Genomic DNA, 55,844 nt, shown 5'->3' on the forward strand with positions numbered 1-55,844 from the left:
GACCCTTCGCGAGCTTCGACGGCCACCAGATGGCGCTCCCCATGTCGTGACTGAGGGCTGGGACGAGCAGCGTCCGGACGATGATCGTGTCGAGGAGGACCCCGAACGCCACGATGAACGCGATCTGCGCGAGGAACAGGATCGGGATGACGCCCAGCGCCGCGAACGTGGCCGCGAGCACGAGTCCGGCCGAGGTGATCACACCACCCGTGATCGCCAGCCCCCGCAGCACGCCGGCCCTCGTTCCGACCCGCAGCGACTCCTCGCGGACCCTCGTCATGAGGAAGATGTTGTAGTCGATCCCGAGCGCCACGAGGAAGACGAAGCCGTAGAGCGGCACACTCGGATCCGCGCCCGGGAACCCGAGCACGTGGTTGAACACGAGCGCGGAGACCCCGAGGGCCGCCCCGAAGGACACCACCACGCTGAGGATCAGCAGGACCGGGGCGAGCACCGAGCGGAGCAGCAGCATGAGGATGAGGAGGATGACGGCGAGCACCACCGGGATGATGAGGTTCCGGTCGTGGATGGACGCGTCGTTCGAGTCGATGGCGGTCGCCGTGACGCCGCCGACGGGTGTGTGGGTGCCGACCTCGGCGTCGAGGGTCGAGCGCAACTGTCGCACGCTCTCCTCCGCCGACGCGGAGTCCGGGGCCGCGTCGAGCGTCGCCTGGAGCAGGATGCGGCCGTCGTCGACCGTCGGTTCGGCGGACGCCACCGGGGTCCCCGGGGGTCCCGCGGCGGGAGCCGTGAACACCGCCTCCCCGTCGCTCACCGTCGCATCCGCGGCGCCCGTCGCGGAGTCGCTCGACAGCACCTGGACGCTGTCGAGACCGTCGGCCTTCTCGAGGATCCCGATGACCTGCGCGGCATCGCCCTCCTGCGTGAGGACGTACACGGGGCTCGCCGAACCGGCCGGGAAGTGCTCACCGAGGGCGGCCTGACCGTCGCGGGCCTCGGACGTGCCGAGGATGAGGTCGCTCTGGGCGACGCCGTCCGCCTTGAGCTGGAAGACCCCGAGGCTCGCGACCAGGAGGAGCAGGGTGCTCCCAATCCAGACGACGCGGGCGTGACGGGAGATGAGGCGGGCGATCCCACCCCACAGGCCGGTGGTCGGCACGGCGGTGTCGTCGGTCGACGAGGCGCGCACCCGGTGCTCGCTCCCGACCTTCGGGCGCAACGGCCAGAACGAGGTGCGACCGCAGGCCAGCAGGAGCGCCGGCAGGAAGGTGAGCGCCGCGAGGACCGAGAAGACGATCCCGATCGAGGCGACCGGTCCGAGCGCCTTGTTCGAGTTCAGGTCGCTGAGCAGCAGGCAGAGCAGACCGGCGATGACGGTGCCGCCCGACGCGACGATCGGCTCGAACGATCCGCGGAGCGCAGCCCACGTCGCATCCCACCGCCGCTCGTGGTCGCGGAGGGCCTCCCGGTACCGCGAAACGTAGAGCAGTGAGTAGTCGGTCGCCGCACCGATCACGAGGATGAAGAGGATGCCCTGCACCTGCCCGTTCAACAGGACGACGCCGGCCTTTGCGAGCCACCACACGGTGAGGAGTGCGGTGCAGAGGGCGAACAGCGAGGTGCCGAGCACGAGGAACGGGAGGACCGGCGAGCGGTACACGACGATGAGGATGAGGAAGACGGCGCCGAGCGCGGTCAGGAGGAGGATGCCGTCGATGCCGGCGAAGGCGTCGGTGAGGTCGGCGGTGAACCCTGCCGGGCCGGTGACGAAGACGTCGAGGCCCGCCGGGGCAGCTTCGGCGAGCTGTGCACGAAGGGCCTCGACGACGTCGCCGACCTCCGCGTCGCCGCTGATCGGGACGAAGACCTCGACCGCGTCGCCGTCCTCGGAGGGGATGGCCGGAGAGACGCCGTCGGCGACGCCCTCGGTGGAGGACAGGGCTGAGAGCTCGTCGTCGATCGCCGCCCGGTCCTCGTCGGTGATCCCGCCGTCGCGGACGAACAGCACGAGGGCCGGGATGTCGTCACCCTCCCGGAATCCGTCGAGTGCCGTCTGCACCTCGGTCGCATCCGCGCTCGCGGGGAGGAAGCTCGTCTGGTCGTTGGTCGCGACCTCGCTCACCTTCCCGAAGTACGGACCGCCGACGCCGGCGGCCGTGAGCCAGAGGAGGATGAGGACCGCGGGGAGCAGGACCCGCAGCCACCGCGGCGCACCCGCACGGTCCCGCTGCTGCGTCCGGGTGTCCGCGTCCGTCTGCGTTCCGCCGTGTCGTCCGTGCGTCATGCGCGCGCCCCGTTCTCGCCCTGCTCCGAATAATATGCAGCTAGCTTACTATCTGCGTCGGGTGCCCGGCGACGGAGTTCAGGCGAGGACGACGACTCCCCCGGCTTCGGTGATCTCGGCAAGCGCCGCATCCCCGGCGGCCCGGTCGACGGGCGCGACGAGACCTGCGAGGACGCGGACTTGCAGGCCGTGCTCGATGGCGTCGAGCGCACTCCGGCGGACGCAGTAGTCGGTCGCGAGACCCACGACGTCGACCTCCGTGATGCCGGCATCCCTGAGGACCTCGTCGAGGCTCAGCCCCTCCGGCGTCACGCCCTCGAAGATCGAGTATCCGTGGGCACCCTGGCCCTTGCGGATGTGGGTGTCGACGCTCTTGGTGTCGAGCGCGTGGTGGTACTCGGCGCCTGAACTCCCCGCGACGCAGTGCACCGGCCAGTTCGTCACGTAGTCGGGCTCACCCGTCGCGAAGTGACCGTCGTTGTCGCCCTCGGCATCATGCCAGTCGCGTGAGGCGAACACGTGCGCGTAATCGGCCCCGTGCTCGGCCAGCAGCTGCGTGACCCCCGCGGCGACGGCCTCGCCGCCGTCCACGCCGAGCGCACCGCCCTCGGTGAAATCGTTCTGTACGTCGATGATGAAGAGCGCGCGCGCCACGATGCCTCCGGGTTGTCGTCGTCCCGCCTCGGTGGAGGTGGGTTCCATCGAGGGTAACGCCGGGGAACCGACCGGGTCAGGTGGTTGCGCCGTCGTGGTTCAGAGCCGACGTGCGCGCTCCTTGCGGCGGTCGAAGAACTGGAGACCGATGTTCACACCCATGACGACGGTGCCGAGGAGCATGGCGACGAGCCCGGCGATCCGGAACCCGACCGGCAGCTCCAGGAGCAACGCGAAGACGACCCCGAGCACGATGAGCGCGGCACCCGCGGAGAACAACACCAGATACTTCATGCCCCCAACGGTACCGGCTGAGCGGCGACCCCGGGATGGGACCGCGACCTAGGGTGGAGACATGACCCGTCTCCCCCGCCGCGCGCACCTGCTCACCGCCGCGGGCGCCGCCCTCCTGCTCACGGTCACCGCCGCCGGCTGCTCCACGTTCCCGAGCGGTGCGAGCTCCGACACCGGACCGACCCACTCAGCGGGTGGCTTCCCCACGGACGTCGTCTTCGACTACCAGCTGGGTGGCGGCTACGAACCGGCGGCAGGGGTGGGCGGCGTCGCCCGCGACAGCACCGACTCCCTCGACCCCGACCGGTACTCCATCTGCTACGTCAACGGGTTCCAGAGCCAACCGGCCGATCGCGACGCCTGGCTGGCCGAGCCGGACCTCGTCCTCACCGACGACGCCGGTGAACCGGTCATCGACGAGAACTGGCCCGACGAACTCATCTTCGACCTCTCCACCGACGACCGTCGCGCGCGCATCGCCGAGCGGGTCGGTGCGAGCATCACCCGCTGCGCGGAGGCCGGCTTCGACGCCGTCGAGATCGACAACCTCGACTCGTACACCCGGTCCGACGGTCGACTCACCGTGGAGGACGCGATCGCCCTCGCCACCCGGTACGCCGACCTCGCCCACGACGCGGGCCTCCTCATCGGGCAGAAGAACGCCGCCGAGCTCGGCACACGAGGACGGGACGACGTCGGGTTCGACTTCGCCGTCGCGGAGGAGTGCCACCGCTTCGACGAGTGCGCCACCTACACCGAGGTGTACGGAGACGCCGTGCTGGACATCGAGTACACGGACGACCTGCGCGGCACCTTCGACGAGGTGTGCGCCGATCCGCAGGTCCCGTTCTCCACGATCCTGCGCGACCGCGACCTCCGGACGGCCGACGACCCCGCCCACGTCTTCGACGCCTGCGCTCGGTAGCCCCCGGCAGGAGATCCGCTCCGGGGCAGGAGCTTCCGCGGCGAAGCGTCCTGTTGCGGGGTGGACCCCTGCGCCCAGGGATCTCCAGCAGGTGTCGGTAGCGTGGAGGCATGATCCGGACCCACGACGCATGAACCTGGAGCAGCTGGAGGCGGTCGTCGCGGTCGTCGACTACGGATCGTACGCCGCAGCTGCCGACGTCCTCCGGATCTCGCAGCCCTCGCTCACGAGACGCATCCAACGCTGCGAGACCGACCTCGGGCTCGCGCTCTTCACCCGGGTCGGTCGGCGCATGCAGGTCACCGACGCCGGACGGTCCGTGCTCGGCCCGGCGAGGCGGATGCTCCAGGAGGCGAACGGGCTCCGTGCACTCGCCGACGCCCAGCAGGCGCTCACCGCCGGCACGCTCCGCATCGGCGCGCTCCCCTCGCTCGTCGCGACCCACGTCCCGGAGCTCGTCGCCCGGTTCCACGCCGCGCACCCCGACGTCCGCATCGAGGTCACGGGCGCCGTCGACTCCGCCGAACTGCTCGACGCCGTCGACCTCGGGCGCATCGACCTCGGCGTGGCCGATGTGGCCACCGCCGGCCCCGGTGTCGAGGTGCGGCTCCTGGAGGAACAGCGGTTCGCGATCGTCCTCCCCGGCCTCAGGACCGTCGCCGAGCGCGAGGCCGAGCACACGCCGCCGACCATCACCGGCGACGAGCTGGCCACGCACACCCTGGTGACCCTGCCGCGCGGGACGTCGATGCGCGCCGTGACCGACGAGGCCTACGCCCGCTTCGGCGTGCAGCCACCGCGGGTCATCGTGACCACCCAGCGCGACGCGCTCACGCGGTTCGCGACCGCCGGCGTCGGGCTGACCGTGGTGCCCGAGCGTCTCGCCGACTGGGCTGCGGCGAACGGCGCCCGGGTCCGCCGGTTCCCGACACCGGTCACGAGGAGCATCGGCCTGCTCGTGCGCCACGACAGCGTCGGGACACCCGCCGTGAGTGCCTTCCTCCGTTTGGCGGAGCGGGTCCCACCCGGGGACTGACGACGACCCGCGTCAGCCGCAGAGGTCCGCAGCGGCGTTGCGGGACTCGACCTCGACGGGCGCCGGCGCGGCAGGCGGGGTCAGTGAGGCGAAGTCGTCGCCGATGACGAGCACGACGTCCTCCTCGTCCGGTCCCGGTTCGCCGCTCACGACGACCGTGATCCCCAACTCCTGGGCGAGCGAGGCGGCCGTCGCCCGAGCCGCGTCCGAGTCGCGCGCGAGCAGGAGCGTGACCGGGGTGTCCGTCTCCGCGTCGCCGATCGACGCGACGGTGTAACCGAGGGCGGTCAGTCGGTCGGCCGTCGCCGTCGCGACCCCGTTCGTCTGCGAGCCGTTGAGGACGCTGACCGCCTCGACCCGCACCGGTTCGACCGGGGCGACCGACTCGGCGGGGGACGCATCACCGGTTCCCGCGATCGGCACCGGGACATCGGTGGCGAGGCTCGAGAAGACGATCGCGGCGTCATCGCTCGGGACGACCCGGTTGGCGTCCGACGGCGCCTCGGTCCACGGCATCGTCAGGAAGGTGATGGCCGACGCCGGCACCTGCGAGACCCGGTGGGCGAGCGAGGTCAGGCTCGCGAGGTCGCCGAGCGCGGTGTCGACGGTGAGCGAGGAGGTGACCGCGTCCAGGAAGCGGATGAGGCGGTCCGGCCGGGTGAGCACCTCGGCACTCAGCGCCCGCTGCACGATCGCGGACATCACCATCTGCTGGTTGCCGAGGCGCGAGATGTCGCTGCCGTCACCCACCGCGTGCCGGGTGCGGGCGAGCGCGAGCGCCTGCGTCCCGTCGATGACCTGCGCCCCTGCGGGCAGCGCGAGGTTCGAATAGGGGTCCTCCATGTCCGCCGGCAGACACACCGCCAGCCCGTCCATGCCGTTGACGATCGCCTGGAAGCCGCTGAAGTCGAGCTCGATGAAATGGTCGATCGGCACACCGGTCATCGCCTGCACCGCGGCGACCGAGCAGGCGGCCCCGGAGTTCAACGCCCCGTTCACCATGCCGTAGTCGTCGGGCGTCCCCCGCCCGGTGTCCGTGCACATCGACAGGTCGGTCAGCGTGTCACGTGGGATCTGCATCGCGTCGATCCGGGAGTTGCCCTCGGAGACGTGCACGAGCACCATCGCGTCACTGCGCTTGGTGCCGGTGTCCTCTCCGTAGTCGCCGACCGCGAGGTCACGACTGTCGGAGCCGAGGAGGAGGACGTTGATCGCCGGGTCCGGCGCGCCCGGCTGCGCGGGCTCGGTCGAACGTCCGGTCGGGGCGGCGATGGCTTCGGAGCTGAGGTTGCCCTGCAGCCGCAGTGCGAGCGCACCGACACCCCCGAGGAGTGCGAGCACGAGGCCGCCTGCGATGCCGACGATGAGGCGCCGACGGCGGACCCGTGCACTCACCCCGCCGCCGTGACGGCGAGCGTGGGCGGCACGTGGGCGGACGGATGCCTCGGGGAGATCGGGGAGATCGGGTCTGCGCATCGTCCCAGTGCACCAAGCGTCGAAGCGGCGGACAAGCAGCCTGCCCGGTGCGACTCATACGCGGCGCGCATGCGTCGGAGGCTCAGCTCACGGGCGAGGCGACCTCCGAGCCACGCAGCCCGGGCACCGCACGCTTACCGAACTGGCCGGTGACGACCAGGATGAGCGTCGTCGCTGCGAGGAGGATCCAGCCCGGCCAGCCGAGCAGGGTGCCGAACACACTGCCGGTGTCCTGCATCGACGTCGGGCTGGCGAACAGCAGCAGTGCCCCGACGGCAGCGTTCACCGCGCCGTGGGCGATCACCGCCGGCCACACCGAGGCGGAGCGGAGCCGCAACCAGCCGATGAGGACGCCGAGCAGCATGCACCAGCCCACCATCAGGAGCAGGCCGACCAGGTCGGTCCGCTGGTAGTTGTAGCCGAGGAGGATGAGCGGTGCGTGCCACACGCCCCAGATCGCCCCGGACAGCAGGAGGGCGGGCCAGGTGCCGAGCGGCAGGAGGTTCGGCAGCAACCAGCCGCGCCAGCCGAGTTCCTCCCCGAACGCGGACAGCGATGCCACCAGGACGCCGAGGGGCAGGGTGAGGAGCTGGACCAGGGCGACCGTGGTGAGCTCGTCCCGCCCGAGCTCGCCGGCGCCCGAGGCGGTCATGATGGCGGCGAGACCGGACAGGCCGACGAGGTCGAGCTCGATGAGCCCCATGGCCTGCCCGAGCAGCATGGAGCAGAACGCGAGGACGGGGAACCCGACGAGCGCCGCCGCGCAGAGCCCGAGGGTCCGGCCGAGGGGACGCAGCGGCGCGAGTCCGAGCAGCCGCGGGATGCTCCTCGGGCGGGCGACGAACAGCACCACGACGAGCGCGGCGATGGTCGGGGTGTACATCATGCCGAGGGCGATGAGCTGGAACCAGGGGTTCGCGAGTCCCTCACCCGACAGCCACAGCGGTGCGGCGATGAGCCAGGCGAGGCCCACGGCGAGCACGGTGAAGACCGTGACGGCGACCCACGGGACCCTGGTGGGCAGGATCGGGGCCAGCTCGCGGTTGCGCCGGCGCTGGCGGTCCGCCGCCGACTCCGGCTGCTGCGCGAGCACGGCCCGCCCGGCGGCACCGATCACCGGGCCCGCGGCCGGTGTGGGCGACCCGCCGTCGATCGGCGTCCGGTTCGGTCCAGACGCGGGCTGTCCGATCGGCGCCCAGCCGCCCTCGGTCGGTGTGTCGTCCGGTCGCTGCATGTGATCCCCCGTGGTCGCGAACAGCTTCCCACGCTACGGAGCGACGGCGCGGGGCGCATCCGCCGACCGGGGGATCACGCGGTGAGGTGACAGCCGCAGGACTCCCGCAGGAGGAGCCCGACGGGGACGACGGTGCTGCGCTCGTGCTCACCGTCCGCGTCACCGAAGCGGGCGAGCGCCCGGGTGGCGGCCAGGCGGCCCAGTCGTGCCGGGTCCTGTTCGATGACGCTGACCGCCGGATCGAGCTGGTCGGCCATCGGGAAGTCGCCGAAGCCGAGCGAGGCGATCCCCCGCGAGCGCAGCGCTGGAACGAGCGCCATCGTCACGCGCGCGTTCGCCGAGAACAGGGCCGTCGGCGGGGAGGCGAGGGCGAGGAGACCGTCCACCACGGTGGCAGCCGGTTCGCGGTCCGTCGCGTCGAGGCTGACGAGGGCGTCGTCGAGGTCGATCCCGCTCTCGGCGAGCGCCGAACGGTAGCCCTCGAGTCGGCGACGGGTGCTCGGCGGGTGTGCCGAGTCGGCGATGAAGGCGACGCGGGCGTGCCCATGCTCGAGCAGGTGCCTCGTCGCGAGGTAGGCGCCGCGGTGGTCGTCCTCGACGAAGCTGTCGGCGTCGAGCCCGCCTGGGGCGCGGTCGACGAACACGATGGGCGTGTGCTCGGCCCACGGCGCGAGCCACGACTGGTCCTCCGCGACGGGCGCGAGGACGAGCCCCATGAGCTGCGAGCGGAGCAGCGAGTCGAGCACGGCACGCTCGCGCGCCGGGTCGTCGCCGATGCTCGTGACGAGGGTGGTGATGCCCGACACCGAGCAGACCTCCTCGACGGCGCGGACGACCGCGGCGAAGAAGGGGTCGACGACGTCCGGGACCGCGACACCGACGGAGGAGGACCGCCCGGCGCGGAAGGTGCGCGCCAGGACGTTCGGGACGTAGTTCAGCTCCCGCATGGCCGATTCGACCCGCGACCGCGTCTCCGGGAGCACGTGCGGGTCGTCGTTGAACACGCGGGAGACCGTCTTCGAGCTCACTCCGGCGAGGGACGCCACGTCCTGCATCGTGGCCATGGCTGCTCCTCGGGTGGTTCCACCTGCGTGGCGTGGTCGGATCGGGCTGGTTCGCGGGCGGCGACCGAGGACGCCGCCCGCGATCCGTCAGCGACCGGCGAGCGCGGTCTCGATGACCTGCTCGAGCTCACGGAGGCGAGGCAGCGCACGGTTCGTGAGCAGTTCCTCACGCTTCGCCGACGAGATCGAAAGGCTATCCTTCCACAGCGAACGACCGGCCATCGCGCCGCCGGCACCGTTCTCGACCGCGGTGCGGACCTGGCCAACGAAGGTCTCGTGGTCGACGCCGGCGGACAGCACGGCCCACGGCACACCGGCGGCGGCCTCGGTCACGGCTGCGGCGGCCTCGGCGGAGCCCGGGTACTGGAGCTTCAGGACCTTGGAACCGGCGGCGACGGAGATCTCCGCGGCGCCGCGCACGAGCTCGGGGAAGATCTCGGCGTAGGCCTCGTCGCTCTCGCCGTCGAGCTGGTAGACGAGGATCTCGACGATGAGCAGCACGCCCTCGGCGGTGCACTCCTCCACGAGGCGGGCGATCTCGTCGATGACGACCTGCTCGGCCTCCCGCTGGTCGGAGCGCAGGTAGAAGAGCATCTTGGCGGCGTCGCCACCGAGTTCGCGGACCCGACGGGCGTCCATGCCGGGGACGTACTTCGTCCGGCGCAGACCGTTCTCGGTGTCGAAGCCCGAGGAGTCCATGCCGACGACGAGACCGGTCGTGCGGGAGAGGGTGCGCTCGTCGACGACGAGCGGAAGGGCGACCTCCGGGTCGAGGAGGATGGCGGGTGCGTGGTTGCCGAGGAACCGGACGAGGTCGCTCTTGGCCTCGGCGAGTTCGTCACGGCTGATGCCGGCCGCGCCGTTCGGGGCGTCGGTCATGACGGCCTTCATGCCGTTGCGCTGGTCGCCGGCGACGATGAGCATGCCGCCGCCCGGGGTGCTGATCGTGGCCATGGCGCGGCGTTCGAGCGTCGTCAGCTCGTTGGTCCTGGTGGCTACTGCGTTCATGAGGTGCTCCTTGTGCTTCGGATGGGGTCTGATCCCGGCAGCGGTCGCGCCGGGGAGGATCGGTCTGGGTCGTCGGGTGGTCGGTCGGTCAGGGGTGTGATCGGGAGATGGCGGGTTCGAGGAGGGCCCCGGCGAAGACGGCTGCGCCGTATGCCGTGTCCTGGGACCGGTGCGACACCTGCACGCCGGGCAGGACGGCCGCACGAGCGCGTTGCACGGACCGCATGCTTGCCCAGCCGCCGGTGAGCAGCGCCGAGGTGGCCGGGGCGACCTCGCGGTCCATCGCCGCGATGAGCACGGCGAGTTCGTCGTTGCCGTGCTGGAGCACCGCTTCGAAGATCTCTGCCGGTCCAGCGCCGTCGGCACGGACCGTGAGCTTGAGGACGCCGTCGTCGTTCCGGGCGCCCGCGACCGAAATATCACCGTCGCCGAGCAGCCCGCCCGCCGGGAGCGCCATGACCTCGTCGTCCAGGCGGTCGCGCCCTGCGCGGTCGGTCACCCCGACGAGCTGGAGGGTGCGACGCATGAGCAGGCCGGTCTTGACACCGGCGACGAGCACCCAGGTACCCGGCACGACGTGACGGACGCAGTTGATGAACACCTCGGCGAGGCGCTCCCGGGCGGCGAACGGGAGTGGTTCGTCGAGGCGTCGCAGCAGGACCTCGGCCGTGCCCATCGACACGTGGTACCGCTCGGCGGGGAACGAGCCGGTGGAGACGGCCGACACGAGGTGGTCGTGGCCGGCGACGGTCAGGGCCGCACCGGAGAAGACCGGCGGCACCCACGGGCTGCTCGCGGCGCCGAGCGGGGCACCGGCGTCGGTGAACGGCGGGAGGAACGACGCGTCGACGCCGAGGTGGTCGAGCAGTTCGGGCCACGGCTCACCCGTGTCATGATCGAGCAGGCCGGTCCGCGACGAGAGCGAGTACTCGGCGGCCTCCTCGCCGCCGAGGGCCGAGACGAGGTACTCCGGCAGGTTGAGCCAGCGCGTTCCGGCGAGGTCGAGTCCGGCGTCACGGAGGTGGAGGAGCTTGATGACCGAGACCTGCACGCCGAGCGGCAGGCCGGTCCGACCGGCGAACTGCTCGGCGATCTCAGCCGGGAGGGCCGCGAGCTGTTCGGCGCCGCGCGGATCGAACCAGGCGATGGCGGGCGCGACGGGCCGGCCGACGGCGTCGAGGACGATCCCGGACTCCCCCATGCCGGAGACGGCGAGGGCCCGGACCCGCGCGGCCGGCCCGAACCGGTCGACGAGTTCCGCACCGACGTGGTCGAGGAGCTCCCGGACGGTGGCGATGAGGGACGCCGCCTCCATCACGGTCATGCCGCCTGGACCGGCGAGCCACGGGGTGGGCAGCTGATGGATGAGGACTTCGGCGCCGTCGGCGTCCGCCACGAGGATCTTGACGCCGGTGCTGCCGAGGTCGAGGCCGGCGACGAGTCGATCCGAGGCCACGGAGGCGACGGCGGTCGAGTCGAGGTTCGCAGCAGGGTGCACGGCGGTGTCCGTTCAGGTTCCGACGTCCGTGTCGGCTTCCGACGATGGCTTCATGTCATCGATGTCATGGCGAGCATACCTCGTTCATGTCATCGATGACATACCCCAGCGTGAATTCTTCGGAAACCGGGTACCTGATGCTGGCGGAGGCCGGTGGGCTCAGTCGCCGAAGTCCTCCGCCGTCGACTCGAACACGATCTCGAGATCGACCTCGAACGACTCCCCGGGCTCCACGATCCGGCCCGCCTTCCCGCGATCCGGACCGGCCGCGTGACTCGGCCAGCAGGTTCCGGGTTCGATACCGAGGGCGTACGACCCCGCGGCTGTGCTCCGCCACACCGTGAGGAAGGGCAGCTGCTCCGGCCGGAACCGGACCGTGACCGTGCCGGCCTCGCCCGACAGGGTCGCGATGGACCAGCCGTCGGGCCCGGCGACCGCGTCGAGGGCGTCGACCTGCTCGTCGGCCGCCGGCTCGGGCTCGCCGATCACCCGCCGCCAGCCACCGGCGTCCGGGCGTTCGGACCCCGCCCCGCCGGGGACGTCGGCCTCCGCCGCCACGACGGCACCGCCGTGCAGTACCGGCCAGCCGAGGTTCACGTGGTAGAGCAGGCGCACCGGCTCGGCGACGAACCCCTCGTTCCGGACGACGTCGTGCAGACGGATCCGCGCGACGCCGACCTCGGCTCGGATGCTGCGGGTCACCGTGAGGTTCTGCTGGAAGACGGCGCCCTCGCGGAGCAGGCCGTCGACGAGGAGCTCGTACCGGCCCGCCGCGGTCCATCGCCCCTCGCGGCGGGTCACGGTCGCCGGGATGCGATGCGCCCGACCGTGCATCCCGCCGTCCGCCTCCGCGGCCACGCCGACGGCGGTGAGCCCGCATGTCGTCAGCAGACCGCCCTGCCAGCGGCGGGCCCAGCTCTCGGCCTGCGGAGCGGTCGTCGGCGCGACGAACGACACGACCTCGCCGTTCCAGGAGGCCTCGCCGAGGTCGAGGAACTGGTCGACCTCGACCGTGACCTCGAGTCCGCCGAGATGGCGCAGCTCGACCTGGCGCCGACCCGTCGACGGCCCGTCGTCGATGCGGACCGCACGCGGAGCCCACGCACGCTCGACGGCACCGGATCGGGCCTCGACGAAGCGTCGACGCCGGGCGCCCCACACGGCGTCGCGGTCGGCCTGGTCGTCGGGCGTCTGTTCGGGCGGCGTCGTCGTCATGGCTGGTCCTCGGGTCGGTGTGGTCGGGTCGAACGGTTCGGTGGGTGGGGCTGGCTCAGAGGGCGGTGTAGCCGCCGTCGATGACGAGGCTCTGGCCCGTGAGGTACGAGGAGGCGTCGGACGCGAGCAGCAGGACGAGCCCGTGGAGGTCCTCCGGCTGCCCCATCCGGCCCGCCGGGATGCCCGCGGTCCACTCGGCGGCGAGGTCGGGGTTCGCCTCGGTGAACTCGCGGGTCATGTCCGAGAGGAAGTACCCGGGGGCGATCGCGTTGACCCGGACGCCGGAGGGTGCCCACTCGACCGCGAGTGACGACGCGAGGTGACTGACCGCCGCCTTCGACGCGTTGTACGAGGCCTGGAACTGCGGCTGGTTCACGATGAACGCCGACATCGACGAGATGAATACCGCTGAGGCGGGCCGACCCGCCGTGATGGCACGACGGGCGAAGGACTGCGCGGCGAAGAACGTGCCGTCGAGGTTCACGGCGAGCACCTTCCGCCAGGTGTCCGCCGGCACGTCGACACTGTCGCCCCAGATGGTGATGCCCGCCGCGGTCACCAGCAGCGACGGCGCGCCGAGCGCGGCCTCGGCAGCGGCGAAGGCGGCCTCGACGGCAGTGGCGTCGGTGACGTCGACCGTGTGCGCCGAGGTGCGGACGCTGTACTCGGACGCCAACCGCTCGGCCGACTCGTGGACGGTCGGCAGGAGGTCGAGCAGCGCCACCTGGACGCCCTGCGCGGCGAGCGCCCTGGCGATCGAGTAGCCGAGCCCGCGGGCCCCGCCGGTGATGACGGCCGTGCGGCCGTGGAGGTCAGAGAACATGTGCGGTCCTTCGATCGGGGCGGACTGGTGGAGGTGTCGTCGGGCGACGCGAGTCGCTCAGATCTCCTGGTCGGTGGGCAGGATGACGAGGTCGCGGATGGTGACGTGCCGGAGTCTGGTGAGCATGAAGAGCACGGCCTCGGCGACGTCCTCGGAACGGATGCCGGTGCGCGCGGCGATCTGGTCCTCCACGCCTGAGGCCCCCTCGGCGATCCCCCACAGTTCGTTGAGCACCACGCCGGGGGCGACCGCGCCCATCCGCACCCCGGATCCGACGAGGTTCCGCCGGGTGGTGTGGACGAACGACTGCATGGCGTGTTTCGTCGCGGAGTAGACGGGCTCCCAGTGGATGTCCTGGTGCCCGGACACCGAGCTCGTCACCAGCACGTCGCCCGCGCCCTGCTCGACGAGGTGCGGCAGCGCTGCGCGAACCGTCGCCATCGCTCCGAGGACGTTGACGCCGACGAGCTCCTCGATCGCGGTCATCGGGGTGTCGACGACGTCACCGCCGACGTAGAGGCCAGCGTTGGCGAGGACGATGTCGAGGCGTCCGAAGGCGGCGAGCGCCAGGGCGACGGCCTGCTCGGACACGGCGGGGTCGGCGAGGTCACCCGCCAGGAAGACGCTCGGTGTCGGCAGGGCGTCGGCGACGCCCGAGAGTCGCTCGGTGGAGCGTCCCACGAGCACCGTGCGCACCCCGGCAGCGGCGAGCGCCTGGGCGTACGAGCGGCCGATGCCCGAGGACGCTCCGGTGATGATCGCGACCTGCCCGGTGAGGTCGATGGCGCTGGTCGACACGCTCATGTCGTGGTCCTTCCTTGCGCCGCCCCGGCGCGGTCGGTGGTGGATTCCTGCGCGGCGAGCGCGGCTCGACGCAGCAGTTCGTCGGGTCTCGTGTCGATGCGGGCGACGGCCTCGTCGCTCAGGTAGACCGGCCCGCCGGCGGCGAGCGCTCCGAGCAGCACCTGGGCGACCTTCACAGCCATCTCGGTGATCCGGAGGACCTCGGCCGCACTCGATCCGAGGGCGAACATCCCGTGGTTCTGCAGGTACACGACCTTCGGTACCCGGCCGGTCGTTGCGAGCTGCTCGCGCAGCAGGCGGCGGACCGTGCGGGCGAGCTCGAGACCGGGGTCGACGTACGGCACGAGCAGCGGATCGGTGCCGAGGACCACGATCTGGTCGGGGAAGAGCGACCCGCGGGTCAGGGCGTCGGCCGACGGCGAGCACAACAGCGCGTTGACCGGCACGGGATGGGTGTGGCCGACCGCGACGACGCCGGGCAGGTCGAGGCAGACGGCGTGGAGGATCGCCTCCACCGAGGGGCGCCGACCGTTCCCGGCGAGCGCCGCGGCATCGAACAGCGCGGCCACCTCGGTATCCCCGCCCGTGTGCGAGTCGACGAGGTCGAGCACCGGTCCGATCGCGAGACGGACCGCGTCCTCGGTGGTCGCCACGGCCAGGGACGCGCCGCTCGCCTTCACGAGCATCGCCCGAGCACCGTCCTCGGTCAGGAGCAGGGAGGTGTTGCCCTCCGCCAGGAGCGCCCACGCCCGATCGGGACGCCCGAGGTCGCGCGAGAAGGCGACGAAGCGGTCGAGGAGGTCCGTCTCGGTCTCCGGTTGGTCGATGCGGTCGGTCATGTCGGTGTCCGCTCATGGTCGTGGTCGTCGTGGTCGTCCTGCCCGTGCCGGTAGACCTCGTCGAGTGACGGCGCGTGGCCGGCGGCGACGAGTTGCACGGCCAGGTTGCCGAGCGCCGAAGCCTCCGCCGGGCCGGCGGTGACCGGAAGCCCGGTCCGTGCGGCCGTGCGGGCGCACAGGAGCCGGTTGCGCGATCCGCCGCCGACGATGCGGACCGAACGGATCGTCACCCCGGTGATCGCCTCGCAGGCCCGGACCGTCTCGGCGTAGGCGACCGCGAGACTCTCGACCGCGCTGCGCACGACGTCGCTCCGTCCGCCCGGTGGACGCTGTCCGGTCTCCCGGCAGAGGGTCGCGATCCGTTCCGGCATGTCACCCGGGACGAGCAGCCGGGGGTCGGCGACGTCGAACACGGCGGGCGCGACGTCCGTGGCTGCGTCTCGTTCCATCTCCGACACGGCCGCCACGAGTTCGACGAGGTCGACCGCGCTGCCGTCCTCGGCGGACCAGGCGCGGGCGCACTCCGTGAGCAGCCACATCCCAGCCAGGTTGCGGAGGAGCAGCGAGGATCCGGCGACACCGGCCTCGTTCGTGAAGCCGGCGGCCCGCGCGCGCTCGGTGAGCACCGGCGCCGGCAGACATACCCCGGCGAGGGACCAGCTGCCACTCGAGACGAGGAGCTCCGCGCCGTCCGGGCGGGCGAAGGCGAGGGCTGACGCGGTGTCGTGCTCCGCGACGCGGTGGACGGGGATCGGCACGCTCGACCCGAGACGCGCGGTGACCTCCGGCGTCGTCGGGCCGGCGACCGTCCCCGGTGCGACCACCGGCGGGAAGTCGAAGCCGTCGAGACCCCAGCGACGGATGAGCTCCGCCGCCCAGTCGCCGGTGCCCTGATCGAGCAGCTGCGTCGTCGAGGCGATCGTGCGCTCCGCTCCGACGACGCCCGTGAGCAGCCACACCCAGAGGTCCGGGACGAGCAACACGGTCGGGCGATCGCCGTCGGCTCGGCGCGCTTCGAGCTCCTCGGCGCGGGACCGCAGCTGATACGAGGTGTTGATGGTCTGCTCCAGCACGCCGGTCACCGCGTAGGCCGTCACGGCGTCGACGAGCATGGCGGCACGGGCCGGTCCATCGGCGTCGGCGCCGCGGTGATGCAGCACGGTCGGGAACGCCGTACCGGTGCCGACCCCCACGAGTGCGATGTCGACGCCCCAGCTGTCGACCCCGATCCCGTCGAGCACGCCGCTGGCGGCCGCTGCGATCCGGACGGCCTCCGCGAGCCCGACGATGGTCTCCTCGAACAGGCGCTCCGCATCCCACCGGAGTCGACCGTCCTGCGTGATCGGGCCGTTCGGGAACCGGTGTACCTCGGTGAGTTCCAGGCGGCCGTCGGCCCAGCGCCCGAGCATGACGCGACCGCTCGACGCGCCGAGGTCCACGGCGGCGTGGAAGCGTGGAACGGCCTGATCGATCATGGCGTCGTCGCTTCGTCGCGTGGCGGCGTGGCCGGTTCGCTCAGCGGCGTCGTCGGGTCGGGGTTCTGGACGGCGACCGGTGTGGTGAGCGCCTCGAGGGAGGTGAGGATGGTCGTCGCGCTCGACACGGCGAGTGCACCCCAGGCGGCGGCCGAAGCGACCGCTGCCGCCGGGTCGTCCCGTCCGTCCTCGCCGTGGAGTCCGACGAGGAATCCGGCCAACGAGGCGTCGCCGGCACCGGCCGTGTTCACGACCGTGGCTGCGACGTGCGCGTGCCACAGCCCAGCCGCGGTGCGGAGGAGCGCCCCGTCGGCCCCCATGCTCACGTAGACGAGGTCGCAGCCGGCACGGTGCAGTTCGTCGGCGGCGGAGGCGACATCGCCGATCGTCAGCAGCTCACGGCCGGTGAGCTCGGCGAGCTCGTGCGCGTTCGGCTTGAGCAGGTGGACGAGGTCGAGGTTCGCGACGGCGGTCTCGAGCGCCGCACCCGCGGTGTCGACGGCCACGCGCGCTCCCCGGTCACCCGCCTGACGGAGCAACTGGAGGATGTCGACGAGGCCGGTGCCGCCCTGGACCGTCGGGATCGTGCCGGAGAGGACGAGCCAGTCCGCGCCGACCCGGTCGATCTCGGCACCGGCGGTCGCGACGACGGCGGCCCAGTCCTCGGCACGCAGCGGGATCGCCGGTTCATTGACCTTGGTCGTCCCGGTCGCGGCGTCGAGGATGGTCGTGTTCACGCGCGTCCGACCGTCGGTCGGGACCACGGCGAGCAACGTGCGGAGTGCCGGGTCGTCGGCGAGGATCCGTCCGTCCGCACCCATCGGCACCACCGCACGGACCGGAAGCGGCGAGAGGGTGACGGCCCGCGCGACGTTGACGCCCTTGCCGCTCAGCTCGGTGGACACGCCCACCGCCCGGTTGACGTCGCCGAGTCGCAGCCCGTCGACGCGGTAGGTCTGGTCGATCGCGGCCGCCGGCGTGACCGTGACGATGCCGCTCATGCGTCCGCCCCGACCGTCTCGACGCGGACGCCGGTCGCGAGGAGGGCGTCGAGGGTCGGTTCGTCGACGCCCTGATACACCACCGCCACGTCGAGACGAGCGGCCGGGACGGAGGCCGCGAGGCCGTCTGCGCCGAACGTCGCCGGGTCGCCCAGGAGGATCGTCGTGGAGGCCAGATCGACCGCCGAAGCGACGACCGCGGCCTCCTCCGGCGAGGCATGGAGCAGTCGGCCGTCCGCGGAGACACCGAGCGCCTCGACGACCGCGACGTCGAGGCGGAGGCCGGCGAGCTGCTCGCGCGCCCAGGCGCCGGTGAGGACGCCGCGCCCGTCCGCCGTCCCGCCGACGAGGTGAACGACGGCCGATTCCTCGGCAGCGGCCGCGGCCAACGCCACCGGCACCGAAGCGGTCACGATGACGGTCCCGGCGGTCGTGGCGAGACCCGCGGCGAGCGCCTCGCAGGCCGAGCCCGCGCCGAGGAAGACCGCTGAACCCGGGTCGACCACGGTCAGCGCTTGCGCCGCGAGCGCACCGGACACCCCGGAGTCCTGGCCCGGGTCGAGGTCGACCCGCACCGCCCCGCCGTGCGCGCGTCGGAGGCGTCCGTCGAGTTCGAGGACGCGGAGGTCGCGCCGGATCGTCTCCTCGGTCACGCCGAGGTCCACGGCGAGCACGCCGACCTCGACCCGCCCGTCCTGGTCGAGTCGGGTGAGGATCTGCCGACGCCGGTCGTCCACCGGGCTGGACGTGGCCGTCCCGCGGCCTCCGATGGACGCGCTCATCGTTCAACCCCGGCGCGGTCGTCGCGTTCGGACGCCGAAGCGTCCGGGCTCGACTCCTCGGCCCGCCGTCGCCACCAGGGGCCGATGGCCTCGACGAGCTCGTCGAACGCGGTTCCGACCTCGGTCCAGTACGCGGCCGAGGCGTCCGTCGGCAGGACGGCGGGTGCGTGTCGGACGACGTCGCGCTGGGCTTGTTCCACCGACGGCAGGAGGCCGGTGGCGACCCCGGCGACGATCGCGGCGCCGAGAGCTCCGGCCTCCTCGGAGTCGACGACCGTCACGGGTGCTCGTAGCGCGTTGGCCACGAGTTGTACGTACAGCGGTGACCGCGCCAGGCCGCCGCCGAGGACGATCGGCTCGTCCCACCGGAACCGTTCGCCGAGCGCACGGGTGTGCCAGCGGTGCATGAGCACGATGCCCTCGAGGGCTCCGCGCAGGACGTGTGCCCGGGTGTGCCAGTCGCGGACGCCGGCGAGGGTGGCCGACGCTTCGGCACCGAGCGGGGAGTCCGATTGGAAGGGCAGGACGAGCGGCACCTGCTCCTCCGGAGGGAGTGCTGCGGCCTCGGCGATCAGCGCGTCGCGGCCGGTGGCGTCGGTCACGCCCAGGAGCCGGAGCGTCCAGTCGAAGGAGGGCGATGCCGTCGCCGAGGTCGACATCGCGATCCGCAGGTCCGGGGTGATCGAGAGGCGGGACTGCCACCGCGGGTCCACGTCGGGCTGGGTCGTCGTCACGCCGTTGGTGCTGAACGAGCCGGCCACGAGGGCGAGCCGCCCGGGGACGAGCGCTCCCATGCCGATCGACGAGGCCTGCACGTCGTGGAGTCCCGACACGACCGGTGTCCCGGCGACGAGGCCCGTGACCGCGGCGGCCGCCGGCAGCACCGACCCGACGATCGTGCCGCTCGGGTTGATCGGCGGCAGCAGACGGAGCAGTTCGGCGGGCAGGCCGTAAGCGTCGAGGACCTCGGCGCTCCAGGTGGCGGTCCCGACGTCCAGGAAGGAGGCGCAGGCGTCGGAGTAGTCGGTGGAGATCTCGCCGGTGAGCCGCAGGCGGACCACGTCCTTGCAGAAGAGCATCGCGTCTGCCTGCTCGACACGTTCCGGGTCGTGGCGGAGCAACCAGCGGAGGAGGTTGCCGGCGGCGCCCGGCGTCGGCAACTGTCCGGAGCGTTCGAGCACCACGCGCAGCCGGTCCGGGTCAGCCGCGAGTTCGGCGGCCTCGACGTGCGCCCGGGAGTCCATCGCCGTGATGGCCGGGCCGACCGGCGCTCCCTCGGCGGTCACGAGGTGCAGGCCGTCGCCGTGGCCGGTGATCCCGACGGCGGCGACCAGGGTCGGGTCGACACCCGAGGTCGCCATCACCTCCGACACCGCATCGGCGACCGCGGCCCACAGGGCGTCCTGCGACCGCTCGGCGTGCCGGGCGACCGGGCGTTCGACGGGGCTCGCGCGCCGAGCGACCGCGACCGGCAGCAACCGCTCGTCGTGCAGGACGGCCTTGACGGCGGTCTGCCCGACGTCGATCCCGAGCAGGAACCGCGACCCCGACTCGTGGGGTGCGCTGTGCGGCCTGTGCTCAGCCATCGGCGGCCTTCCGTTCGTCGTCATCGTCGTCGTCGGGTGCGCCCGATCATGTTGATCTTTGCACCGATCCCAACGAATCGGAAGGGATATCGGACAGATTCGGATACGCTGGCCAGACCGGACGGAGCAGTCATGTACCCAGCAGAGCGTCACGCCGCGATCCTCGCGGGTGCCCGCGACGGCGACGGCGACGGCGCCCTGTCGGTCGCCGAGCTGAGCAGCCGACTCGGCGTCACACCGGAGACCATCCGTCGCGACCTCGCCGTCCTCGAGCGACAGGGGCTCATCCGCCGCCACCACGGTGGCGCGGTCCTCGCCCGGCGACCCGCGTTCGAGCCCAGCCTCCAACGACGCCGCGAGGGCGAGCGCATCGAGCGCGCCGCCGTCGCCCGGCTCGTCGTCGAGCAGCTCCCCGAGGAAGGGGTCGTCTTACTCGACTCCGGTGCGATGACCCTCGAGGTCGCCGCGCTCCTCCCCCACACCAGCCGACTCCTCGTGGTGACGAACAGCCTGCCGATCGTCGCCCTGCTCGGTGGCCGGCCGCGACTCACCGTGCTCGCCCTGCCCGGGCGGGTCCGCGCCGTCACCCAGGCGACCGTCGGCGCGTGGACCGTCGAACGGCTGTCGGGGCTCCACGCAGACGTCGCCGTCCTCGGCGCCAACGGGGTGGGGCTCACCTCGGGCGCCACGACGACCCTGCCCGAGGAGACCGAGGTGAAGCGGGCGATGCTCGGCATCGCCAGACGACGCATCCTCGCCGTCACCGCCGCGAAGTTCGGCACCACCTCGTTCCACCGGGCCGCGGGACTCGACGAGTTCGACCAGATCGTGACCGACGACGGGCTCGACCCGGACACCGTCGACGCGCTCGCCGACAGCGGCCTCGAACTGCTGCTGGCCACCACCTGACCATCCCCACCGGCACCGGGTCGATCATCCCGCGTGCACCCCGAGAGGAACCACCATGACGCTCGTCTCCACCGCCGCGCTCCTCGATGCGCAGCGCGCCGTACTCGCCTTCAACGTCATCCAGCTCGAACACGGCGAGGCCATCCTCCGCGGCGCGGAGCTCGCGGGCCGCGGCGTCATCCTGCAGGTCTCCGAGAACGCGGCGAAGTACCACGGCGGCCTCGCGCCGATCGGGCTCGCGAGCCTGGAGCTCGCCCGCGAGGCCGGCACCGCGACCGCCGTACACCTCGACCACGCCGAGGACGAGGCGCTCGTCGAGGAGGCGGTACGGCTCGGATTCACCTCGGTCATGTTCGATGCGGCGACCCTCCCCGACGAGGAGAACCGCGAGCGCACCGCAGCGGTCGCCCGCGCGGCTCAGGCGCAGGGCGTGTGGGTCGAGGCGGAACTCGGGGCGATCGGCGGCAAGGGTGGCGCACACACGCCCGGCGTCCGGACCGACCCCGGTGAAGCCGCGGCGTTCGTCGCGGGCACCGGCGTCGACGGCCTGGCGGTCGCGGTCGGCAGCTCGCACGCGATGACCTCGCGGAGCGCGACCCTCGACTTCGGCCTCATCCGCGAACTCGCGGCAGCCGTCCCCGTCCCGCTCGTCCTGCACGGTTCGAGCGGCGTGAGCGACGAGGACCTCGTGCGGGCGGTGGACGCGGGCATGCGCAAGATCAACATCTCGACCCACATCAACGGCGTCTTCACCCGAGCCGTCCGTGAGCGCCTCGACGCGGACCCGTCACTCGTCGACCCGCGGAAGTACCTCGGCCCGGCACGCGACGCCGTCGCCGCCGAGGTCGCGCGGCTCCTCACCCTCGTCGCATAGGACTCGTCGCCGACCCGACCGTCAGTCGATCGAGTCGTTCACAACCAGTGGACGATGTCCGGGTCCAGACAGACCCCGCCGAGGCCTTCGGTGGTGGTGACGCCGTCCGCGAACCGGATCACCACGGCCCGTCCCTCCATACGCACGTACTCGGCCCGGAGCCCGAGTCGGAACGGGACGTCGGTCGACGCGGTGACCGCACGGCTCGCGCGTTCGGGGACGGTGATGACCAGGCGGTGGGCTCGCCCCGCTGCATCGACGACCTCGGCCTCGATCCGTCCCGGAGCATCGTCGGACAGCCGGCTCACCGCGGTCGCCGCGACGATCACCTGGGTCATGTCGCGATTCTCGCACCCCGTGGAGGGTGGCGTCGAGGCGGAGCTGCCGGACGCAGCGCGACGGCGCCGGAGCTCGAAGCTCCGACGCCGTCGCGGTCTGGTGGTGCGAGGTGGCCTGAGGGCCTAGCCGCACTTGGACTGGTAGACGGCATCCTTCGCGTCGCCGTCGACGTTGTCCTTGGTGATGATGGTGAAGCCGGTCTCGATCTTGGCCTCGACCTTGTCACCGTTCAGTGCGGCGATCGCCTGGGCGACGCCGTCCTTGCCGATGGTGGCCGGCTCCTGAGCGACGAGCGCCTGGACGGTGCCCTCCTTCAGCTGCTTGACCTGGGCGGGACCCGCGTCGAACCCGACGATGGTGACCGAGTCCTCCTTGCCGGCCTGCTTGACACCGGTCGCGGAACCTTCGGCCGCGAACAGGTTCGCTGCGAAGATGCCCACGATGTCGGGGTCCTTCTGGAGCGCCGCGGTCACGATCTCGGCAGCCGTGGACGGCTCGTTGTGGCTGTACTGCACGCCGAGGTCGGTGAACTTGTCATCGCCCTTCACCGCTTCCTGGAAGCCCTCGGCACGGGCGTCCGTGGTCGAGATGCCGGGGTCGACCGAGACCACGAGGACCTTGCCGCCCTCGGGGTGCGCTTCCTTGATCGCGTCGAACGCCGCAGCGCCGCCGCCCTTGTTGTCGCTCGAGATCTGCGAGACCGCGAACGACGGGTCGTCGACGGTGGTGTCGACGAGGACGACCTTGATGCCCGCGTCGGCCGCAGCCTTCAGCGGTGCCTCCATGGCCTTCACGTCGGTCGGGGCGACGAGGATCGCGTCCGGCTTCGAGGCGACGACCGAGTCGACGAGCGGCTTCTGCAGCGTCGGGTCGAACTTCTCCGGACCCTGGGTCGTGACCGTCGCGCCGGCATCCTTCGCCGCCGATTCGATCCCGCACTGCATCGAGATGTAGAACTCGTCGCCTGCGACGCCCTGGATGAACGCGATCTTGTAGCCGTCGGAACCTGCGCCTGCGCTGCTGCCGCCCGAGCTCGCGCCACCGGAACAGCCGGTGAGCATGAGGCCTGCCGACGCGCCGAGCGCGAGGACTCCGAGAACTGACTTCTTCCACTTCATTGTGATTACCCGTTTCTCTTGAACTGCTGGACTACTGGGATGGTGCGGGGGGGGTGTTGATCTGTGTAAGGGGTTATTTCTTCTTCCTGCTGACGAGGGCTCGCCAGAAGCTGGTGGATCCACCGCGGGCTGCGGAGGAACGGCGGACCTGGTCGACGTAGACGGCCAGGATGAGGACGGCACCGACCGCGACCTGCTGCCAGAAGGGCTGCACGCCGGTGATGACGAAGCCGTTCTGGAGGACGGCGGGGATGAACAGACCGACGACGGTGCCGAAGATCGTCCCGTAGCCACCGAAGAGCGAGGTGCCACCGATGACGACCGCGGCGATGACGTTCAGGTTCGTCTGCGACTGACCGGCGATCGCGGTGGTGCCGAACTGCGACAGCGACAGGATGCCGGCGAGACCCGCGAGGCCTCCGGAGATCGCGTAGATGCGGATGAGGTGACGGTCGACCTTCACGCCGACGCGTCGTGCCGCCTCCTCGCTCGATCCGACCGCGTAGGTGTACAGGCCGAACTTCGTCTTGTGGAGGACGAGCGCACCGATGATGACGACGACGAGGGCGATGACCGAGATGATCGGGACCGCGCCGAAGATGTTGCCGTACCCGATGGAGTCGGTGAGGACCGACGGCACCTCGCGGATGTCGACACCGCCGGTGAGGATCTGGGCGAGGCCGAGCGCCATGCCGAGGCTACCCAGGGTGACGATCAGCGGCGGCACCTTCGCCTTGGAGATGAGGATGCCGTTGAACGTGCCCCAGAGGATGCCGACGCCGATCGAGACGATGATGCCGACGATCGCGGTCCCCCAGTCGTCGCCGCCCATGGCCCGCATCGTCGTCGCGGACACGACGCCCGAGAAGACGAGGACGGATCCGATCGAGAGGTCGATGCCGGAGGTGATGATGACGTAGGTCATGCCGACGCCGAGCACCGCGAGGATCGAGGCGTTCTGCACGACGAGCCGCAGGTTGGACAGCTGCGCGAAGGTGTCGGGCGCGATCGCGGAGAAGATCGCGATGACGACGAGGAGGACGATGAAGATCTGGAAGGCCTGGGCTTTGAAGAGCTTCCTGATCGGGGTCTCCCGATCCTTGGCCGTCTCGATGGCGGTCGTCTCCGGCCCCATCTCGGCCTGCTTCACCGCGCTCATGCGACGTTCCTCGTGCTGGCACCGGTCATGAGACCGACGAGTTCTTCCATGTTCGTGTCCTTCGTGTCGACCGTCGCCGCGCGGTGGCCGAGCCGCAGCACCTGCACGCGGTCGGACACCTCCATGACGTGCGGCATCGAGTGGCTGATGAAGACGACCGCGATGCCCTTGTCGCGCACCCGGCGGATCGTCTCGAGCACGTTCTTCGTCTGGCGGACGCCGAGAGCGGCCGTCGGTTCGTCGAGGAAGACGACCTTGTTGGCCCAGTGCACCGCGCGGGCGATGGCGATCGCCTGGCGCTGCCCACCGGACATCGCGCCCACCGGGTCGGTGAGCGAGCGGACGGTCGCGCCGAGTTCGTCGAAGGCGTGCCGCGACTGCTTGCTCATCTCCTTGACGTTCATGAGCCCGAGCAGCCCGCCGAGGCCCGGCCGCATGATCTCGCGGCCGAGGTAGACGTTCTGCACGGGGTCGAGGTGGGGCGCGAGGGCGAGGTCCTGGTAGACCGTCTCGATGCCGAGCGCGCTCGACTGCATGGGCGAGGTGAGGGTGATCGGTTCGCCTTCGAACTTGATCACGCCGCTGTCGACCGCGAGGTTGCCGGAGAGGGCTTTGACCAAGGTGGACTTGCCCGCTCCGTTGTCGCCGATGAGGGCGGTGACCTCGCCGGGGTAGACCTCGAAGTCCGCTTCGTCGAGGGCGCGGACGTGCCCGAACTGCCGGGTGAGGCCTCTGGCCTCCAAGACGGGAGTCGTCATGTCGTTCTCGTTCCTTTCCAGCCGGCCCCGGTGGACGGGTCCGGCGTGTGGTGGCTGTCGTACCGCCGTTCGAGGCGGTGGTGTGTGGTGAGCTGCTGCGTGATCGTGGGTCCTGCGTCGAGGGGTGGCGTCATCGGATGCCTCCCGACGCGAGGGTCGCCGGCCAGCCCGCACCGGGGCCGGCGACGAGGACAGTTCCCGAACCGCTGACGGTCCAGGGTCCGAACCCGGCCGGGACGGCGAAGACCTCTCCGGCGGAGAACTCGACGGCCTCGGCGCCGGTCTCCGAGACCAGTGCGCCTGCGCCGGTGAGCGCGAGGGCCACCGAGAAGCCGGCGTCCACGGGTGCGCTGCCATCGGTGCCGGGCGTCACGGCGAAGAGCTGGAAGTACGGGTCGGCGGCCGCGGGCAACAGCGACACCGGCGCGTCCGTCCGGGCGTCGAGGTCGCGCAGCACGACGAGGTGTTCGATCTCGGACTGCGGGAGTGCCTTCGTCGACACCGCGCCCATCACGGTCTCGAATCCGAGGCCGAGGTGGGACTCGTCGCGCGTCGAGGTCGTGACCGACCACTCGAGGAGGATGGAGAGGTCGGTCGGTTCCTGCACCTCCGCGAGGAAGATGCCGCCGTCGATCGCGTGGGCCGTGCCGGCCGGGACGAGGATGCCCATGCCGCGCTCGACGACGATCCGATTCATGTGCGACAGCATCCACTCGCTGTCCTGGGCGTCACGACGACGGTCGAGTTCGTCGGGGTCGACGTCCTCGCTCCATCCGAGGTGGACGGCCGAACCGGGCTCCGCGTCGAGGATGAACCAGGCCTCCGTCTTGCCGTAGGCGCAGTCGAGGTGGGAGGCGGCGAACGCCCGATCCGGGTGCACGTGGACGGGGAGTCGCTGACGGGCGTCGAGCAGCTTGACGAGGATGCCGGTGTCGGCGGCGTGGGTGCCGTGGTCCGGTCCCGCTCCGGTCCAGTGCGCGGGGTCGGCCGCGACGAGGTCGCGGAGGAGGACGCCGTCGACGGTGCGGGCGAGGCCGATGGCGCCGCCGGGCTCCTGGTCGGCGCGGCTCACGGTCGCCCCGAGCCACTCCTCCGGCTGGAACTCGCTCTGCTGTTCGATGCCGCGCAGGCCGGCGATGCGGTCGCCGCCGCGGTAGAAGTGCTCGATGAGGTTCGGCGCGAGTCGCGTCGGCTGGGCGAGCCTCGTGGGCTGGGTCGTGCTCATGCTGCTGGTCCTCCGACCATGCTCGTGGTGGACGCGGTACGCGCGTCCACGGTGTGACGCTGTGCCGGGCCGGGGATCTCCCCGGAACCACGCGACACCAGCGAGGTCGGGACGACCCACTCGCGCGGCTCGTCGGCCGGTGATTCGCGCAGTTCGAGGAGTCGCTCGATCGCGGCGGTACCGATGACGAACGGATCCTGGTTGATGCAGCTGACGGCCGGTCGCAGGACGTCGGCGAGGGTGAAGTCGCCGAACGCGATGTGCGCCGTCCCCTCCCGCCCGATGCGGTGCAGGGAGGTCGTCAGACCGATCGCCGCCTTCGCGTTCGACGCGAAGAAGGCGGTGGGCGGATCCTCGAGTCCGAGCAGGCGCTCCGTCTCGGCGGCGTAATCGAGCGAGCCGTCGATGGTCCAGGAGACGAGCGACGGGTCGAGGTCGATGCCGGCCTCGGCGAGGACGTCGGTGTAGCCCTGGTAGCGCCGACGGATGGTGAGGAAGCGTTCGTCCCGGTCGTAGAAGGCGATGCGGGTGTGGCCGAGCTCGACGAACTGGCGGATCGCGAGCTGGGTGGCGGCGTAGTCGTCGACCACGACGCTGTCGAAGGCGGCGAGCGGACGGTCGACGGCCACGACTGGCGTCACGTTCCGGAACGCCTCGAGGTAGGGCAGCTCCGCGGCGACCGGGGCGATGATGACGCCGGCGACCTGGTGGCCGGCGATGAACCCGGTCAGCTGGTCGCGTTCGCGCCCCTCGTCGAGCCCGGTGCTCGCCACGAGGACGCTGAGGCCCTCCTGGAGCGCGCGGGCCTCGATGGCGCTCACGAGCGAGGCGAAGAACGGGTCGGCGAGCGAATCGATGAGGACGCCGATCGCGCCACCGGTGCCGGACTTCAGAGAACGGGCGGCCGTGTTGGGCACGTACCCGAGGCGATCGATCGCCTCGAGCACGCGGCTTCGGGTCTCGGGGTGCACGGACGGTTCGCCGTTCACCACCCGCGAGACGGTCTTGATGCTGACGCCGGACTGCGCAGCCACATCCTTGATCCCGGGCGGCCGCATCAGCGGGTCCCCCTGACGGGAAGCGGAACGGGTCGGACGTCGCAGCCGGTCCGGAGCGACGGGACGTGCGCACGTGTCCGGATCGGACTGGTCGCGGTGATCGCGGGGTTGCAGGTGCCCATGGGCTCCACCTCCTGACAGCGTTGTCATCGGTCGGGGTGGTGCAGCTGCAGAACCCCGTCGTTCCTTCGTGCGCCTATACTGACCGCAGACCGACAACGTTGTCAAGCAACGTTGTCTGAAAGAGATCAAATTCATTTGGAACTCGCATCGAAGAGGCGTTCAGACCCCTCGGATGCGGGTCGCCACCCTGGAATCATCGAGGAGTCAGCGTGATCGTCGTCGTCGCAGGAGCAGCCGGAAGCGGCAAGACCACCCTTGGACGTGAGCTCGCACGGGCCCTCCGACTCCCGCTCCTCGACCTCGACACCATCACCAATCCGTTGCTCGACGGTCTCGGTGCGGTGACCGATCCCGACGGCGCCGAACCACTCCACTGGAACGACGCGAAGCTGCGCCCGGCCATGCGCCCTGCGCGGTACGCGGCCCTGCGAGCGGTCCTCGCCGACCAACGCGACAGTGGCGTCGGCGCGGTACTCGTGGCACCCTTCACCGCGGAGCTCCGTGGCGGCGCCGAATGGGACGCGCTCGTCGAGGCGGCCGGGGTCGTCCCCAAGGTCGTCTGGCTGCACGCCGATGCCGCCACGCTCGCGGCTCGCCGCGCCGAACGCGGTGCCGAGCGGGACACACACATCGTCGACCCGTCCACCGACACCCCGCCCGCCATCGAGCACCTGTCGATCGAAGCCGCGTTGTCCACGTCGCAGCAGCTCGCCGCCGTCCAACGCGCGCTCGGTCTCGGACGGACCATCCAGGCCTCCGCACCGATCTTCGACCAGGTCTTCGCCGCCGGGCTCTTCGACCTCGACGGGACCCTCATCGACTCGACGCCGGCCGTGAACCGGTCGTGGGCGCAACTCGCCCGCGAGTACGGACTCGAGGGCGACCTGCTCGCCGCGGGACACGGTCAGCCCGCTGCCCAGGTGCTCGCCGCGATCTTCCCGCCCGAGCAGGTCGCCGAAGCACTCGCGCGGATCATCGAGATCGAGGCCGACGAGGTCGCCGACGTCATCGCGCTCCCGGGGGCGGTGGAGGCGCTCGCGGCGCTCGGTGACGACGCGAAGGCGATCGTCACGAGCGGCACAAGGCTCATCGCCGGCAATCGGATCGCCGCCGCCGGGCTCGTGCGGCCGGCGGTCGTCGTGACCTTCGACGACGTCACGAAGGGCAAGCCGGACCCCGAACCGTTCCTGCTCGGCCGCACCCGGCTGGGCATGGAGTCGCAGCCGTGCCTCGTGTTCGAGGACGCACCGGCCGGGCTCGCCGCAGCGCGCGCCGCCGGCTGCTGGACGGTGGGCATCGCGGGGACGCACGAGGCGCACGAACTCAATGCGGACCTCGTGATCGACGGCCTCTTCCAACTGCGGCTCGAGCCGGTCGCCGAGGGCGGGTTCCGACTCGTCCCGGCTTCGCTCGGCTGAGCAGCACCCCGATCCGGGCGCCTGTCGACGGGCCAACAAGCACCCCCACCGCACGTCGACAACCGTGCACCTTCGCTCCCTGAGCCTGTCGAAGGGCCTCCGAACACGTCCTCGATCGCGACGACTCCCCCGCGCCGAGGGTTCGTTCTCCCCCGCGGCCTCGGGCGGTTGCGATCCCCTCCCTTGTCTTGTATCTGAAATAACACTGCTAACATATCGACCGCCATGTCGACCGCCGAAAACGCCCCCTCTCGCCAACCCGTCCGCTTGTTCTCCGCGCTCGCGATAGCCGCGTCGTGGTTCACCCTGTGGTGCCTGACCCCGGGCATCACCGGCCGAGGCCCCGTGCGTCTCCTGGTGCAGGAGGACACCGTCGTGGTGTTCCTCGAGTCCCTGATCGCCGGCCTCCCGGTGATCGCCATCGCCATCCTGCAGCGCACCCACACCCGTGAACTCTTCGCACCGTCCCGGCAGCGGTTCCTGTACGTCATCCCGGTCGTGCTCGCACTCGCGTTGCCGTTGCACTACGAGCTCGAGTTCCCCGTGCTGCTCTACATCTTCTGGATGACCGTCTCGGTGTTCTGGCAGGACTACCTGACCTTCGGACTCCTGCAACGCCATCTCGCCGCGCGCGTGCCGTCGCGCGCGGTCATCCCCGCCGTCGCCGTCCTGTTCGCCCTCGGACACGTCATCCTGCTCCCCGACAAGTTCGGGCTCGTGCCGAGCCCGCTCCCCGCACTGAGCATGCTCGCGCTCGGCCTCCTGCTCGCGTGGCTCCGTCACCGGTTCACGACGATGCACCTCATCCTGACGCTGCACCTGTCGTTCTACTTCGTCTTCGCGTGAGGTCAGGCCGCACGCCCGAACGCGACCATCGGCGAGCACCTCGACCGACTTGACGATCGGGCACTGAACCGCTGATCCTGCGGACGCTCCCACTGATCCCTTCCGCAATGCACCTCGACGACTGCGGAGACTCGTTCCCTGAGCCTGTCGAAGGGCACCCCGAGCAACCTTCCCCACCACGCCGCGACAAGCTCCGCGACCGCTTCACCGCCGTTCCCTGAGCTTGCCGAAGGGCCCACGAACAACCTCCCCCGCCGCAACTCGGCAGGCTCGGCGGCCGCGTCACGGCCGGTCCCTAATCTTGTCGAAGTACCCCCGAGCAAAGCATCAACTGTCGAATAAATACCCAGATCAAGGGCTGATTCGGTGCGCGTTCGAATGTCAGTGGTCCGTGTTTGGATGGATCCATGACCAGCACCGCACCGAACCCGCTCGCCGCCGCCGCGGCCGGGTTCGATGCGGTCTGGCAGGGCGCGCTCGACGCGATCCGTCCGGGCTCCGGTGTCGCGGAGCAGCTCGAGAACATGAACGACGAGGCGGTCCTCCGGGTCCTCGACGAACTCGGTGCCGTGCAGCACGCGGTCGAGGTCCTCGCCGCACGCGTCACCGGTGCGATCGCGTTGCGCCCGTCGCCTTCCCGCCGCGACGGCACGCTCGTGCGCGCTGCCGGTTACGCGAACCCGGGTGTCATGGTGTCCGAGCGGTGGCGGGTTGCGCGCGCCCGCGGCGCGGCGATCGCGGAGGTCGGTGCCGCCATCACGCAACCCCGAGGCTTGCTCGGCGAGCTGGAGGAATGCCCGTTCCCGGCGATCACCGCCGCCCTCGAACCGGCCGCCAGTCCCGAGTCATCGAACACCGACGCAGTCCCGGATGACACCCACCCGTCAAGCGATGGCGGCACACCCAGAGCACCCCTGAGCGTCGACGGAGCCGCGGTCATCGTCCGCGAGCTCCGCAACGCCGGCCGCATCTGCACCAGGGTCGAACTGCAGGCGGCGTCGGGCATCGCCATCGAGCACGCCGCCCATGCGCCCCTGCAGGACGTCACCCGCATCGCGAAACTCGTCCGCACCCGCCTCGACCAAGACGGCCGCGAACCCCGCGACGGACTCCTCCGCCGAGCAGAACGCTGCACCATCCACGAACTCCCCACCGGCATGACCCTCCTCCGCGCCGAACTCGCCCCCGAAAGCGCCGCCTTCATCCGCGCCGGCCTCGACGCCCTCATCGGCGCCACCACCCGCAAACCCCACTTCATCCACCCCGACACGGCCGACCCCGCCGACCAACCCGACGGATCCGGTCACCCCATGCCCGACGGACCCACGCTCATCCCCACCGACCGGCGACGCGCCATCGCCCTCACCGAGACCTTCCGACACCTGGCCGGCTGCAGCAGCGCCGCCACCGAACTCACCCCCGTCACCGTCATCATCCGCACCGACCACGACACCCTCGAAACCGGATTCGGCACCGCCACCATCGACGGCATCGACGAACCCATCGGCCCCGGCGCCCTCCGCCGCCTCGCCGCCGACGCCAACCTCATCCCCATGATCCTCAACGGACCATCCCAAGTCCTCGACCTCGGCACCAGCACCCGCCTCTTCTCCCGCGGACAAAAACTCGCCCTCGCCGAACGCGACGGCGGCTGCGCCTGGACCGGCTGCACCCACCCACCATCCTTCACCGAAGCCCACCACATCACCTGGTGGTCACAAGGCGGACCCACCAACCTCAACAACGGCATACTCCTCTGCCCCTTCCACCACCACCGCATCCACGACGACCACTGGACCATCACCATCCAAAACGGCATCCCCTGGTTCATCCCACCCAGCCACATCGACCGCCACCAAACCCCCATCCGAGGCGGACGCCTCCACCTCGCCGCCTGAACCCGGGGCACCCCTCTGCCTGCACACCCGCCTGCCCTCCGACAAGCTCAGCGACCGCCACGGGAACCACCGTGCCCGGCAAGCCCGGCAGTCGGGTACCCGGTCCCTGAGCCTGTCGAAGGGCCTACGAACAACCGTCATACCTGCCCCTCGACAAGCTCAGGGACCGAGACAGGACGCCATCGCGCATAGCCAACCTCTGCGACCGACGCTGTATTCGACAACCCGGCCATCCCGGTCCCTGAGCCTGTCGAAGGGCACACGAACAGCCGTTGAACCTGCCCTTCGACAAGCTCAGGGACCGAAACCGGAACCACCCTGCCTCGGACACGTCCAGCGACCGACGCCCTACTCGACAACCCAGCCATCCCGGTCCCTGAGCCTGTCGAAGGGCACACGAACAGCCGTTGAACCTGCCCTTCGACAAGCTCAGGGACCGAGACGGGAACCACCATGCCTCGTACACGCTCAGCGACCGACGCCCTACTCGACAACCCGGCCACCCCGGTCCCTGAGCCTGTCGAAGGGCCTACGACGAACCGTCATACCTGCCCTTCGACAAGCTCAGGGACCGAGACGTGAACCACCAGCACTCGAGGACGGGAACGACGCAGCGACCGAGCGCCCCCTCAACCGGTCGGAGGGCCGTCAAGGCATCGTCCGACCGCCGCAGGGTCACCCCGCGGCGACGACCTCTTCCACCGCCACCCGCGCACCGACGTCCGCCAGCCGCGCGCGCGCCGCGATGAACGCCTCGCGCAGTCGCGCGTCAGATCCGAGGTCGCCGAACACGACCTCCAGGTCGAGGAACGCGCCGGGGCGCTCCGCCTCCTGCGCGACGGCCGCCTGCAACTCGGCCAACCGCCGGTCGACCGGCGCAAGCTCGCGCCCGTCGTCACCGACACCCTCGATGAATCGACTCCACGCCGCGAGCACGAGCGCCGAGCGCGCGATCCCGCCGCCGGTCCGCAACTGCTCACGGACCACCGGGAGCAGGAACTTCGGGATGCGCTCCGAGCCGTCGACGATCTGCCGCGCCAACGTGTCCTTGATCGCCTCGCTGCCGAACCGGCGCATCAGCTCCGCACAGTACGCGTCGATGTCGATCCCCGGGACCGGCGCGAGCGTCGGCCTCGCCTCCTCGTGCATGTACCCGAGGAGGAACCGCGAGAACAGCTCGTCACGGCAGACGTCGTGCACGTACGTCTCCCCCGCCAGCAGCCCGAGGTAGCTCATCGCCTGGTGGGAAGCGTTCAACAACCGGAGCTTCATCAGCTCATACGGCTCGACGTCCTCCACGAGCTGCACGCCCACCTGCTCGTACGGCGGACGGCCGTCCGAGAAGTCGTCCTCGAGCACCCATTGCTCGAACGACTCCGAGAGCACCGGCCAGCGGTCGTCGATCCCGAACCGCTCGGAGACGAACGCGCGCTGCTGGTCCGTCGTCGCCGGCGTGATGCGGTCCACCATCGAGTTCGGGAACCGCACCTCGGCGGCGATCCAGGCGGCGAGCGCCGGGTCGATGCGCTCGGCGAAGGCGAGGATCGCGGTCCGGGCGACGTGCCCGTTGCCCTGGATGTTGTCGCACGACATGACCGTGAACGGAACCGCACCGGCGTCGCGTCGGGCACGGAGGGCCGCCGTGATGAACCCGAGCGGGCTCTGCGGCAGCGCCCCCGCAGGCAGCCCGTCGAGGTCCGCGAGCGTCGCACCGTCGCTCGGCTCGAACGCCCCGGTCGCATCGTTCACCCCGTAGCCGCCCTCGGTGATCGTGAGCGACACGATCCGCGTCGACGGATCGCTCAGCCGCGCGAGGACCGCTCCCGGGTCGTCGGGAGCGAACAGGTACTCGACGATCGACCCGACGACGCGCGCCTCGACCTCGCCGTCCGGACTCGTCGTCACGAGCGTGTAGAGCCGGTCCTGAGCGCCGAGCGCGTCCCGCATGGCGGCGTCACCGGGCAGTGTGCCGACGCCGACGAGCCCCCAGGACGCGTGCTCGTCGCCGGGGAGCCCGAGCACGCGGTCGACGAACATCGCCCCGTGCGCACGATGGAAGGCGCCGACCCCGAAGTGGACGATGCCGGGTCGGATGGCCGAGCGGTCGTAGGCGGGGACGGCCACCTGCTCGTCGAGAGCGGTGAGGGCGGCGTCGGAGAGCTGGGTCATGTGGTGCCTTCTCGTCGGTGAGCGGGTTCCGGGTGGTGCAGGTCGAGGGTGCTGCGGCTGAGGGGTTGGTCAGGCGCCGTGGGTGGATTCGGTCTCCACCGGCGTCGACGCGTCGAGCGTGACGATCCGGGTGGCACGTTGCTTGGTCGCGTCGACCAGGCGGGCGTTCGGCTCGTCCACGCCGAGCACCCAGGCTTCAGCCTCGTCGCGCGGATGGCCGTGACCGAGGCGTCGGGCGATGAGTCGGTCGCGGCGGACCTCGTCGTCCACGTCGACGTACCAGGACTCGTCGAGATGCGCGGCGACACCCTGCCAGCCGTGGTCGTCGAACAGGAGGTAGTTGCCCTCCGTGATCACCAGCGGCACCTCGGGGCGGACGAGGACGGCGCTGCCGATCGACGCCTCGAGCGAGCGGTCGAACCGGGGTGCGTAGATCGGTGTGCCCGGCGAATCGGCGGTGCGTCCGGCACGGGCGAGGCGGGACAGCAGTGCGACGTAGCCGTCGACGTCGAAGGTGTCGGGCGCGCCCTTGCGGTCGCGTCGCCCGAGGCGGACGAGCTCGGCGTTGTCGAGGTGGAAGCCGTCCATCCCGACGATGACGGCCTGGTCGCCGAGGGCCGCGGCGATCGCGTCGCTCACGGTCGACTTACCCGCTCCGGGCGCACCGACGATCCCGAGGATCCGGCGGGACCCGGTGGCGGCGAGCGAACGGGCGTGATCGATGAGGCCGTCGAGGTCGACGAAGCCATCGAGGTCGGTCCCGATCGTGATGCCGCTCATCGTGATGCCTGACCTCTCCTGGGAGCCGACCGGTCGCGGACGCGCCGTCGCCCGACTCACGGTAGGTCCAGGGGATGCATGTGTCAACACCGGATGTCACCGGTGTCATGATCTGCTGGTGAAATCCATGTCACGGGTGACATGGTTGCCATTCCGTGGTTATGATGCTCCCGACCCGGTGCACCGACGCACGGGCCTCATCACGTCGATCGGACCACCTCATGACTGACTTCAACGGCCGCACCATCCTCGTCACGGGAGCGAGCGGCGGCATCGGCGGCGCGACCGTCCGCCACCTCGTGGCAGCGGGCGCGCAGGTGATCGCCTCCGGTCGCAACGTCGAGCACCTCGACGCCATCGCCGCCGAGACGGGCGCCGAACCGCTGCCCTTCGACCTCACCTCGGAGGACAGCATCCGCGACGCGATCGAGGGACGCGACATCTGGGGCGTCGTCAACTCCGGAGGTTGGGGCGGCGAGATCGCCTCCCCACAGGAGACCGACATCGACGTGTTCGACAAGGTCATCAGCATCAACGCACGCGGGTCGCTGCTCGTCACCAAGTACGCGTCCCGCGAGATGATCCGCCAAGAGCGCGGCGGGGCGATCGTCAACGTCTCGAGCCAGGCGAGCCTCGTCGCACTCTCCGGCCACATCTCCTACGGCTCGTCGAAGGCCGCGCTCGACAACATCACGCGGGTCTCGGCCCTGGAACTCGGGAAGTACGGCATCCGGGTCAACGCCGTCAACCCGACGGTCGTGATGACGCCGATGTCCGCCTGGTACTGGGGCCGCCCCGACATCGAAGGCCCCTTCCTCGAGGCGATGCCGCTCGGCAAGTGGGCCACCGAGGACGACATCGCCGGCCCGATCACCTTCCTGCTGAGCGACGCCGCCGGCATGATCTCGGGCGTCTCGCTGCCGATCGACGGCGGCTACACCGCGCGCTGACCCGATCCGGCAGGACCGAACGGGAGGGACCCGAGCATGGCCACGATGCGCCAGATCGCCGCAGCCGCCGGCGTGAGCGCGAAGACGGTCTCACGGGTCTTCAACGACGACCCGCACGTCCTCCCGGCGACCCGAGAACGGGTCGAGTCGATCATGCGGGAGCTCGACTACGTGCCGAACTCCCTCGCGACGGCGTTCCGCTCGGGCCGCCCGTCGGTCATCGGGGTCGCCGTCCCCGACATCGTCGACCCGTTCTTCGCCGAGATCGCGCGTGCGGTGGAGCGGACGGCGCGCGATCACGACATGTCGACGCTCGTGACGAGCCTCGGCGACGACCCGGACCGCGAGCGCGCGGTCCTCGAGCCGATGCTCCGGCGTCAGCTGGCCGGAGTGGTGCTCGCGCCGATCAGCGACGACCAGAGCTCGCTGAGTGCATGGGCGTCGCGGACGCCGTTCGTGTTCGTCGACCGCGCGCCAGGCGGGCTCGCTGCCGACGCGTTCACGCAGGACGACTTCGGTGGAGCGTTCACGGCGACGACCCACCTCGTCGAGCACGGCCACCGCCGGATCGCCTTCGTCGGCGACGAACTGGCCCTGCCGACGACCGCCGAGCGGCTGCGCGGGTACCGGGCGGCACTCACCGAAGCCGGGCTGCCCGCCGACGAGGAGCTCATCGCCCTCGGTGCGGCGACCCGCGAAGGGGCGGCGCGTGCGCTGGCGGCGATCGACTCGCAGGCGACTGCTCTCTTCTCGTCGAACGCCGTCTGCACGATGGCGTTGCTGCCCGCACTCGCCGAGCAACCGCTCCCACTGGTCGCGTTCGGCGACTTCCCGCTGGCCGAGCTCCTGCGACCGTCGGTGTCCGTGATCACGCAGGACCCGGAGGCCCTCGGCCGACTCGCTGCGGAACGGATCATCGATCGCCTCGACCGCCCCGACGCGCGATACCGCCGGAGCACGGTCCTCCCGGTGCACCTCGTCGAGCGCGACTCCTGTCGGGTATCGCCTGCGGTGCTCTGAGCCGTCGGCTCCGAGCCGCCCCGGCCTAGCCGTCGAATCCCCGGTCCCTGAACCACCTCGGTCCCTGAGCCTGTCAAAGGGCGCCACGCGAACGCCCCGAAGACTCGATCGGCTCGGGAACCGAAACCGGCCGGCCTAGTAGCTCAACATCGCCGGCGCGAGCTCCGCGGTCTGGTCGCCGACGCGGCTCGGGTCGCGCGGGTCGAGGCGACGGACCTCACCGACGTCCGCGAGTTCGTCGAGCTCGATCCAGAAGATGTTCGGACTCCGTGTCGAGCCGAAGTAGTAGACCAGGTTCGTGAGGTCCGCCCCGGCCCGCCACCAGGTCGGGTACACGTCGCCCGTCGAGTACGGCGCGCCGTACGGCACCGACACGTTCGCGATCAGCTGGAACACGCCCGCCACCGCCTCGACGGTGTCCGCCGGCTCCGGCAGGTAGTGGAGGAAGTAGGAGGCGCGCACGAACCGGTCGACCGAGGTGATGTCGCCGGGAGGCGGCAGTTCGCCGCCGAACGGCCGGTAGCGGTCGCGGTTGGTGATCTGCTCGTCGAGGCTCGGCGAGTTGGCCATCACGGTGAACTCGCGGCCGTGGTGGACGACGAGCCGGCCGTCGATCGGCTCGATGATCGCCGAGTCACCCGAGGCGTCCTCGATCGCGATGTGGATCCCCATCTGCAGGCCGCGGAACATCGGGGACGTGATGCGGACGGTGTCGATGTCGGCGATCGCTTCGGCGACCGAGGCGTAGCTGTCGAGGAGGTACTGCACCCACAGCGCGTTCGAGACCGTCGGACGGCCGTCGGGCTCGGCGAACGTCACGTCCTCCGGGTCGAGGTAGAGCGCGTGTGCTCCGAGGCCCGCCGTGTTCAGGCCGTCGACGGTCCCCATCCCCCACATGCTCGTGACGACACTGCCGTACCGGGAGGTCCACCGGTGCGAGGTGGCGTCGCCCGTGCCACCTCGGTCGGTACCGCTCGGGACGAACCACAGCTCGGGTTCGTCGCTCTCCGACCAGTCCATGCAGCGGCTGACCGTCTTGGCGACCGCGTTGTCGTTCCAGAAGATTCGAGTGCACACGCGCTGAGCGTACCCCGCGCGTGGTGCCCACCGGAGGGGCTATCGCCCACGCAGTGCGGCCGCCTCACTGAGCCAGCGGCTGTAGAGGTCCCAGGGGTCGACGTCGCCGGCGACCGAGGCGATGTGGGCGAGCAGTCGGGGCGACCCCGTGAACCATTCGGAGCGTTCGAGGCGCTCGCGGGCGAACTGTTCGTGACGCGCACGCTCGACGTGCCGGTCACCGCGTTCGAGCGCGAGCAGTTCGTCATGCCAGATCGCGGCGAACCGCTGGCGAGGGTTCGTCGTGGTGCCGATCTTCACGCGGTCGCCGTGACGGAGGTAGTAGACGACGTCGATCCGCGGCCGGGCGAGGTCGTCGTCGGGCACGTCCCCCTGCCGCCACTCGCACGCGGCGCACAACCAAGCGGACGGGTAGTGACGGCCGAGCCGCGAGCCGCACATGATGCACGGCGACGGCAGGGCGTCGACCACACCCCAGCGGCGCTCCGCCCAGTCTGCGGCGAGGGCCAGGTGATCCTCGCAGAGCGCGACGGGCGCGTCGACCGGTGCCGCGGCGTCGCACCCGGGTTGTACGCATCGTCTGTGGGGCATCTCCCGAGTGTCCCCCACCCCGCCGACACCGACCTCCAACCCCGGTCCCTGAGCCTGTCGAAGGGCACACGGCAAGACCCCGCACCTTCGACAAGCTCAGGGACCGAACGGTTGGGCTGGCAGGGACCGACCGGACGGGCGAACAAAACGACCGACTCCAACGCCGGTCCCTGAGCCTGTGGAAGGGCACACGGCAAGACCCCGCACCTTCGACAAGCTCAGGGACCGAACGGTTGGGCTGGCAGGGACCGACCGGACGGGCGAACAAAACGACCGACTCCAACCCCGGTCCCTGAGCCTGTCGAAGGGCACACGGCAAAACCCCGCCCTTCGACAAGCTCAGGGACCGAACGGGCGAAGCGGCAGGGGCGAGCGAAGGTCCTCCACAACTCCCCCATGATCCGAGAGCGTCCACCGTCGGAGGTCAGCGCAGACCGACAGGATCGAAGTCCTGCGAGGCTTCCCGGATACCCCACGTCTACATCCTCAGATGCGCCGACGGATCCTTCTACACCGGCAGCACCATCGACCTTGCTCGACGAGTCGCCGAGCACACGGACGGCCTCGGAGCGACCTACACCCGCGAGCGACTGCCCGTCACACTCGTCTGGTCGGCCGAGTACGACCGCGTGGACGACGCGTTCTTCATCGAGAAACGTCTTCAGGGGTGGAGCCGGGCGAAGAAGCAAGCAGTGATCGACGGGCGGTTCGACGACCTCCCGCGTCTCAGCTGCTCGCGGATCACCGCATGGCGCGATCCAGAACCCGGAACGGACCCGGTGGCCGGTCCCTGAGCCTGTCGAAGGGCACACGGACAGAGCCCACCCTTCGACAAGCTCAGGGACCGAACGGTTGGGCTGGCAAAGGACCGGCTGAGTGAGCGGACAGGGACCGACCGTTCAGACACGACCGACTCCGACCCCGGTCCCTGAGCCTGTCGAAGGGCACACGGACAGACCCTACCCTTCGACAAGCTCAGGGACCGAACGGTTGGGCTGGCAAAGGACCGGCTGAGTGAGCGGACAGGGACCGACCGTTCAAAAACGACCGACTCCGACCCCGGTCCCTGAGCCTGTCGAAGGGCACACGGACAGACCCCACCCTTCGACAAGCTCAGGGACCGAACGGTTGGGCTGGCAGGGACCGGCTGAGTGAGCGGACAGGGACCGAACGTTCAGACACGACCGACTCCGACCCCGGTCCCTGAGCCTGTCGAAGGGCACACGGACAGAGCCCACCCTTCGACAAGCTCAGGGACCGAACGGTTGGGCTGGCAGGGACCGATTCGTTGCGCTGGCAGGGACCGGACAGGTGAGCGGACAGGGAGCGCCCTTCGACAAGCTCAGGGGCCGGCCCGCGCGCTCCCGGCTGGGAGACGGTCGGGTGGCCTCCCAGCCGATGCGCACGTCACAGCGCGATCGCGCGACCCTCCTCGTGGGAGCGGATCGCCGCTCGGTAGATGTCGTGGGTGAGCGCCGCCTCCTCGGGGCGCGCCGCCCCGAACCGGTCGCCGAGCGAGCCGTGCCGCTCGGCGAGGAACACGGCCCACATCTGGAGGATCGTGTCGGAGAACCCGGACTCGAAGTTCGGGCCGGTCACCGTCGGCCAGACCGACTGGCTGCCTGCGTCGAGCTGCTGCCACACCTGCTCCCGACCGCCACCCGGGATGTCCTGCACCGCGAACACCTCGACGAGCTTCGGGTTCTTCGTGCTGAACCGGACCCCGCCGTCGAGACCGATCGCCTCGAACTCCCACGTGTTCTTCTGCCCGGGATCGATGCGCTTCGTCTCGGTCGTGAGTGGGAACCGGACACCGTCGTGAGTCGCCCAGCTGTGCAGCACCGCGTTGTCCCAGGTGTCGCACGGCACGAGCGAACCGTCGGGACCGGGACGCTCGGTGACGATGTTCTGCAGCACCCCGTACACGCTCTCGGGTGCCCAGCCGAGCCGCAGCGGCACGTGCCAGGTGTGCATCCCGAGGTCGTTCATCACTCCGGCCTCACCGCAGAACTGCGTCTGGCGCTTCCAGTTGATCTGCTTGCCCCGATCGATGTCGCTCGAGTGCAGGAAACTGTTGCGCGCCTCGACGATCGTGCCGAGCGCTCCGGACCGCACGTAGTCGATCGCCAGCTGCGCACCCGGGAAGAACGGCATCTCACTCGAACACCGGACGAAACTCTCCGGGTGCTCGGCCAACGCCGCGAGGACGGACTGCGCGGCCGCCGCGTCGATCCCGAAGGGCTTCTCCGCCAGGAGACCCTTCCCGGCTCTGATGACGTCGGTGTAGATCTGCTCGTGGAGGTCGTGACGCACGGCCACGTAGACGACGTCCACCGACGGGTCGGCGAGCAGCTCGTGGTAGTCCGTGGTCCTCGTGACGACCGTGTCGATCTCGTCGAACCAGTCGAGCGCCGCCGGATTGATGTCGCAGACGGCCGTCAGTCGCGGTCGCACCGGGTGGTCGATGAGCGCCGGCCAGCGCTGGATGGCGGCAGCGATCTCGCGCCCCATGAGTCCGCCGCCGATGATCGCGACGTTGACGCGCTCCGCCGTCGCCCGGTCCGCCGTCACCTGGTCGGCGCTCATGCGCGAGCCGCCTCGAGGATCGCGAGGCCGGCATCGGCGTCGGCGCCGTCGTGCAGCACCGCCATGAGTGCCGCGGTGATGGCGGCCGGGTGCTCGTGCTGGATGATGTTGCGGCCGTAGACGATGCCGCTGACCCCGGCGTCGAGGACGGCGACCGTGCGCTCCAGCAGGGTCCGGTCGTCGACGCGACCGCCGCCACGGACGAGGACGGGGATGTCTCCGGCGACCTGCACGACCCGCGCGTACTCGGAGATGTCGCTGCTCGGGTCGGCTTTGATGAGGTCAGCCCCGAGTTCGACCGCCTGGCGCACGAGGGTGACGATCTTCTCGATGTCGCCGTCGACCTGGTACCCGCCGGCCGTCGTGTTGTCCTGCATGACGAGCGGCTCGATCATGAGCGGCATCCCGTACCGGGTCGCTTCGCGACGCAGGGCCATGATCGAGCGGATGTTCGCCTCACGGACCTCGGGGTGCTCGGGGATCTGCATGAGGTTGACGCACACGGCGACGGCGTCCAGCCGGACGGCCTCCTCGATCGCGTGGGGCACGTGGTGGCTGTAGAGGATCGAGTCGAGGGGGTTGCCGTACACGTTCGCGACGTCCGTCCGCAGGACGAGCGCCGGCTTGTCCTTACCGGGGACCTGTTGCAGGAGACGGGCCTGGCCGAGGGTCAGCTGGACGGCGTCCGGGCCCGCGGCGACGAGCGTGCGGACGACCTCGCCCATGTCCTCGATGCCGGTGATGAACGAACGCTCGCCGAAGAACCCGTGGTCGACGGCGACGTCGAGCGCGCGACCGGATCGGGCGTTGAAGAGACGATTGAGGCGGTACAGCGACATTGCGGCGGCTCCTGATCGTGACGGGGAGGGTTTCCGAATCGTCCCTCGGTGTGTCACAGTAGTGGCCTGAGACAACGTTGTCTAGCTTGCGTCGGGTCACCCCCGGCGTGAAGAACGGAGGGTCCATGGGCGAGATCGTCGTCGCCGGCCACATCTGCGTCGACCTGTCGCCAGGGCTGAGCGCGAGCGCACGCATCGATCCGGGCGCCCTCATCGACACCGGTCCGCTCCGCATCTCCCTCGGCGGCTGCGTCGCGAACACCGGCCTGGCCCTCGCCGATCTCGGGAGCACGGTCCGCCTGCACGCGACGGTCGGCGACGACGAGCTCGGCGCGATCGTCGCCTCACGCATCGCCGCGCACGACCGACTGCACCCGGCGCTCGAGGTCACCGACCGGGCCGCGACCTCCTACAGCGTCGTCGTCGAGCCCGCCGGCCTCGACCGGACCTTCTGGCACCACACGGGCGCGAACGAGGTGTTCACCGGCGAGCACCTGGCCGTCGGCGACGCGGACCTCGTCCACCTCGGCTATCCCCCGCTGCTCCCCGGGATCGTCGCCGACGATGCGGCGCCCCTCGCGAGGCTGCTCGAACGGATCCACCGACACGGCGCGACCACGTCGATGGACCTCGCCGTCGTCGACCCGACGAGCGCCGTCGGCCATCTGGACTGGGAGGCGATCCTCCGGCGCACCCTGCCGCTGACCGACATCGTGAGTCCGAGCGTCGACGACCTGCGTTCGGCGCTCGGCACGCTCCGCCTCCCGGCCGGGACCAGTGCATCGCCCCTGGCCCAAGCGGCGGTGTTCGCGGACCTCCTGCTCGCCTGGGGTGCCGGCGTCGTGGCGATCTCGGCCGGCGAGGACGGGCTACTCCTCCGGGCCGCCGGTGTCGACCGCCTGCGCCTGGGCGGACGGATGCTCGCACCGCTCGCCGAGGCCTGGGCCGACGTCGACCTCGTCGCGCCGCCCGTCCCCGCACCCGCGTTCGTGTCGACCAACGGCGCCGGCGACGCGTCGACCGCCGGCCTGCTCTTCGCGATGTCACGCGGTGCAGCACCGGTGGAGGCCGCCGAACTCGCGGGCGCGAGTGCCGCTGCGACGATCGCGGGACGCCGGCCGACGGCGGCCGAGATCACCCGACTGCGACCCGGGCTCAGCAGGCTCTTCGCGGTCGCGGGGGCGGACGAGCCGATCGCGTGATCTCGCATACGCCAGGATGGTGAGCATGCGCAGCTCCCGACCCCCGACCATGAACGACGTCGCCGCGGCGGCCGGGGTGGGGCTGAAGACGGTGTCGCGGTACGTGAACGGCGCGACGAACATCAACCAGGAACTGTCGGAACGGATCGGCGCGGCGATCGAGGCCCTCGGCTACCGGCACAACCTGGCGGCCGCGAGCATCCGGCCCGGGCGGTCCAGCAAGGTCATCGGGCTGATCATCAGCGACCTGGCGAACCCCTATTACTCCGTGTTGGCACGCTCGGTGGAGCGCGTGTGCACGGAACACGGCTACCTGCTGATGTCCGCGAGCTCCGAGGAGGACGCCGACCGGCACCGACTCCTCGTCGACCGGCTCGTCGCGCAGCGCGTGGACGGCCTCGTCGTCGTGCCACCACGGCAGGCGACCACGGCCTGGGCGACGAGCACGGTCGTGCACGTCCCGATGGTGCTCGTCGACCGACCGACCGGGCCGCTCGAGTCGGTCGAGGTGCACACGGTGCTCGCCGACAACGCGGGCGGGGCGACCCGCGCGACCGCGGCCATGCTCGCCGCGGGCGCACGACGGGTCGCGTTCCTCGGCGACTCACTCGAGCTGTACACGATGCGTGAGCGACTCGCCGGCTACCACCGGGCGCTGGCTGAGGCCGATCTCGGCGGCGCGACGGGGACGGGGCCGATCGAGCCGATCGTCTCCGACGGCGCACACTCCGTCGAGGACGCTGCGGCGGTCGTGGCGGGGTTCCTGGTGTCGGGCGAGGTCGACGCCGTGTTCGCCGCGAACAACCGGGCCGCGATCGGGGCCATGCAGGCGTTCGCGACGGCGGGCCGACGGCTGCCGCTCGTCGGGTTCGACGACTTCGAGGCGGCACCGCTCGTGACGCCGGCGGTGTCGGTGGTGGCGCAGGACGTGGCGCTCATGGGCCGGGTCGCGGCGGAGACGCTCCTGGCGCTCATCGCCGGCGAGGCGGGCCCGCCCGTGACCCACACCCTCGACGTGCGTCTGGAGCTGCGCGGCTCCGAGCGCTGACGCCCTTCGACAAGCTCAGGGACCGGGGACGGGTGCTCAGGGACCGGAAGAAGTGTTCCCGGACGCCCTTCGACAAGCTCAGGGACCGGAAGGGGCGCTCAGGGACCGGGGACGGGTGCTCAGGGACCGGGGACGGGCGCTCAGCGACCAGCGGGGTACGTGAGGCCGTGGCCGAAACGGAAGAGCGGGTCCTCGGTGTCGTAGGGGACGTCGGACCGACTCGCCTCGACGTCCGCCATCGAGCGCGGCAGGTCGAACGGCAGCCGGCCCTCCGGCAGCGCCCGACCGAAGACGACGTCGAGGAACGCCGCGTCACTACCGCCGAAGCTCGCGACGAGCGCCGCGACCGCGTCCACCACCCCGGTGAGGATCGCCGGTCGGTCGAGGTGCATGTCGAGCACGGTCGGCACCGTCAGCGCGAGCACGCGCAACCGCTCGACCTCGTCGGCCGGGATGTCTAGGGAGCCTGCGTGGAACATGGCCTCGAAGCCGCCGGGCCGCGGTTCGTACGGCGTCTGCATGCGCACGAGGGCGACGTCCGCCGAAGCCGGATCCGCGACGACCTCGCCGTACGCGCCCGCGACCTCGGGATCGACGCCCTCGAGGTACAACCGCGGACGCGGCGAGCGCACCGGCAGCGTCTCCTCCACGTTCGTCAGGACGGTGAACGCGCGGCGCTGTGCGGCCTCGCCGGCGGCGACGAAGTCCGCGCGCCCGACGACCCCGCTCGCGGCGCCCGCGTCGACGTACGGCTGCTCGAAGAGCCCCAGCACGAACTTCTCGCGCAGCAGTCGGCGCACCGAGGCGTCGATGCGATCCTCGGTGACACGTCCCTGCTCGACGAGTTCGACGACGAGCTCGGGTCGGGCCTCGCCACCGAACTGGTCGCAGCCGGCCTGCAGGATGCGCTCGACCCGGGACAGCTCGTCGAGGTGCTCCAGACCCCAGGCGCGCGCGGGCATGTCCTGCCCCATGATCGACGTGTCGGTGACGAGTCCCCAGTCGGTGCAGACGATGCCTGCGAAGCCGAGTTCCTCGCGGAGGAGCCCGGTGATGATCCCGTGGTTGAAGGCGAACGCGACCTCCTCGTGTTCGGTCCCGACGGGCATGCCGTAGTACGGCATCATCTGCGCGGCTCCGGCGGCGATCGCGGCGCGGAACGGGATGAGGTGGTAGTCGAAGTTGTCGCCGGGGTACACCTGTTCGCGCCCGTAGGCGAAGTGCGGGTCCTCCCCGTCGAGCTGGGGCCCACCGCCCGGGAAGTGCTTCGTCATCGTGGAGACCGACTGCGGCCCGAGTTCGGCACCCTGGAACCCTCGGATGTAGCCGGCGACGAGTTCGGCACTGAGCTCGGCGTCCTCACCGAACGTGCCACCGATGCGCGACCAGCGCGGCTCGGTCGCGAGGTCGACCTGCGGGTGGAGCGCCAGCCGGATCCCGACGGCGAGGTACTCCTGCCGCGCGGTGTCGGCGAACGCCTCGACGAGGTCGGCCGATCCGATCGCCGCGAGGCCGAGCGTCTCGGGCCACTGCGAGAAGGCGCCCGCGCGGGCCGCCGTCCCCACGTTGTCGGTGAAGTGGTTGCGCGGGTCGGTCGACAGCGTGACCGGGATGCCGAGTCGCGTGCGCGACGCGCGCTCCTGCAGGGCGTTGGTCCACTCGGCGAGCGCCGTCGTGTCGGGCGCGGTGCCGAGCACATTGAAGTGGGACATGAGCTGCTCGCCGATCATGTGCTCGCCACTCGCGAGTCCCATGTGCGGGTTCGCCTCGTCGATGGGCCCCGGGGCGATCATCGTCTGGAAGAGCATGCCGGCCTTCTCGGCGACGGTCATCCGTCCGAGGAGGTCCTCCACCCGGTCCTCCACCGGCAGGCTCGCGTCGCGGTAGGGCAGCGCCGGTTCATGCTCGCTCATGGTGGTCCGTTTCTCGTCAGTGAGTGGGGCGGCGTCGGGATCACCCGGGCTCAGGCGAGCCGGAAGCGAAAACCGAACTCCGTTCGGGAACGGAGCGTGACTCCAGTATGCCCGCTGACGAGGATCACGCAAGACTCAGTCGGCGTGATTCCCCATGGCGCGCAGCCCGTCGGCCAGCCAGTCCAGCGACGGGGAGACGCCTGGCGCGACCGGATGGCGATTGAGGTGGCCATGGAGGACGCCTGGCTCGAGCCGACTGCGGACGGGAGCACCGGCGGCCTCCGACGCCGCGATGAGCAGCTCCCCCGACGGCCGGAGGTCGTCGAACTCCGAGAGCAGGACCCACAGCGGCGGGCGGTCCGGGGTCACGGGGACGATTCCCGGCAGGGCGAGCTCGGGCACGTCCTCCAGGCGACCGACGTAGTTCCCGACCATCCAGTCGATCGACTCGGTCGGGAACCGCATGAAGTCCGGCAGGACCGCCATCTCGGCCAGGACGTCCGCGGGCAGGGCTGGCACGACGGCGTGCAGGAACGGGTAGGCCAGCAGCACGGCGTCCGCGCGGCGATCGCTGCGGAGTGAGGCGGCGAGCGCGAGGGCCGCTCCGGCGCTTGCTCCACCGATGGCCGTCCGCGCACCGGGAACGGCCGACCGCTCGTCGTCGAGCTGCTCCCAGACCGCGAGCACGTCGTCGAGCGGCACCGGGTATCGCGTCGTGCCGTCCGCCAGTCGGTAGTCGACGGAGACGACCTCGGCACCAGCTCGCGCCGCCAGTTCGGCGCTCACGACGTGCGCCTCCGGCCAGTCGAGCGTCCCCGCCGCGAAGCCGCCGCCGTGCACCCAGAGGAGGGCGACACCACTGGGGTCGGCCGGGACGTAGCGTCGGATCGGGACCGTGCCGTGCGGACCGTCGACGACCTCGTCGGTGATCACCACGTCGCTCGGTGGGCTCCACGGCCCGTCGTCACCGTATGCGACGAGTCGTTCCTGGAACGCCTCGTCGAGCGTCCCGCCGGCGGCGGCGCGATCGGCGTTCGAGAACCCGTCGAAGAGGCTCAGGCGGTCGCGGTAGTACGGATCGAGTGACATGCGCCGAGCCTACCCAGCCGACTCGGTCGACTCGGTCGACTCAGACCACGATGCCGCCGACGCGGTGGAGGTAGACGTCGATGGCGTCCCGGCTCTCCTGGATGCAGCCGAGCTTCGCATCCAGTCGCTCGCGATGCTCGAGCAACCGCTCCAGCACCTCAGCCGAGGGCGTCACCTGGTAGATCGTGTCGTCGTCCTCGAAGCAGGGCAGGACCTGGAGGATGAGCGCGGTCGGCATGCCGACGGCGATCAGCTCGCGGATGCGCTGCACCTTCGCGACGAGGTGGTCCCCGTACTCGCGGTACCCGTTCGGGCAGCGGGTCGGGCGCAGCAACCCCTGTTCCTCGTAGTACCGGAGCAGCCGCGGCGTGCTCCCGGTGGCCGCCGCCAATTCGCCGATGCGCATGCAAGACCCCTTCGACCGAGTTGTGTCCTCTTGGAGCAGCCGTCGGTGCCGGGCGGATATTCCCGGCGCACCCTCGTCGACTTGACCCTGCCACCAGTGGCAGGCCGGGAGACTCACCGACATGACCACCGACAGTTTGCGCACGGCACGATCCACGCCCCCTCCTGCCACCCGAACCCGCTCTCCCCTCCCGACCGCGCTGCTCCTCGCCGCCGTCGGATTCGTGACACTCCTCACCGAGGTGCTCCCGGCCGGGGTCCTCCCCGCGATGGCCGCCGACCTGGGCGTCTCGGAGTCGATCGCAGGCCAGAGCGTCGCCGTCTTCGCACTCGGTTGCATCGTCGCGGCGATCCCGCTCAGCCGTGCGCTCGCGAAGCTCGACCGCCGGACGGTCGTACTGCTCGCCCTGGTCGTCTCGGCGCTCGCGAACGCCGGCACGGCCGTCGCGCCCGAGCTGCTCACGCATCTCGCGACCCGGTTCATCGCGGGGCTCGTGGCCGGCGTCGTCTGGGCGATGCTCCCGGGGTACACCCGCGGGTTCACCACCCCGGAGCGGTTCGGTTCCACCCTCGGCGTCGTGCTGTCCGGTGCCACGCTCGGCTTCGCGCTCGGCGTCCCGGCCGGCGCGGTCCTCGGTGAGGGGTTCGGTTGGCGCACGGTGTTCGGGATCGTCGCCGCCGCCACCGCGCTCCTCGGCGTCCTCGCGGTCGTCGTCGCTCCCCGCGTGGCAGGCAGCGCCCCCGGGCGTTCGACACGCATGGGTGCGGCGCTCCGCATTCCCGCGGTCGTCACGATCCTCGTGGCCCTCGCCGTCTGCATCATCGGCCAGAACATCGCGTACACCTACCTCGCACCCGTCCTGTCCTCCCGCGGGACGCCGGTGCCGCTCGGGTTGCTCCTCGCCACGTTCGGTGTGGCGTCGGTCGTCGGGACGCTCGGCGCCGGACGGCTGGCGAACCTGCGCCTCGGGACGACCATCCTCACGGCCGCCCTCCTCGGGACCGTCGGCCTCGCCGTCGTGGCCTGGGATCCCCCGGTCGTCGTCCTCCTCATCGCCGCGGCAGGCTGGGGGCTCGCCTTCGGCGCCTACTCCGTGCTCTTCCAGGTGGCGATCGCGCGGGTCGCCGGGAACGCTGCGGACGCGGCGCAGTCGGCGCTCGTCACGGTGTGGAACTGCTCGATAGCCACCGGCGGCGCGGTCGGCGGGATCATCCTCGGCACCTGGGGCCCGGCCCTGCTCCTCCCGGCAGCGGCCTCGCTGACCGTCGTCGCCATCCCCCTCTGCGCCGTGATCGCACGCGCCGTCCGCCGCGGGTGAACGATGGAGGACCCGGCACGCCAGCGCCGGGTCCTCCTAGACTCGATGCGATGCCCGTCCCGTTCCTCCACTCGCCGAACATCCTGTTCGACACGGTCGTGGACCGCACGGAACGGCTGTCCCCCGGCTTCCTCCGCCTCACCCTCGCCGGTGCCTCGCTCGCCGACTTCGCCCCGTACGAGCGGGACCAGCGGATCAAGATCCTGCTGCCGGGAGACGACGGCGCCTACCCGGAAGGACTCCACGACGGCCTGCCGGAGCACGCGTGGCGGCGCACCTGGCGCGCACTCCCACCGGCGGACCGCCCGGTGATGCGCAGCTACACGGCCCATCGCGTCAGGCCGGCGCAGCAGGAGGTCGACCTCGACGTGTTCATCCACGAGCCGGCGGGCCCGGCCAGTCGATGGGCGCTCGGCGCGCGGGTGGGCGACCGGCTGCTCGTCTCGGGGCCGGACATCCGTCGCGGCGACCCGACACACGGCGTCCAGTGGGCGCCCGGCACCGCGACGACCGTCCTCATCGCCGCCGACGAGACGGCCTTCCCCGCCGTCCACGGGATCTTGCGCTCCCTCGACGAGGACGTCCGCGCCCACGTCCTCCTCGAGCTCGGCGACCCCGCCGACACCGCCCTGCTCGGGCCGCTGCTCGAGCGCCACACGGTCGACGTCCATGAACGGGCCGGGCAGGCGGGCGGTGACGCGCTCGTCGCCGGCGTCGAACAGTGGCTCCGGACACACGGGTCGTCGGCGGCGACTCTGGGCACCGGCTTCGCCGCTTGGCTGGTGACCGAGAGCACCCGGATCCCCCTCCTGCGCGCTGCGACGACCGACCACGGGATCGACCCGGAGCGCGTCCACGGGCAGGGCTACTGGAACGCTCGCCCCAGAGCCACACCCGAATGAAGGTTATGCTTGCCTTACTCGGTCGCATGCGTCGCGACCCGCTCGAAAGGTAATCCGTGCCCCTCCCCCTCGCCCATCGTCGACGTCTCGTCGCCGTCGCCGCCCTCTCCATCGCCGCCCTCGGCCTCTCCGCCTGCAGCAGCTCGAGCGCCTCGACCCCCTCGGACACCGCGACGAGCGCGACCCACGTCATGGAGCACGCCCACGGCGAGACCAGCATCCCCGACGCACCCAAGCGGGTCGTCGTCCTCGAACCGGTGCAGCTCGACACGACCGTCGCGCTCGGCATCACCCCGGTGGGCGCAGCGGTGCTGAACGAGACCGCCGGCGTCCCCGCCTACCTCGGCGAGGAGGCCGCCGACATCCCCACCGTCGGGACCGTGGCGGAGCCGAACGTGCAGCTGATCGCCGCCGCGAAGCCCGACCTCATCATCGGCACCGAGTCGCGGCACTCCGCCCTGTACGACCAACTGTCCGAGATCGCGCCGACCGTGTTCATGGCGACGCAGACCGACCCCTGGCGCGACAACGTGCACTTCGTCGCCGAAGCACTCGGTGACCCGGACGGCGCGGACGAGCTCCTCGACGCCTACGACGCACGCTGCGCGGAGATCGCCGAGGAGCACGACACCGCCGGGAAGACGGCACAGCTCATCCGCCCGCGCGACGGCGTCCTGACGCTCTACGGCCCGACCTCCTTCGCCGGCAGCACCCTCGAGTGCGCCGGGTTCACGACGCCCGAACACGCCTGGGAGGACATCTCCCTCGACCTCTCCCCCGAGCGCGTGCTCGAAGCGAAGGCCGACCAGGTCTTCGTGACGAGCGTCGATCCCGACGACACCTCGACGCTGCCCGCCTCCCTCACCGCGAACACCGACGCCTTCCCCGAGCTGCACCTCGTCGACCAGTCCTTCTGGATCACCGGCGTCGGCCCCCTCGGCGGCATGGCCGTCCTCGACGACCTCGACCGGCTGCTCTCCGACGGGTCGTGACGAAGCCGACCGCGATCCTGAACGTCAGCGACACCTCGGTGGGACGGCGGGCGCCGCGGCGACACCGCCTGCTCATCCCACTGCTCGCGGGCGTCGCAGCGCTCGCGGTCGCCGTCCTCCTGTCGCTGTTCGTCGGCGCGAACCCGATCGCTCCGGATGACGTCCGTGCGGCGCTCCTCGGCACGGGCTCGGACGAGGCGAACTTCGTCGTGTGGGATCAGCGGGTGCCGCGCACGGTCGCGGCGCTGGCCGTCGGTGCAGCCCTCGGCGTCGCGGGTGCGCTCATGCAGGCGTTCACCCGGAATCCGCTTGCCGACCCCGGCATCCTCGGCGTCAACGCCGGGGCAGGCTTCGCGGTCGCCGTCGGCCTGGCGTTCCTCGGTGTCCGAGCGCCGGGCGACATCGCCTGGCTCGCCTGCGGTGGGGCGCTCGTCGTCACCCTCGTCGTGTACGCGATCGGTTCCGGCGGGCGTGAGCAGTCCTCCACCGCCCGCCTCACCGTCACGGGTGTCGCGTTCGGTGCTGTACTCGCCGGGCTGACGACGGGGATCGCCATCACCCACCCCGACGCGTTCGACCGGATGCGCGGCTGGAACGCCGGCAGCCTGCTCGAACGCGACCTCGGTGTCGTCGTGCCGGTCCTCCCCTTCCTCGCCGTGGGGCTCGTCCTGGCCGCGGCGAGCGCGCGGAGCCTGAACGCGATCGCCCTCGGCCCGGACGTCGCCAGAGCACAGGGCGTCAGCGTCACGCGCAGTCGCATCCTGGTGCTCGCCGCGGTGACCCTGCTCGCCGGTGGCGCCACCGCGATCGCCGGGCCGATCGCCTTCGTGGGCCTCGTCGTGCCCCACCTCGTGCGCTGGTCGGTCGGCAGTGACCAGCGCCGCATCCTCGGGGGTTCGGTCCTCGTCGGCTGCGTCCTCGTGCTGTGCTCCGACGTCGTCGGACGGATCGCGGTGCTCCCAGGTGAGATGCCCGTCGGGCTCGTGACCGCGTTCGTCGGGGCGCCCGTCCTCATCGCGCTCGCCCGACGCAGAACGGCCTCGGGACTGTGAGCACGACACGGGAACAGGTGACCGCCGGTCCGATCACCGGGCGCCGACCGGCACGACGAGCCCTTTTCGTCTGCGCCGCCGCACTCCTGGCGATCGTCGTCGCGGGGATCGCCGGTCTCGCGCTCGGCGACTACCCGCTGACCACCGACGAGGTGATCGGCGTCCTCACCGGACGCGTCGACGGCCTGGCCCGCACGGTCGTCCTGGACTGGCGCCTGCCCCGCGTGCTCGCGGCGATCGGCTTCGGCGCAGCGCTCGGTGTCTCGGGAGCGATCTTCCAGACGCTCACCCGGAATCCGCTCGCGAGCCCCGACATCATCGGCCTCGCGAACGGTTCGTTCACCGGGATGCTCGTCGCGCTCCTCCTCCTCGGCGGCAGCTGGCCGGCGTTGATGGCCGGGTCGCTGCTCGGCGGTCTGGCTGCCGCGGTCGCGATCTTCATCCTGGCCCTCCGCCAGGGCTTGTCGGGCTTCCGGTTCATCGTCGTGGGCATCGGCGTCTCGGCCATGCTCGCCGCGTTCAACAGCTGGCTGTTGCTCCGGGCCGACCTCGACGTCGCGCTCTTCGCGGCGGCCTGGGGCGCGGGGACGCTCAACACCGCGACCGCGACCGTCGTCTGGCCGGCACTCGCGTGCCTCGTGGTGCTCTTCGCGGTCCTGCCGTTCGCCGCCCGTCCGCTCCGCCAGCTCGAACTCGGCGACGACGTGGCTGCCGCGACCGGAGTGCGCCTCACCCGCGAACGCGCCATCCTCATCGGCCTCGCGGTCGCGCTGGTGAGCGCGGTGACCGCGGTCGCCGGCCCGATCGCGTTCATCGCCCTGGCCGCGCCGCAGATCGCACGCCGACTGACCCGCTCGCCAGGCATCCCGCTGGTCGCGACGGGGCTCGTCGGCGGCGTCCTGCTCCTCGCGTCCGACCTCGTGGCCCAGCATCTGATCCCGCTGACGGTGCCGGTCGGCGTCGTCACGGTGGTCGTCGGCGGGCTGTACCTCACGCAGTTGCTGCTCCGGGAACGCCGGCGCTGACGGTCGGTACCGGACCACTCAGCGGGCGTCGTCGAGCTCCAGCAGTTCGCCGACCGTGCAGTCGAGCACCCGGCAGATCGCTGTCAGCGTCGAGAACCGGATCGCCTTCGCGCGGTCGTTCTTCAGCACCGACAGGTTCACCACGCTCACCCCGACGAGCTCGCTGAGCCGGGCGAGGGTGAGACCACGGTCGGCGAGCAACCGGTCGAGGTTGCAGTGCACGCCGGTCGCGACGTCCTCCTCGGGCGCCGGCACCATCAGACGAGTCCCTCGGTGTCGGCGCGCAGGCGCTCACCGGCGCGGAAGGCGATCGCGAGGCCGCCGACCGCCATGGCGACGAAGAACGGGATCCAGGTGAGCGGGTAGGGGGTTCCTTCGACGGCGCCGTCGGTCGCTGCCGCGAGCGCGCCGTTGGACGCCATCGTGCCGAACCAGGTGTCCGCGATCCACCCGCAGAGGATGGCGATGGAGGCGATCGAGAGCAGCCGTGCGTTCCCGGGCGCGAAGGCATCGCCACGCAGCAGGCGGCGGAAGAAGCGGAACGCGCAGACGATGACCACGAGGTTCGCGATCGCCGGCAGGATCGCGGCGAGCAGCACGCACACGAAGGTCACCACCGGGAGGTCGGCCACGACGACCGAACCCTGGTCGATCGTGAAGGCGCCGGCTCCTGCCGCACTCGGCAGGACAGCGTCGACGGCGTCGAAGAACACGGGCACCCGGGTCCCGTCGGTGCCGAAGACGTCGAGCAGCCGGAGGACGAGCGTGACGACGACAGCCCCTGCCGCGACGACGGCGGCACCGAGCACGGACACGAGGTCGTTGCGGTTGGAGCGCTCGGTCTTCGCAGCCTGCCAGGCCGCGTGGTCGAAGGCGGACGGCGTCGGGCGATCGGTGGACTCGGTCATGATCATCACATCCATATCGATTGTCGTTGGTATCGATAAACGATATGCCGAGACCGATCAGAACGCAAGAGGGGGCGGAGAGCACGTCCACCCGACCGGATCACCCGGGCGGCGACCCGTCGAGCGCCTCGAGCTGACGCAGCGCCGCCTCGGCGCGCTCGAGTCGATCAGCCGCCGGCTCCTCCCACCACTTCGGGCCGCGTTCACCGAGCCCGTGCTTGGCGAGGCCGACGCGACGGCGGGCAGCAGCGACAGCGTCGTCGTCACCCGCCCGCTTCGCGACGCCGACGCCCGAGCGCCCGCGGCCGAGATGGGACTGCAGGGACGCGACGAGCTCCGACGGCAGACTCGGATCCGTCCGGCGCCAGCGCCTGCCGTTCACGACGAACCAGTGCTCGTCCTCCACCGGCCCGTCGTCCGATCGCGGCGTCACGGGTGCCTCCCGGAGACGACGCAGGGCCCGGCCCACCGCGAATGCGGACGAGACCGGACCCTGGAGGTCATGACGACGCGATCAGCCGTTCTTGACGGCGTCGAGCACGCCCGCCCAGCCGAAGGCGGAGATGGCGTCGGCGAAGGTCGAGTCGCCTCGTCCCTCGCCGATCTGCTTGCCCGAGGCGTCGCGGACGACGACCGTGTGGTCCTTCTCGGCCTCGGTGCCGTTGCCCTCCTCGATGAAGTCGATGTGGATCTCGCTGTCGCCGAGGGTGCCGGTGACCGTGGTCGTGGCGTCCTTCTCGGTGGTCTTCGTCGTGAGGAACGGACCGCCGCCAAGTGCCGCGAGCGCCTCGTTGATCTGGTTCGTGAGCGATGAGGTGTTCATGTGTCTCTCCCTACGGTGGTGAAGCGTCCAGGGTAGTGAGCGGACCCGGGAACGGCGGGAGCATGGCGCTCGCGCACGAGATGTGCGATGGGGCGAGCGGAGACGTCGACTGGAGTCGGCGACCGGACACGGCGACCGGAGTCGCCGCAGGAGCAGAAGATCCGCCTCGCGTCAACGGTCGGCACCATCCAGGTGCCGTCGGAGCCGCGAGTCGTAGGCTGCGAGCCACGCAGACCGGCACCCCGACACCGACGGGCCGGTCGACGAGACGAAGGAGACCCCCATGGCCGGAGACACCGACCCCTACACGACCCTCAACAAGCTGCTCGCGGACTTCCGCTTCGCGATGCTCACCACGGTGGACCTCGACGGCAAGCTCGTCGCCCACCCGCTCACCGTCCAGGAGCGCGAGTTCGACGGCGACCTGTGGTTCATCGTCGGCAAGGACGCCTCCGCCGTCCAGCAGCTCGACGTCAACCCGAACGCCGGCGTCACGCTGAGCTCGGACAGCTCATGGGTGTCGCTCGCCGGCACCGCCGAGCTCGTCGAGGACCACGCCAAGCTGGAAGAGCTCTGGAACAGCGTCGTCGAGGCCTGGTTCCCGGACGGCCCCTCCGACCCGCGCGTCGGTCTGCTGAAGTTCTCGGCCGACAGCGCCGAGTACTGGGACAGCCCCGGCGGCAAGATCGCGACCGCCGTCGCGTTCGTGAAGTCGAAGGTCACCGGCGAGACCTACGACGGCGGCGACAACGCGAAGCTCGACCTGTAACGAACGGTCGCCTGGACACCGTCAGGCGCGTTCGTCCGCCAGGACACCGCCGAGGATGCGGGCCGCCTCATCGAAGCGACCCGCGTCCTCGCCGGAGTAGTTGACCCGGAGGTAGGACCCCGCGGGCTCCGCCGGGAACCACTCGGTGCCGTCGGAGACGATGAGCCCACGGCTCTCGCAGGTGCGGACCACGCGCGGCACATCGGTGCCTTCCGGGAGCCGCAGCCACAGGTTCAGTCCACCGAGCGGCAGCCGCTCGAGGTGCGCCGTCGGGGCGTGCTCGCGCAGGCTCGCGACGAGCAGGTCCCGCCGGGCCCGGAGGAGCGGTCGCAGACCACGGAGGTGCGACCGCCACCCGGGCTGGGTGACCACGTCGAGGGCCGCGGCCTGCAGGACCCCACTGATGTACATCGACTCGGCGGCCAGGTCGGCCAGGATCCGGTCGTGGGCGGGCCCCCGCGCGATGACGGCGGCGACCCGCAGCGCCGGCGAGACGCTCTTGGTCAGCGACCGCAGGTAGATGACGTGTCCGTCGTCGTCGAGCGCGGCGAGCGGCCGGGCATCGACGTCGATCGCGAGGTCGTGCGCCCAGTCGTCCTCGATGAGGAACGCGCCGTGCCGCCGGACGGTCTCGAGGATCGCGACCCCCGTCTCCGGCGACCAGCGGCCGCCGGTCGGATTCGCGAAGGTCGGCTGTGCGT

54 protein-coding genes (2 of these 54 only partly in view) are annotated in these 55,844 nt (G+C 71.0%); 18 read left to right on the forward strand and 36 right to left on the reverse strand.

What is annotated here, in order from left to right; translation table 11 throughout:
- The 3 genes from ACLIME_RS08685 to ACLIME_RS08695 all read right to left on the reverse strand — a co-directional run.
- On the reverse strand, nt 1-2,245 hold the 5' portion of the coding sequence (locus tag ACLIME_RS08685) for an MMPL family transporter (protein WP_411558658.1). 26 nt of this gene lie to the left of the window's left edge; 2,245 of the gene's 2,271 nt are visible here — the first part of the coding sequence; it begins with the start codon at nt 2,243-2,245; its stop codon lies beyond the left edge, outside the window.
- Between the two features lie 78 nt (nt 2,246-2,323).
- Nucleotides 2,324-2,899, reverse strand: coding sequence for an isochorismatase family protein (locus tag ACLIME_RS08690; protein ID WP_411558784.1), 576 nt, complete (start codon nt 2,897-2,899; stop codon nt 2,324-2,326).
- Between the two features lie 99 nt (nt 2,900-2,998).
- Entirely contained in the window at nt 2,999-3,193 is a 195-nt protein-coding gene (locus ACLIME_RS08695) for a hypothetical protein (protein WP_079707354.1), read from the reverse strand.
- 61 nt (nt 3,194-3,254) lie between these two features.
- On the opposite strand from ACLIME_RS08695, the gene ACLIME_RS08700 reads away from it, so the two are divergent.
- On the forward strand, nt 3,255-4,118 hold the full coding sequence (locus ACLIME_RS08700) for an endo alpha-1,4 polygalactosaminidase (protein ID WP_411558659.1): 864 nt from the start codon (nt 3,255-3,257) through the stop codon (nt 4,116-4,118).
- A 130-nt stretch (nt 4,119-4,248) separates the two neighbouring features.
- Nucleotides 4,249-5,154, forward strand: a complete 906-nt coding sequence (locus tag ACLIME_RS08705) for a LysR family transcriptional regulator (protein ID WP_411558660.1) — start codon at nt 4,249-4,251, stop codon at nt 5,152-5,154.
- Between the two features lie 12 nt (nt 5,155-5,166).
- On the opposite strand, the gene ACLIME_RS08710 is transcribed toward ACLIME_RS08705, so the two are convergent.
- The 13 genes from ACLIME_RS08710 to ACLIME_RS08770 form a co-directional block, all read right to left on the reverse strand.
- Nucleotides 5,167-6,630: an LCP family protein gene (locus tag ACLIME_RS08710; RefSeq protein WP_411558661.1), complete on the reverse strand. Its 1,464-nt coding sequence runs from the start codon at nt 6,628-6,630 to the stop codon at nt 5,167-5,169.
- Nucleotides 6,631-6,712: 82 nt separating this feature from the next.
- Nucleotides 6,713-7,864: a lysostaphin resistance A-like protein gene (locus ACLIME_RS08715; protein WP_411558662.1), complete on the reverse strand. Its 1,152-nt coding sequence runs from the start codon at nt 7,862-7,864 to the stop codon at nt 6,713-6,715.
- Nucleotides 7,865-7,938: 74 nt separating this feature from the next.
- A complete protein-coding gene (locus tag ACLIME_RS08720; protein ID WP_411558663.1) occupies nt 7,939-8,928 on the reverse strand; it encodes a LacI family DNA-binding transcriptional regulator in 990 nt (329 codons plus the stop codon).
- Between the two features lie 87 nt (nt 8,929-9,015).
- Nucleotides 9,016-9,936, reverse strand: coding sequence for a hypothetical protein (locus ACLIME_RS08725; RefSeq protein ID WP_197479028.1), 921 nt, complete (start codon nt 9,934-9,936; stop codon nt 9,016-9,018).
- An 88-nt stretch (nt 9,937-10,024) separates the two neighbouring features.
- Nucleotides 10,025-11,434: an FGGY-family carbohydrate kinase gene (locus tag ACLIME_RS08730; RefSeq protein WP_411558664.1), complete on the reverse strand. Its 1,410-nt coding sequence runs from the start codon at nt 11,432-11,434 to the stop codon at nt 10,025-10,027.
- Between the two features lie 159 nt (nt 11,435-11,593).
- Nucleotides 11,594-12,649, reverse strand: coding sequence for a DUF4432 family protein (locus ACLIME_RS08735; protein ID WP_137243451.1), 1,056 nt, complete (start codon nt 12,647-12,649; stop codon nt 11,594-11,596).
- 55 nt (nt 12,650-12,704) lie between these two features.
- Nucleotides 12,705-13,472: an SDR family oxidoreductase gene (locus tag ACLIME_RS08740; protein ID WP_411558665.1), complete on the reverse strand. Its 768-nt coding sequence runs from the start codon at nt 13,470-13,472 to the stop codon at nt 12,705-12,707.
- 57 nt (nt 13,473-13,529) lie between these two features.
- Nucleotides 13,530-14,276: an SDR family oxidoreductase gene (locus tag ACLIME_RS08745; RefSeq protein ID WP_411558666.1), complete on the reverse strand. Its 747-nt coding sequence runs from the start codon at nt 14,274-14,276 to the stop codon at nt 13,530-13,532.
- Nucleotides 14,273-15,115, reverse strand: coding sequence for a class II aldolase/adducin family protein (locus tag ACLIME_RS08750; RefSeq protein ID WP_411558667.1), 843 nt, complete (start codon nt 15,113-15,115; stop codon nt 14,273-14,275). Before ACLIME_RS08750 ends, ACLIME_RS08745 begins: the two co-directional genes overlap by 4 nt.
- Nucleotides 15,112-16,590: a rhamnulokinase gene (locus tag ACLIME_RS08755; protein WP_411558668.1), complete on the reverse strand. Its 1,479-nt coding sequence runs from the start codon at nt 16,588-16,590 to the stop codon at nt 15,112-15,114. The genes ACLIME_RS08750 and ACLIME_RS08755 overlap by 4 nt, the downstream gene beginning before the upstream one ends.
- On the reverse strand, nt 16,587-17,591 hold the full coding sequence (locus ACLIME_RS08760) for a 1-phosphofructokinase family hexose kinase (protein WP_411558669.1): 1,005 nt from the start codon (nt 17,589-17,591) through the stop codon (nt 16,587-16,589). Before ACLIME_RS08760 ends, ACLIME_RS08755 begins: the two co-directional genes overlap by 4 nt.
- The gene (locus tag ACLIME_RS08765) at nt 17,588-18,373 is read right to left on the reverse strand and encodes a DeoR/GlpR family DNA-binding transcription regulator (RefSeq protein WP_411558670.1); all 786 of its coding nucleotides are present in this window, start codon (nt 18,371-18,373) and stop codon (nt 17,588-17,590) included. Before ACLIME_RS08765 ends, ACLIME_RS08760 begins: the two co-directional genes overlap by 4 nt.
- Entirely contained in the window at nt 18,370-19,959 is a 1,590-nt protein-coding gene (locus ACLIME_RS08770) for an FGGY-family carbohydrate kinase (RefSeq protein ID WP_411558671.1), read from the reverse strand. Before ACLIME_RS08770 ends, ACLIME_RS08765 begins: the two co-directional genes overlap by 4 nt.
- Before the next feature lie 132 nt (nt 19,960-20,091).
- On the opposite strand from ACLIME_RS08770, the gene ACLIME_RS08775 reads away from it, so the two are divergent.
- The gene (locus tag ACLIME_RS08775; protein ID WP_411558672.1) at nt 20,092-20,868 is read left to right on the forward strand and encodes a DeoR/GlpR family DNA-binding transcription regulator; all 777 of its coding nucleotides are present in this window, start codon (nt 20,092-20,094) and stop codon (nt 20,866-20,868) included.
- Nucleotides 20,869-20,923: 55 nt separating this feature from the next.
- Nucleotides 20,924-21,742 (forward strand): class II fructose-bisphosphate aldolase, encoded by an 819-nt coding sequence (locus ACLIME_RS08780; RefSeq protein WP_411558673.1) that lies wholly within the window; start codon nt 20,924-20,926, stop codon nt 21,740-21,742.
- A 38-nt stretch (nt 21,743-21,780) separates the two neighbouring features.
- Here ACLIME_RS08780 and ACLIME_RS08785 read toward each other — a convergent pair whose 3' ends face one another.
- The 6 genes from ACLIME_RS08785 to ACLIME_RS08810 all read right to left on the reverse strand — a co-directional run bounded on the left by ACLIME_RS08785 (nt 21,781) and on the right by ACLIME_RS08810 (nt 27,375).
- Nucleotides 21,781-22,080 carry a hypothetical protein gene (locus ACLIME_RS08785; RefSeq protein WP_411558674.1) on the reverse strand — a complete coding sequence of 100 codons (300 nt, stop codon included), beginning with the start codon at nt 22,078-22,080 and terminating at the stop codon, nt 21,781-21,783.
- Between the two features lie 123 nt (nt 22,081-22,203).
- Complete coding sequence (locus ACLIME_RS08790; protein ID WP_056013014.1) at nt 22,204-23,199, reverse strand: ABC transporter substrate-binding protein; 996 nt, start codon at nt 23,197-23,199, stop codon at nt 22,204-22,206.
- A 73-nt stretch (nt 23,200-23,272) separates the two neighbouring features.
- On the reverse strand, nt 23,273-24,358 hold the full coding sequence (locus ACLIME_RS08795; protein WP_079707371.1) for an ABC transporter permease: 1,086 nt from the start codon (nt 24,356-24,358) through the stop codon (nt 23,273-23,275).
- Nucleotides 24,355-25,116, reverse strand: coding sequence for an ATP-binding cassette domain-containing protein (locus ACLIME_RS08800; RefSeq protein WP_079707372.1), 762 nt, complete (start codon nt 25,114-25,116; stop codon nt 24,355-24,357). Before ACLIME_RS08800 ends, ACLIME_RS08795 begins: the two co-directional genes overlap by 4 nt.
- Nucleotides 25,117-25,246: 130 nt before the next feature.
- Nucleotides 25,247-26,341: a class I mannose-6-phosphate isomerase gene (locus tag ACLIME_RS08805; RefSeq protein ID WP_411558675.1), complete on the reverse strand. Its 1,095-nt coding sequence runs from the start codon at nt 26,339-26,341 to the stop codon at nt 25,247-25,249.
- Nucleotides 26,338-27,375: a LacI family DNA-binding transcriptional regulator gene (locus ACLIME_RS08810; protein WP_411558676.1), complete on the reverse strand. Its 1,038-nt coding sequence runs from the start codon at nt 27,373-27,375 to the stop codon at nt 26,338-26,340. The genes ACLIME_RS08805 and ACLIME_RS08810 overlap by 4 nt, the downstream gene beginning before the upstream one ends.
- A 356-nt stretch (nt 27,376-27,731) precedes the next feature.
- Here ACLIME_RS08810 and ACLIME_RS08815 point away from each other — a divergent pair, with 356 nt between their 5' ends.
- From ACLIME_RS08815 to ACLIME_RS08825, 3 genes are all read left to right on the forward strand, one after another.
- Nucleotides 27,732-28,940 carry an HAD-IA family hydrolase gene (locus ACLIME_RS08815; protein ID WP_411558677.1) on the forward strand — a complete coding sequence of 403 codons (1,209 nt, stop codon included), beginning with the start codon at nt 27,732-27,734 and terminating at the stop codon, nt 28,938-28,940.
- A 225-nt stretch (nt 28,941-29,165) separates the two neighbouring features.
- Nucleotides 29,166-29,786, forward strand: a complete 621-nt coding sequence (locus ACLIME_RS08820; RefSeq protein WP_411558678.1) for a type II CAAX prenyl endopeptidase Rce1 family protein — start codon at nt 29,166-29,168, stop codon at nt 29,784-29,786.
- Nucleotides 29,787-30,193: 407 nt separating this feature from the next.
- The gene (locus ACLIME_RS08825) at nt 30,194-31,684 is read left to right on the forward strand and encodes a DUF222 domain-containing protein (RefSeq protein WP_411558679.1); all 1,491 of its coding nucleotides are present in this window, start codon (nt 30,194-30,196) and stop codon (nt 31,682-31,684) included.
- A 675-nt stretch (nt 31,685-32,359) separates the two neighbouring features.
- Here the strand turns inward: ACLIME_RS08825 and ACLIME_RS08830 are convergent.
- Together ACLIME_RS08830 and ACLIME_RS08835 are read right to left on the reverse strand one after the other, a co-directional pair.
- Nucleotides 32,360-33,853: a mannitol dehydrogenase family protein gene (locus ACLIME_RS08830; protein ID WP_411558680.1), complete on the reverse strand. Its 1,494-nt coding sequence runs from the start codon at nt 33,851-33,853 to the stop codon at nt 32,360-32,362.
- 69 nt (nt 33,854-33,922) lie between these two features.
- Nucleotides 33,923-34,633 (reverse strand): nucleoside/nucleotide kinase family protein, encoded by a 711-nt coding sequence (locus ACLIME_RS08835; protein WP_411558681.1) that lies wholly within the window; start codon nt 34,631-34,633, stop codon nt 33,923-33,925.
- A 221-nt stretch (nt 34,634-34,854) separates the two neighbouring features.
- Here ACLIME_RS08835 and ACLIME_RS08840 point away from each other — a divergent pair, with 221 nt between their 5' ends.
- Nucleotides 34,855-35,583 carry an SDR family oxidoreductase gene (locus ACLIME_RS08840; RefSeq protein ID WP_064296395.1) on the forward strand — a complete coding sequence of 243 codons (729 nt, stop codon included), beginning with the start codon at nt 34,855-34,857 and terminating at the stop codon, nt 35,581-35,583.
- A 36-nt stretch (nt 35,584-35,619) separates the two neighbouring features.
- Nucleotides 35,620-36,603 (forward strand): LacI family DNA-binding transcriptional regulator, encoded by a 984-nt coding sequence (locus ACLIME_RS08845; RefSeq protein WP_411558682.1) that lies wholly within the window; start codon nt 35,620-35,622, stop codon nt 36,601-36,603.
- Between the two features lie 135 nt (nt 36,604-36,738).
- Here ACLIME_RS08845 and ACLIME_RS08850 read toward each other — a convergent pair whose 3' ends face one another.
- Together ACLIME_RS08850 and ACLIME_RS08855 are read right to left on the reverse strand one after the other, a co-directional pair.
- Complete coding sequence (locus ACLIME_RS08850; RefSeq protein WP_411558683.1) at nt 36,739-37,680, reverse strand: linear amide C-N hydrolase; 942 nt, start codon at nt 37,678-37,680, stop codon at nt 36,739-36,741.
- A gap of 39 nt (nt 37,681-37,719) precedes the next feature.
- Nucleotides 37,720-38,271: a GIY-YIG nuclease family protein gene (locus ACLIME_RS08855; RefSeq protein ID WP_411558684.1), complete on the reverse strand. Its 552-nt coding sequence runs from the start codon at nt 38,269-38,271 to the stop codon at nt 37,720-37,722.
- Nucleotides 38,272-38,795: 524 nt separating this feature from the next.
- Here ACLIME_RS08855 and ACLIME_RS08860 point away from each other — a divergent pair.
- Nucleotides 38,796-39,065 (forward strand): GIY-YIG nuclease family protein, encoded by a 270-nt coding sequence (locus ACLIME_RS08860; protein ID WP_411558785.1) that lies wholly within the window; start codon nt 38,796-38,798, stop codon nt 39,063-39,065.
- A gap of 613 nt (nt 39,066-39,678) precedes the next feature.
- Here ACLIME_RS08860 and ACLIME_RS08865 read toward each other — a convergent pair.
- On the reverse strand, nt 39,679-40,857 hold the full coding sequence (locus ACLIME_RS08865; protein WP_411558685.1) for a Gfo/Idh/MocA family protein: 1,179 nt from the start codon (nt 40,855-40,857) through the stop codon (nt 39,679-39,681).
- A complete protein-coding gene (locus ACLIME_RS08870; RefSeq protein WP_411558686.1) occupies nt 40,854-41,696 on the reverse strand; it encodes a class I fructose-bisphosphate aldolase in 843 nt (280 codons plus the stop codon). Before ACLIME_RS08870 ends, ACLIME_RS08865 begins: the two co-directional genes overlap by 4 nt.
- A 125-nt stretch (nt 41,697-41,821) precedes the next feature.
- On the opposite strand from ACLIME_RS08870, the gene ACLIME_RS08875 reads away from it, so the two are divergent.
- On the forward strand, nt 41,822-42,898 hold the full coding sequence (locus ACLIME_RS08875) for a carbohydrate kinase family protein (RefSeq protein WP_411558687.1): 1,077 nt from the start codon (nt 41,822-41,824) through the stop codon (nt 42,896-42,898).
- A gap of 25 nt (nt 42,899-42,923) precedes the next feature.
- The gene (locus tag ACLIME_RS08880) at nt 42,924-43,946 is read left to right on the forward strand and encodes a LacI family DNA-binding transcriptional regulator (protein WP_411558688.1); all 1,023 of its coding nucleotides are present in this window, start codon (nt 42,924-42,926) and stop codon (nt 43,944-43,946) included.
- A gap of 140 nt (nt 43,947-44,086) precedes the next feature.
- On the opposite strand, the gene ACLIME_RS08885 is transcribed toward ACLIME_RS08880, so the two are convergent.
- The 3 genes from ACLIME_RS08885 to ACLIME_RS08895 all read right to left on the reverse strand — a co-directional run bounded on the left by ACLIME_RS08885 (nt 44,087) and on the right by ACLIME_RS08895 (nt 47,354).
- Nucleotides 44,087-45,859, reverse strand: a complete 1,773-nt coding sequence (locus ACLIME_RS08885) for a glycoside hydrolase family 3 protein (protein ID WP_411558689.1) — start codon at nt 45,857-45,859, stop codon at nt 44,087-44,089.
- Between the two features lie 135 nt (nt 45,860-45,994).
- Entirely contained in the window at nt 45,995-46,948 is a 954-nt protein-coding gene (locus ACLIME_RS08890) for an alpha/beta hydrolase fold domain-containing protein (RefSeq protein ID WP_411558690.1), read from the reverse strand.
- A gap of 40 nt (nt 46,949-46,988) precedes the next feature.
- The gene (locus tag ACLIME_RS08895; RefSeq protein ID WP_137243475.1) at nt 46,989-47,354 is read right to left on the reverse strand and encodes a MerR family transcriptional regulator; all 366 of its coding nucleotides are present in this window, start codon (nt 47,352-47,354) and stop codon (nt 46,989-46,991) included.
- A 121-nt stretch (nt 47,355-47,475) separates the two neighbouring features.
- Here ACLIME_RS08895 and ACLIME_RS08900 point away from each other — a divergent pair, with 121 nt between their 5' ends.
- Genes ACLIME_RS08900 through ACLIME_RS08920 form a run of 5 tightly spaced genes read left to right on the forward strand, consistent with a single transcriptional unit; the run spans nt 47,476 to nt 52,643 of the window.
- On the forward strand, nt 47,476-48,672 hold the full coding sequence (locus ACLIME_RS08900) for an MFS transporter (RefSeq protein ID WP_411558691.1): 1,197 nt from the start codon (nt 47,476-47,478) through the stop codon (nt 48,670-48,672).
- Nucleotides 48,673-48,722: 50 nt separating this feature from the next.
- On the forward strand, nt 48,723-49,574 hold the full coding sequence (locus ACLIME_RS08905; protein ID WP_411558692.1) for a siderophore-interacting protein: 852 nt from the start codon (nt 48,723-48,725) through the stop codon (nt 49,572-49,574).
- 56 nt (nt 49,575-49,630) lie between these two features.
- Nucleotides 49,631-50,566, forward strand: a complete 936-nt coding sequence (locus ACLIME_RS08910; protein ID WP_411558693.1) for an ABC transporter substrate-binding protein — start codon at nt 49,631-49,633, stop codon at nt 50,564-50,566.
- Nucleotides 50,563-51,618, forward strand: coding sequence for a FecCD family ABC transporter permease (locus ACLIME_RS08915; RefSeq protein ID WP_411558694.1), 1,056 nt, complete (start codon nt 50,563-50,565; stop codon nt 51,616-51,618). Before ACLIME_RS08910 ends, ACLIME_RS08915 begins: the two co-directional genes overlap by 4 nt.
- Nucleotides 51,615-52,643 (forward strand): FecCD family ABC transporter permease, encoded by a 1,029-nt coding sequence (locus ACLIME_RS08920; protein ID WP_411558695.1) that lies wholly within the window; start codon nt 51,615-51,617, stop codon nt 52,641-52,643. The genes ACLIME_RS08915 and ACLIME_RS08920 overlap by 4 nt, the downstream gene beginning before the upstream one ends.
- 18 nt (nt 52,644-52,661) lie before the next feature.
- Here ACLIME_RS08920 and ACLIME_RS08925 read toward each other — a convergent pair whose 3' ends face one another.
- From ACLIME_RS08925 to ACLIME_RS08940, 4 genes are all read right to left on the reverse strand, one after another.
- Entirely contained in the window at nt 52,662-52,901 is a 240-nt protein-coding gene (locus ACLIME_RS08925) for a helix-turn-helix domain-containing protein (protein ID WP_079706965.1), read from the reverse strand.
- Nucleotides 52,901-53,551 carry a DUF2975 domain-containing protein gene (locus ACLIME_RS08930; protein ID WP_137243480.1) on the reverse strand — a complete coding sequence of 217 codons (651 nt, stop codon included), beginning with the start codon at nt 53,549-53,551 and terminating at the stop codon, nt 52,901-52,903. The genes ACLIME_RS08925 and ACLIME_RS08930 overlap by 1 nt, the downstream gene beginning before the upstream one ends.
- 100 nt (nt 53,552-53,651) lie before the next feature.
- Nucleotides 53,652-53,984, reverse strand: a complete 333-nt coding sequence (locus tag ACLIME_RS08935) for a biopolymer transporter Tol (RefSeq protein WP_411558696.1) — start codon at nt 53,982-53,984, stop codon at nt 53,652-53,654.
- Nucleotides 53,985-54,065: 81 nt separating this feature from the next.
- Nucleotides 54,066-54,374 carry a hypothetical protein gene (locus ACLIME_RS08940; protein ID WP_079706962.1) on the reverse strand — a complete coding sequence of 103 codons (309 nt, stop codon included), beginning with the start codon at nt 54,372-54,374 and terminating at the stop codon, nt 54,066-54,068.
- A gap of 283 nt (nt 54,375-54,657) precedes the next feature.
- Between ACLIME_RS08940 and ACLIME_RS08945 the strand changes: the two genes are divergently transcribed.
- Nucleotides 54,658-55,143, forward strand: a complete 486-nt coding sequence (locus ACLIME_RS08945) for a pyridoxamine 5'-phosphate oxidase family protein (RefSeq protein ID WP_064294726.1) — start codon at nt 54,658-54,660, stop codon at nt 55,141-55,143.
- A 21-nt stretch (nt 55,144-55,164) separates the two neighbouring features.
- Here the strand turns inward: ACLIME_RS08945 and ACLIME_RS08950 are convergent, their stop codons facing one another.
- Nucleotides 55,165-55,844, reverse strand: partial view of a PLP-dependent aminotransferase family protein gene (locus tag ACLIME_RS08950; RefSeq protein WP_411558697.1) — the 3' portion only. 733 nt of this gene lie beyond the right edge of the window; the window shows 680 of its 1,413 coding nt (coding positions 734-1,413); its start codon lies beyond the right edge, outside the window; the stop codon is at nt 55,165-55,167.

This window comes from Plantibacter sp. MPB07, assembly GCF_046619465.1.
Classification (GTDB): domain Bacteria; phylum Actinomycetota; class Actinomycetes; order Actinomycetales; family Microbacteriaceae; genus Plantibacter; species Plantibacter auratus.

Bases quoted from the DNA above. Each gene is read 5' to 3' on its own strand.
- ACLIME_RS08725 (WP_197479028.1), bottom strand. From the start codon at position 9,936: ATGAACGCAGTAGCCACCAGGACCAACGAGCTGACGACGCTCGAACGC.
- ACLIME_RS08890 (WP_411558690.1), bottom strand. From the start codon at position 46,948: ATGTCACTCGATCCGTACTACCGCGACCGCCTGAGCCTCTTCGACGGG.
- ACLIME_RS08835 (WP_411558681.1), bottom strand. From the start codon at position 34,633: ATGAGCGGCATCACGATCGGGACCGACCTCGATGGCTTCGTCGACCTC.
- ACLIME_RS08855 (WP_411558684.1), bottom strand. From the start codon at position 38,271: ATGCCCCACAGACGATGCGTACAACCCGGGTGCGACGCCGCGGCACCG.
- ACLIME_RS08710 (WP_411558661.1), bottom strand. From the start codon at position 6,630: ATGCGCAGACCCGATCTCCCCGATCTCCCCGAGGCATCCGTCCGCCCA.
- ACLIME_RS08800 (WP_079707372.1), bottom strand. From the start codon at position 25,116: ATGACGACTCCCGTCTTGGAGGCCAGAGGCCTCACCCGGCAGTTCGGG.
- ACLIME_RS08820 (WP_411558678.1), top strand. From the start codon at position 29,166: ATGTCGACCGCCGAAAACGCCCCCTCTCGCCAACCCGTCCGCTTGTTC.
- ACLIME_RS08785 (WP_411558674.1), bottom strand. From the start codon at position 22,080: ATGACCCAGGTGATCGTCGCGGCGACCGCGGTGAGCCGGCTGTCCGAC.
- ACLIME_RS08865 (WP_411558685.1), bottom strand. From the start codon at position 40,857: ATGAGCGCCGACCAGGTGACGGCGGACCGGGCGACGGCGGAGCGCGTC.
- ACLIME_RS08845 (WP_411558682.1), top strand. From the start codon at position 35,620: ATGGCCACGATGCGCCAGATCGCCGCAGCCGCCGGCGTGAGCGCGAAG.
- ACLIME_RS08700 (WP_411558659.1), top strand. From the start codon at position 3,255: ATGACCCGTCTCCCCCGCCGCGCGCACCTGCTCACCGCCGCGGGCGCC.
- ACLIME_RS08905 (WP_411558692.1), top strand. From the start codon at position 48,723: ATGCCCGTCCCGTTCCTCCACTCGCCGAACATCCTGTTCGACACGGTC.
- ACLIME_RS08895 (WP_137243475.1), bottom strand. From the start codon at position 47,354: ATGCGCATCGGCGAATTGGCGGCGGCCACCGGGAGCACGCCGCGGCTG.
- ACLIME_RS08755 (WP_411558668.1), bottom strand. From the start codon at position 16,590: ATGATCGATCAGGCCGTTCCACGCTTCCACGCCGCCGTGGACCTCGGC.
- ACLIME_RS08870 (WP_411558686.1), bottom strand. From the start codon at position 41,696: ATGTCGCTGTACCGCCTCAATCGTCTCTTCAACGCCCGATCCGGTCGC.
- ACLIME_RS08705 (WP_411558660.1), top strand. From the start codon at position 4,249: ATGAACCTGGAGCAGCTGGAGGCGGTCGTCGCGGTCGTCGACTACGGA.
- ACLIME_RS08750 (WP_411558667.1), bottom strand. From the start codon at position 15,115: ATGACCGACCGCATCGACCAACCGGAGACCGAGACGGACCTCCTCGAC.
- ACLIME_RS08740 (WP_411558665.1), bottom strand. From the start codon at position 13,472: ATGTTCTCTGACCTCCACGGCCGCACGGCCGTCATCACCGGCGGGGCC.
- ACLIME_RS08880 (WP_411558688.1), top strand. From the start codon at position 42,924: ATGCGCAGCTCCCGACCCCCGACCATGAACGACGTCGCCGCGGCGGCC.
- ACLIME_RS08945 (WP_064294726.1), top strand. From the start codon at position 54,658: ATGGCCGGAGACACCGACCCCTACACGACCCTCAACAAGCTGCTCGCG.
- ACLIME_RS08790 (WP_056013014.1), bottom strand. From the start codon at position 23,199: ATGAAGTGGAAGAAGTCAGTTCTCGGAGTCCTCGCGCTCGGCGCGTCG.
- ACLIME_RS08695 (WP_079707354.1), bottom strand. From the start codon at position 3,193: ATGAAGTATCTGGTGTTGTTCTCCGCGGGTGCCGCGCTCATCGTGCTC.
- ACLIME_RS08770 (WP_411558671.1), bottom strand. From the start codon at position 19,959: ATGGCTGAGCACAGGCCGCACAGCGCACCCCACGAGTCGGGGTCGCGG.
- ACLIME_RS08925 (WP_079706965.1), bottom strand. From the start codon at position 52,901: ATGGTGCCGGCGCCCGAGGAGGACGTCGCGACCGGCGTGCACTGCAAC.
- ACLIME_RS08875 (WP_411558687.1), top strand. From the start codon at position 41,822: ATGGGCGAGATCGTCGTCGCCGGCCACATCTGCGTCGACCTGTCGCCA.
- ACLIME_RS08715 (WP_411558662.1), bottom strand. From the start codon at position 7,864: ATGCAGCGACCGGACGACACACCGACCGAGGGCGGCTGGGCGCCGATC.
- ACLIME_RS08840 (WP_064296395.1), top strand. From the start codon at position 34,855: ATGACTGACTTCAACGGCCGCACCATCCTCGTCACGGGAGCGAGCGGC.
- ACLIME_RS08805 (WP_411558675.1), bottom strand. From the start codon at position 26,341: ATGAGCACGACCCAGCCCACGAGGCTCGCCCAGCCGACGCGACTCGCG.
- ACLIME_RS08795 (WP_079707371.1), bottom strand. From the start codon at position 24,358: ATGAGCGCGGTGAAGCAGGCCGAGATGGGGCCGGAGACGACCGCCATC.
- ACLIME_RS08780 (WP_411558673.1), top strand. From the start codon at position 20,924: ATGACGCTCGTCTCCACCGCCGCGCTCCTCGATGCGCAGCGCGCCGTA.
- ACLIME_RS08825 (WP_411558679.1), top strand. From the start codon at position 30,194: ATGACCAGCACCGCACCGAACCCGCTCGCCGCCGCCGCGGCCGGGTTC.
- ACLIME_RS08930 (WP_137243480.1), bottom strand. From the start codon at position 53,551: ATGACCGAGTCCACCGATCGCCCGACGCCGTCCGCCTTCGACCACGCG.
- ACLIME_RS08735 (WP_137243451.1), bottom strand. From the start codon at position 12,649: ATGACGACGACGCCGCCCGAACAGACGCCCGACGACCAGGCCGACCGC.
- ACLIME_RS08885 (WP_411558689.1), bottom strand. From the start codon at position 45,859: ATGAGCGAGCATGAACCGGCGCTGCCCTACCGCGACGCGAGCCTGCCG.
- ACLIME_RS08720 (WP_411558663.1), bottom strand. From the start codon at position 8,928: ATGGCCACGATGCAGGACGTGGCGTCCCTCGCCGGAGTGAGCTCGAAG.
- ACLIME_RS08940 (WP_079706962.1), bottom strand. From the start codon at position 54,374: ATGAACACCTCATCGCTCACGAACCAGATCAACGAGGCGCTCGCGGCA.
- ACLIME_RS08775 (WP_411558672.1), top strand. From the start codon at position 20,092: ATGTACCCAGCAGAGCGTCACGCCGCGATCCTCGCGGGTGCCCGCGAC.
- ACLIME_RS08760 (WP_411558669.1), bottom strand. From the start codon at position 17,591: ATGAGCGGCATCGTCACGGTCACGCCGGCGGCCGCGATCGACCAGACC.
- ACLIME_RS08900 (WP_411558691.1), top strand. From the start codon at position 47,476: ATGACCACCGACAGTTTGCGCACGGCACGATCCACGCCCCCTCCTGCC.
- ACLIME_RS08745 (WP_411558666.1), bottom strand. From the start codon at position 14,276: ATGAGCGTGTCGACCAGCGCCATCGACCTCACCGGGCAGGTCGCGATC.
- ACLIME_RS08765 (WP_411558670.1), bottom strand. From the start codon at position 18,373: ATGAGCGCGTCCATCGGAGGCCGCGGGACGGCCACGTCCAGCCCGGTG.
- ACLIME_RS08830 (WP_411558680.1), bottom strand. From the start codon at position 33,853: ATGACCCAGCTCTCCGACGCCGCCCTCACCGCTCTCGACGAGCAGGTG.